Origin of the sequence: Cohnella nanjingensis, assembly GCF_014212125.1 — a bacterium.
Taxonomy (GTDB): Bacteria; Bacillota; Bacilli; order Paenibacillales; family Paenibacillaceae; genus Cohnella; species Cohnella nanjingensis.
This window is the reverse complement of record NZ_JACJVP010000007.1, coordinates 115,344-170,317: the sequence shown is the minus strand read 5'-3', so window position 1 is coordinate 170,317 and position 54,974 is coordinate 115,344. Positions and strand designations below refer to the sequence as shown.

The window sequence follows — 54,974 nt, the reverse complement described above, 5'->3', positions numbered from 1 at the left end:
GCTGATGGAGCGTTTGGGTTCTCCGGCAGGCGGAGGTGACCGGATCGAAGTGTCTCTGGAGGAACTAAGCGCTTGCTGGTTCTGTACGACCCGCAACGCCAAGCTCATCGTCCGCAAGCTCGTCGAAGACGGATTGATCGTCTGGCATGCGGGCAGAGGACGGGGCAACCGATCGCATCTCACCTTCCTCGCCGAGAGAGATTCCCTGCTCCTCCAAGTCTCCCAGCAGTTGGCGGAGAAGGGCGAATACAAACAAGCCTTCGAAGGCATCAACAGCCACGACCCGGGAGGCGCCGTCAAGGAACGCTTCGTGCAATGGCTGAACGGACATTTCGGCCATGACACCGAAGCGTCGGACGGCAATCCCGCCGTGCATGTCCTACGGATCCCGGTGTCCGCCAACCTCGATACGCTGGACCCCGCGGAGGTCTACTCCGCGTTCGAGGCTCACAGCGTGAAGCAGATATTCGACCAGCTTGTGCATTACGATGCCGTGTCGGGGCAGTTCTTGCCCGAGCTCGCCCACGCTTGGGAATCGAACGCCGACATGACCGAATGGACCTTCTATCTGCGCAGGGGCGTCACGTTTCACCATGGCCGGGAGCTCACGTCGGAAGACGTGCGATTCACGCTGGACCGGCTGCGCGAGAGCAGGGCCAACCGCTGGATGGTCCGCGGCCTGAAGCAGGTCGAGTGCGCGGGACCGCGAACGGTGCGGATCTCGCTCGATCGGCCGAACCGGATATTCCTCCGATACCTGAGCTCTTCGGCCATGTCCATCGTACCGGCGGATCTGATCCTGGAGGATGAGGCCCGCTTTAAGCAACTGCCGGTCGGCACAGGTCCGTTCCGCGTGACCGCATGGTCGGAGGAGCGCCTGGAGTTAACCGCGAATTCGGAGTATTATCAAGGCCGCGCGCATCTCGACCGCGTCGTGATCGCCTTCATTCCGGAAGATTCCGCGACCGCCCTCGTCGGCGGGGAGAGATTCCCGAGCGCCTTGGAGGTTGAGGAGGGAGCCGGCGCTTCCGATCCGGCCGAGGATTGGCCTACGATCGAGGCGCTGAGCAAAGGCAGCATGCTCATCTCCTGGAATCTGCGCATCCCGGGTCCGCACCATGCGATCGCTTTCCGGCGCGCAATCGACCTGCTCGTCAACCGGACCGAGATGATTCGGGAGCTCGGCGAATATCGCGTCTACCCGTCGCGGGGATTCCGGCCGACCGAGCGGACGCCGCTGCTGAAGGATCGATACGATCCCGAATCGGCACGACGTCTCCTGCGGGAATCGGGATACGACGGGGAGACGCTCGTCCTGAACACCATCGGCCGTTATGAGCCCGATGCCCGCTGGATCGCCCGGCAGTGCGCCGCGTTCGGGATCGCGATCGAAGTCGCGGTCATCCCCAAGAAGTTGGTCTACGACCAGGACATCCTCCAGCGCGCCCATGCCATTCTGTTCGAGGTCTTGATCGCCAGAGAAGACGTCTGCGAAGTGGAGAATTACGAGCAGGAAGGACATCTGCTGAACGCGGGCTTGCCGCCGGAGATGATACGCTGGGCCGTGGAGCAGATCGACCTCGCGCTCGCGACGGATCGGGCCGAGGAGCGGCGCGCCCTGCTCGAAGGCATCGAGGAACGGCTACGCGAAGACGCGCTGGTGACGTTCCTGCTGCACAAGAAGCTGAACACGCAGGTCCATCCAGCCGTCCGGGGCGCCGGCTACAATGCGCACGACTGGATGGACTTCAAGGACATCTGGATCGAGCCGACCGTCGGCTGACGACCGATCACGCCGAAAAGAGGCAACCGGCTTCTTCCGGCTAACCTCTTTTCTTGGCGGAGGCGAGACCGGCTTCCTCTGGCATACTTCTCCAACAGCCGATCCATACTACAAGGGATTATGCCCGGCGCATCCGCAGGCCGGAGTTGGAGGAATCCCCTATATGGCAGAGAGAGCCGTCCTGGCCTACTTCAATACCCCCGAGCAAGCCGAGCAGGCGCTGGGGAAGATCAAGTCGCTCCGGCTGGTGGAATATGCGATCGACCGGTTCGACGGCAACCCGGGCACCGGCATTCAGCAGCTCGATCAGCTCGGCAATACGATCACGGGAGACTTCCGGGGGCTCGGATACTTGACCCTCGGCGGCGACTTCGACAATCCCGATGCGGCCGTCATGGCGACCGCCAGCGTCAGCGCCAGCGGCATGAGCTCCGGCGGCCCGGACAACCGGGTGACCGGCCGGGACATCCTGCTGACCGCGATCGTGGAGGAAGCGGACTACGAGCAGGCTTGGCAGTTCGCCAAGGACGCGGGCGCGTTGTAGGAGGAGGCCGGGAGACCGCCAGGGCGGCGCTTCCGGCCTTTGGTCTGCTCTGCCTGGGAGACGAAGCCTCTTAGTCGTGATCCAAATTTCATCGTGATGGGCAGATTCCACGCGTGATATCGCACGGAGAATGCCCATGAAGGCGAGCGCCCTCCGCTCGACCGGACGCAGAATTAAATTAATTTTGCATCCCCTCTTTACAAAATCAGGTATTCCCGTTATATTTGTATGAGCAAACAAATTTACGCGTACAGAAATGAGGTCTTAGCCGTGCTGGACATCTACTTTAAAGAATGCCTCTACTTCACCGCCAACCGGCTCGGCCGGGTCATCACCAAGATGGCGGAAGACGCGTTCGCGATCAGCGGGCTCTCCCCGACCGCTGCCTTCCTGCTGATGGCGGCCTATGAGAAAGACGGTATCTCGCAGAAGGAGCTCGGCCAGATCCTCCATCTCCAGCCTTCGACGGTGACGCGGCTCATCGAGAAGCTCGCAGCCAAGAACCTGCTGTACAACCGCGTGGACGGGCGGCTGTCCCTGATCTACGTCACGGACAAAGGCAGAGCCCTGGAGCAAACCATTCAACAATGCTGGGATCAGCTGCGGGAACGGTATGCGACGATCTTGGGCGAAGAAGGCGACGCGCTCTCGCTTCACCTCTACGAGGTGAGCAATCAACTGGAAAAAATCGAATGAGATCTCATTTGATTTTTTATAACCTAACACTTGCTTGGGCAAGCAATTATTAAAATGGAGGCGATCCTATGAACAGATCCATCGAATCGGGCTTCGAGACAAACCGCACGGAGAAACCTTTCCTCATCCTGGGCGGAACGGGCAAGACGGGACGGCGGGTGGCGGAGCGGCTCGCGAAGCAAGGCTTGCCGGTACGGATCGGCTCCCGGTCGGGCGAACCGTCCTTCGACTGGGAGAACCCGGCGACTTGGCTGCCCGCGCTGAAGGACGTAAGAGCGGTATATATCGCGTTCTACCCCGACTTGGCCGTCCCTGGCGCCGCTGCGGCGATCGGAACCTTCGCCCGGCTCGCGGTGGGCCGCGGCGTGCGCCGGTTGGTGCTCTTGTCCGGCAGAGGCGAGGAAGAAGCGCAGCTCAGCGAGCAAGCTTTGAAGGATTCGGGCGCGGAATGGACGATTCTGCGGGCCAGCTGGTTCTGTCAGAACTTCAGCGAGAGCTTCCTGCAAGGCATGGTGCTTGGCGGCGAGGTCGCGCTACCGGCCGACGAAGTGACGGAGCCGTTCGTGGACGCCGACGATATCGCGGACGTCGCCGCGGCGGCGCTCACCGACGATCGGCACATCGGCCAATTGTATGAGCTGACCGGTCCGCGCGCGCTCACCTTCGCGGAGGCGACGGCGGCTGTAGCGCAAGCGAGCGGGCGAGAAATTCGGTATACTCCGCTCACCCATGAGGCATTCCTGGCCATGCTCGAGGAGCAGCAGGTGCCGGGCGAGTATGTGGCGCTGCTGTCTTATCTGTTCAGCACGGTGCTGGATGGCCGCAACGCCCATCTGACGGATGGCGTCCAGCGCGCGCTGGGACGCGAACCGCGCGACTTCGCCGTCTTCGCGAATACTGCTGCCGCCGCCGGCGCATGGGAGGTAGACGTACATGGGTAAGCTGATCGCAAGCCTGACCTTCGCCTCCGCGCTCGGATCCGGCCTGATCGCCGGCATCTTCTTCGCCTTCTCGACCTTCGTCATGGCGTCGCTGGCCCGCCTGCCGTCCGAACAGGGCATCGCCGCGATGCAGTCGATCAACGCTACCATCCTCAATACGCTGTTCAGCTTCGTCTTCATGGGTACGGCGCTGGCTTCCGTCATTCTGGGCATCGTCTCGTTCTTCAAGCTGGGCACGCCCGGCGCGCTCTATCTGCTGGCGGGAAGCCTTCTCTACTTTGTCGGCTCCTTCCTGGTTACCGTCGTCTTCAACGTGCCGCTCAACGATTCCTTGGCCGCGGTGGCTCCTGCCAGCGCCGAGGGCGCGAATGTATGGCAGCATTATCTGTCCAGCTGGGTCGCTTGGAATCACGTGCGGACGATCGCTTCACTCGCCTCCTTGGCCTGCTTCATCCTCGCGCTGCGCAAATGGTAACGCGACTCCAAGCCCGCTGGCCCGCAGCAGCCTGCGGACAATGACAAACGGGGATCTCTCCTTTCTCAATGAAGGAGAGATCCCCGTTTTGATCTTGCAGACAGAACCGCGATCCGCGCCTTAAGGCGCAAGCCATGAACGGAGCGCCCCTGCGGGCCGCCCGTCACCCCATATGGAGGCCTTCGACGGACCGCTCGGCGGCTGTCGGCGCTTCGTCCGCGGACGGCTTGCGGCCGCGGCGCAGCAGGAATCCGAGCGCGATCCCGCACATCGCGACGACGAGCATCACGCTGAACGTGTAGCCGAATGCCTTGGGCGCGAGCGCCAGCATCTGCTTCATCGTATCCGCCTCGGTCGCGCCCGCGGCGGGCGGACTGCCTGCCGAGAGCGACTTCAGCCGCGCCGTCAGGATCGTCACGACGGTCGCTACGGAGAGGGAGCTGACGACCTGCTGCATCGCGTTCGTCAGCGAAGTGACCCGGCTCACCAGATCGCGCGGAGCTTTGTTCATCAGATGTGAGTTCAGCGGCATCATCATGAGTCCCATCCCGGCGCCGGCCATGATGAGCGGAAGGAGCAGATCCTTGCCCTCGGTCGTCAGGTCCACGTGGGTGTATTGGAAGATCGCGCCGGACACGAGGCTGAGTCCGATCACGACCAGCCAGCGTACGCCGATCCGGTCGAACAGGTAGCCGCCGATCGGCATGAGGCACGCCGACGCGAGCGCTTGGGGGAACAGCGTTAGACCCGTATCGAGCGCGCCGAAGCCTCTAGCCTGCTGCAGGAACTGCGGCATGAGGAAGATCGCGCCGAACATGGAGAACTGAACGATCCACTGCGCGACGATCGCGAACGAGAAGTCGACGGACTTGAAGACGCGCAGCTCCAGCAGCGGGGTCTTCGCGCGAAGCTCGACGAAGATGAACGCGAGGAGCGCGAGGGCGCCCACGATGAGTCCGGCGACCGTCTTGGTCGAGGTCCAGCTGTGGGCGCCTTCGCTCACGCCGAAGGACAGCGCCGCGAACGCGAGCGGTCCCAGAATCATGCCCGGCAAGTCAAAGCCGGCTACCTGCTTCTTGCCGATCTTCGGCAGGCTCCACATCCCGAACAGGACGCTGAAGAGGCCTACCGGAATGTTGATCAGGAAGATCCAGCGCCACGAGTGGTACTCCACCAGCCAGCCGGACACGATCGGCCCGATCGCCGGCGCGAACAAGATCGGGATGCCCAAGAGTCCCATCACCGCGCCGATCTTGTGCGGCGGGCTCAGTCGGTAGACGTAAGCCATCGCGACCGGCATGACGAATCCGCCGCCGAGGCCTTGGATGATCCGGAAAATAATGAGCCATTCCGCGCTGTTCGGCGTCGCGCACAGCGCCGAGCCGAGCGTGAACAGAATAACCGAGGTTAGGAACACGGTCTTCGCGCCGAACCGGTCCGACAACCATCCGGCTAGCGGAATGACGGCAGCGGTCGCCAGCATATAGCCGGTGACGGTCCACTCCAGCGTAGGCAGCTGCGTGTTGAACTCTCCCACCAGCTTGGATAAGGCTACGTTCATCGCGGTCGAATCGAGAATGACCATGAAGCAGCCCGCGATGATGGCGATGAGCGGCACGAGAATGCTGGTGATACGAAATTCGGCCGGGGCACCGCCGGTTACGGAAGCTTGCGACATCTTTTCCACTCCTCCCACATTCAACCGCCGCATGGCTAAATGGCCTTCGTGCTGCCCATGCTAAGCCGGGGGGTCACACCGGCCGTTAAATGTGTTATATTTTTAGTGCGGACAATTGTCCGCCACCAAAATATAGCGGACAATTGTCCGCGCGTCAATCGAAATTTGAAGACGGCTTGCCAAGGGAGGAGATTCGCGTGGGAAAGCTTGATGCATCCGAAGAGAAAGAAAACCGCGACGCCGAATATCACCGCCGCATCCAGACGGCTGCCGCCCGATTGCTCGAACAGAACGGAATCGACTCCGTTAATATGTATCAGATCGCCCAGGAAGCGGGGATCGGACAGGGGACGCTGTACCGGCGCTACGAGCACCCCGGCGAGATCTACTCCGAGATGCTGCGGAACAGCACCGAACAAATATTAGGGGAGCTTGAGGCCGAAGCGGACCAATTCCGAGCGGCGGACGCTTCGGCATCGGCGCTCGACCAGCTTGAACATGTCCTGAGCCGCTTGTTCGACTATGTCGACAGCCAGATCGAGCTGCTCACTTCGATAAGCTGCATGTACGCGGGCAAGAAAAACTTCCTTCCCCACAAAAGGCCTATCACGGTTCGGCTGTACGGCATTCTGAACGTCTATCTGGTCCTTGCCGCGGAACGGAGAGAAGTCCGGGATATCGATGTGACCTTGACGTCCAACTTCCTGATGGCCGTCCTCTCTCCCGAGCAATATATGTATCACCGGGATTCGCTCGGCTATACCAAGGAGCAATACTTGGCGGGCATCCGCAGCCTGTACATCGAGGGGATCCGAGCGCCGAAGGTGAAGGCCGAGCCGGCCGAATGAGCCCGCCGAATAGGCCACGCCTTGCCTGCCATTATGAAGGCAGGTCGTCGTTGCGCGCGGCGGCTGCGGCTTTTCCTCCCCAAGATAGCGCCCGTTCGAGCATCTCGCCGACGAACGCGTTCTTGGCATCCGAGTAGGCGGGCAGCGTCTTGGCGCCTACGTGAACGATCTCGCGTTTGAAAGCACCTTAACTTTGCCGCTTGACATACCGACCGAAGGTATGTTGAGGAAATAAGATTCGGATATTCGAACCTTGAAGGGATGATCGTCGTGCCTAAAACCCGCAATGAGATCGTCATTACGCTGCTGATTAATATCGTATTGCCTTACTTAGCCTACCGTCTGCTGATCCCGCACACGAGCAGCCTGGCGGCGCTCTCGGTCGCCGCCCTCGTCCCGCTGTGCGACACGATCTACAGCCTGATCCGGACGCACAAAGCGGACGCCTTCTCCGGCTTTATCTTCCTCGGCCTGATCCTGGGCGTCGTGGCGGTACTCCTGGGCGGCGACGAGCGCTTCATCCTGCTGCGGGAGTCCTATGTGACCGGCATTCTGGGGGTCGTATTCCTGGGCTCGCTGCTGTTCGCCCGCCCGCTGATCTTCCGCTTCGCGGGACGTTTCACCGGCCACGATCCGCAAATGGACGACAAATGGGAGAGACTGCCCCTCTATCGCCGGACCTTCCGCGTCATGACGGCCGTATGGGGCGTCAGCCTGCTGCTCGAAGCCTGCCTCAAGGTCGTGCTGGTGTATGCGTTGCCGGTCTCGAGCTTCCTGGCCGTGTCGCCGTTCTTCACCTATGGCATCATCGCGGTGACGATCTGGTGGAACATCCGGTACGCCAAATCCATGAAAAAAAGAGCGGCCCAAGAGACTAGTACTTCTATGCCGCGGGGAGGGCCCGAGCATGCACGATAAATCCATGAACCCCAGCCTGAAGCTGCTGCTCGATACGGCGCAGGAGATGATCCTGGAGAAAGGCTGCCGCGCGACGACGCTCCGGGATATCGCCGATCGGAGCCAGTTGACGAAGGGCGCCATCTATCACTATGTGAAGAGCAAGGACGAACTATTCGCCCTCATCCTCGAAGCGGGGATCGCGGACACCAACCAACGCTTCTACGAATCCGTCGCACGGGCGCCAAGCGGACCGAAGGGCATTGAAGGTCCGCTCAGCACGCTCTCCGAACGGTTGCGGGGCGCCGCGAGCGCGGACGGCGTCTCGAACTTGATCTTCTTCTACCTGCTCAGTCAGAAAGACAAGCCCGCCGTCGCCCAAATTCTGAAGCGCTATTACGAGACCTCCATCCAGACTTCGTCCAAGTGGATCGAAGTCGGTCAACAGCACGGGGCCATCCCGGCGCACATCGACGCGAAGCAGGCGGCCCGAATGTTCATCCTATTCAAGAACGGCCTGCAAGTGCAGCACATCATCGCCGCCGGGGACGAGGACGACATCGACGAACTGGAGGTCTATGCCTTCATGCTGAACGCGCTCGGCGCCAGACCGGAGGCGGACGGGGTCTCCCCTTCCCAACCCTAGTCGATCTCCTCCATGCGGCCCGCCGGGCCGCGTCTTGCCGTCTTAGGGGTCCGATCGCACGGCTCCGCCGCCGTGTCCCGCCTCTGCCGGACGGTGCGCGGCCGTCGCACGTCTACGTCCGAGCGCAGTCAGCATCAAGAAGGTCAACGCCGCCAGGGCGGTGATGAGGACGAGCAGCCATTGAAGCGTCCGTACGTGGGCCATCGCCGGCGCTTCTCCTCCGAAGTGCGTCACCAGGGAGGGATACAGCGTGCCGATGACCGCGATGCCGATCGCTTGCGCGACTTGCGTGAACGTGCTGAGCGCGCCGGACGCCGCGCCGGCGTGCGGACCTTGGACGCCGGAGAGGATTGTATGGATGAGCGGCGAAGCCACGGCCCCCTGGCCGAATCCGGCGATGAAGAGCGGGATTATCAGCGCCTCCCATCCGATCGCGGCCGATCGGTTCGCGACGCCGATCAGTACCGCATAGCCGACGATCATCAGGAACGCGCCGGCTTGCAGCACGCGGTTGCCCCATCGTTTCTTCCAAGGAGGGGCGAGCAAGGAAGCGAGGAAGAACCCTGCCGCGAGCGGGATGAAGTTGTAGGCGGACTGCAGCGGAGAGGCCCCGAGTCCGGACTGCAGGAACACGGACAGGATCAAGTAGAGCGCAGCGTTCCCACTGTAGAATGCCAGGGCGATGAGCATGCCGATCCGGAACGACCGGTCGCGGAACAGGCCCATCGGCAGCAGCGGCAGGGCGCCCCTGCGCTGAAGCCCGTTCTCGAAGCGGACGAAGACCGCCAAGACCGCGACGGCTATCGCTAGACTCGCGTACGTCCACCATGGCCACCCCATCTCGCGGCCCACGACGATCGGGTAGATGAGCAGGACGAGTCCGGCCGTCACGAGCCCGACGCCGGCGGTGTCGAGACGCTTGCGCTCGGCGGCGCGGGATTCCCGAATGAGCCAGACGGCGAACGCGAAGGCGAGGATGCCGACCGGAATGTTCACGAGGAATACCAAGCGCCAGCCCATTCCCCACCAGTTCGCCTTCAGCAGCAAGCCCCCGGCCAGTTGGCCCGCGATAGCCCCCAGTCCGAGCACCGCCCCGTAGATGCCTAGCGCCTTGCCCTTCTCCTCCGGGGGGAACATCACCTGAATGAGCGACAGCACTTGAGGCACCATCGCGGCGGCCGAGACGCCCTGGAAGATCCGAGCCGCGATGAGCATATCCGCCGACCCGGCAAAGCCGCACCAGGCCGAGGTCGCCACGAACCCCGCGACGCCGATCAGGAACATCCGCCTGCGACCGTACAGATCGCCAAGCCTACCGCCCGTGATCAGCAAGACGGCATAGCCGAGGATATAACCGGCCGCGATGAATTGCAGCTTGGCAAAGTCGGCATGCAGCGCCTGCTGGATCGAAGGCAGCGCGACGTTCACGATGAACGTATCCAAGACGACCATGAACGTGGCTAAAATAATGACGGAGAGCGTTAACCATCTCCTAGGGTCCCATGCGTTGGGCAATGTCCGCACCTCTTCCTTGAATGATGTTCTTCGCGATTGACATCAGCCGCGATTCTTTTTACAATGAGGGAGACAGTTCTGTCTCATCCACATTCTGGATCAGATGATACAGACAGATCTGTATCATGTCAACCCGAAAATTTAAAATGCCGGAAAATAGATTTCGTCGGAAAGGGAGGGATCTCGATTGGACAAAAAAGAAACGGCGAAGGAACGCATTCTGCGGGTGGCGGACGATTTGTTCTACAGAGAAGGCGTCCGGGCGGTCGGCATCGATCGCATCATCTTGGAATCGGGCGTCGCCAAAGCCAGCTTCTACCGCAGCTTCGCGACCAAGGACGATCTGGTCGTCGCTTATCTGGATCAGCGTCTGCAGCGGAGCAAGGGACTCTTCGAGCAGGCCCGGCTGGCGCATCCCGACGCGCCGCTCGCGCAGATGCGCTTTGTGGTGGACGGACTCGTCGAGTGCATGGGACGGCCCGAATACCGGGGCTGCTCGTACATGAACACGGTGGTGGAATTCCCGGAGACCGATCACCCGGGTCATGTCAAAGCGCTCGAATGCCGCAACGAGATCTGGGACACCGTCCGGGTCATGGCGACGGAAGCGGGCTTCGCCCGGCCGGGGGATTTCACCGACCAACTGCACATGCTGTGGAGCGGAGCCGCCATGATCGCCTACATGAACAAAGCGGACTTCCGGCCGGACTCGTTCTGGACGGTAGCCAAAGCGATCATCGACCGTCAAGAAGTGCTCTCGACGTAAAAAAACACCCGCCGGCCCTTTTTAGGGGGCTAGCAGGTGTCTATTGGTCGTTCCGCCGGGGCGCCGAGTGGCTATTCCTTGACGGCGGCGATCAGGAGGAAGATAGGGCGGCGAGTCTCATCCCGCATGTCGGGGTACCGGTCCAGCGCCTCCGGCGTCGGCTGGGGCTCTGACACCCGCCGAATCCGGAACCCGGCATCGATCAGCGCGTTCATGTAGGTCGCGACCGTCCGATGGTATTTGACGACGTCGCTGTCCAGGAACCGGGCTTGACGCAGGCCTTCCTCCTGATAGTCGTCGACCGGCCAATGCATGCGTTCCCCCGCGGGACCGTAATGCCAGTCCTGCTCGGCGCGCGCAGTGAACATCGGATGCTCGGCCGAGAATACGAAGCTTCCGCCCGGCACCAGACTATGGCGCACCTTCTCGCAGATGCTGTCAAAGCGCTCGACATAGTGCAGCGCCAACGAGCTGAGCACCACGTCGAACGCGCCCGGGCCAAAGTCGATATCTTCGATCCCCATCTGGCGGTATTCGATCCGGGGATCGTCGGTCATCTCGCGGGCGCGCGCCAGCATCCGCTCCGACAGGTCGATTCCCAGGACGGATCGAGCCTCTTGCTCTCGCGCATAGAGGCAATGCCAACCGTAACCGCAGCCGAGGTCGAGCACCCTCTTGTCCTTCAGATCCGGGAGCAGCGCCCGCAGCGCGGGCCATTCTCCAGCGGCCTCCAGTCCGCCGACCGAGCGGGCCATCTGACTATATTTCTCGAAAAATCCGGGATCGTCGTATTTGTTCTGCTGCATGGGAAAACCTCCTTTTAGTGGTGCAAGCGGTTCTTTCTTGCATTATACAGCAAGGATCAGGTACGGTTCTATTCGGATGCGCTGTCAATCGACATTTTCGGGTTCTCTAAGAGCGTCGCATGGAGATACCGAAAAACAGGCTGCATCGATCGCAGTCTGTTAGACGTTCATTTCAGTCGGACAAAGTGAGTCTAAACCGCTGACGCGACCCGCCTTCGGGTCCGTCTTCGACCCTTTCTTCGGGCACGAATCCGTGTTTGATATAAAACCTTCGAGCCGGCAATCCATCGGCAACCTCTTCGCCGAAGGTTGTAACCGTAATCTGTGCCGGACTACGTACAAGGTTCAGTATGTGATGCATGAAGGCAGTGGCGATGCCCTGTCCTCGCGCTTTTCGAGCGACGGCCAGCCATCCGATTTTATAAATGGGGGCGGCTGTGGGAGAAAAAAGCAATCCGCCCAAAAGAGGAGACCCGGAGAGGGCATCCTGTTCCCGGATGCAAAGGGCGCTCCCTCTGCTGATGTTTTTCCGAAGGGCCAGGATAAACTGGGGATCGTCCACCATGGGACCAAAAAGGGATTCGACCTCCGACGCTAGCGCTAGCCAAGCCCGAATATCTTCCTCTGCTGCCTGCTGTACGATCATGCCCAAGCGCCTCCATTCTCGCCATCGGGTTTAGCTACTTCTGTCTGCCTTGGTTATGGTAGGGAATCGTCGGACCGTCGACGAGCGCTCGAATGCCGTCCTTGTAATAGGGCATGAGCCTGTCCGCCTCTTCGAAGCCAACCCACTTGACTTCGGCGATCTCATGCGGTCGAATGATCTTGGTCTCTCCATGAACGACCTTCGCTTTGAATACTATAAATACCGCATGTTCGCCCCTACTTTCGAGAATGGACTCATTGATCGCGCAGATTCCCGACAGCTCTACGTCCAATCCGGTCTCTTCTCTGGCTTCCCGAATCGCCGCCGCAGACAAGGACTCTTCGCTCTCCACGGCGCCACCCGGGAGCGACCAACTCGAAGTATGGATGTTGCTAACCACGAGCACTTGATCGGCTTGTTCATTGGTGATCAGTACATAAACGACGTCTACTCGATACAAGTACAACATCCTCTCGTCTTGAAGGCAGTCATGCTTACCCTTTGTCTTCTCTCAAGTAAGCGCGAATACGCGAGCATACCTGCTCGATCTGGTTTTGCCCCCCTCGCGGCGCGCCTTCCCATTCCCGCACTTGAAGCCCCCAGAAGGACGGCGGCGTATTGCTATAGCGAGGGATGACGTGAATATGAAAATGCGGAACGTGATCGCCAAGCGCCGCAGCGTAGATATGTACCGCCTTCTCGCAGGCCTTCAGCGCACGGCTCACGCGGGTCAGCATCGAACCGACCGATTGCGCTTCCCGCTCCGTCAATTCGGCCAATCCGGGGGTGTGGCGTTTGACGTCGATGATGAGGTAGCCCAAGTAGGCTTGTTTCTCGTTCGAGGAGATATGGCCCACGTAGAGAAGGTCGTCTTCATAGATCGTTCCGCCGTGAACTTGAATATCGCCGCGATGCTTCCGGCAGATAAAGCAGTCGGCTGCCTCTTGCTCCCTATCGACCTGCATCCTCATTGCTCCTGTTCCGATATGAAAAGAAACCGTAACGCTGTCGGGCTGAGTTTCTTAAATACTAGGACAAAAGGTAAATTCCGTCAATTGCACCGCCGCCTGCATCGGCTTCGCGAACCCCGCCGCTCGTGCTTCTATTGATGCTCCTCGCCATCTCGACAAAAAGGACCGGGCAGTTCAGGCAAGCAAAACAAATAGACCGAGCCATGGCCCGGTCCGAGGATGAGGATACTTTCGATCCTATTTCGTCAGCCCGCTGTTTAGGCAAGAACCTCTACTCTAAAACCGCCCGGCGCTTCCACGTAGAAGGTCCATCCATGCGCTCTTTGCGGAGGCGCGACGTCGAAGCCATCCTCCTTTAAGCGCTGATTGATCTCATTTACCTTCTCCTCGCTCTCCTGCGCAAATCCGATGTGAAAGGTCTTGGGGTAGCTCACCTGCTTGCCCTTCATCAAAGTCAGAACTAGCCCGTCGTCATCGAATAGCGCGGCAAAAGCGTCTCCGCGCTCGCCGACGGTCCGAAGTCCGAAGTATTTCTCCAAGAATGCCCGTGCCGCGATAACGTCGGTGACCGTAAGATTCACATGGTTGAGCTTCATTTTTGGCACTCCCTTCCAGGATGAGTCAATTCACAATCCATTCTACAACGTTCATGCTAGTGATAAACTTTTCAATCCTATACGCTGCAATCAACGGAAAAAACCGTCACATTGATTTAATCTATCATTTGAAAGTCACCGGTCAGTCATGTGTGATCGGAGGAGATTCATCCCTAAACATTCCTTTACGAGAATATAAAAAATAGTCTATATTTAGGATAGCTAGACGAGATTTGTAGACCCATAGATGGAGGAGGAAATAAGGAAATGACTGCTCATGACGCTGCAAACCGAATCTTCATGCGGGTAGAAGGCCGGGAACTGACGCTGGAGCGCACCTTCAACGCGCCGCGCACGCTTGTCTTTAAGACTTTCTCCGATGTGGAGCACCTGAAACGCTGGTTTGGGCCGAAAGGCTGGACGCTGTCGGTAACGAGCTTCGACTTCCGGCCGGGCGGCGTTTGGCATTACTGCATGAAGTGCGTCGACGAGAGCCAGGAGCATTACGGCTTTGAGTCTTGGGGCAGAGCCGACTATCATGAGATCGCAGAGCCTGAGCGCATCTTCTACAGCGACGCGTTCTCCGACGCGGAAGGCAATATCACGGAGGGAATGCCGGTGGCGATGATCACGCTCTCCTTCGTCGAAGAGGAAGGCAAGACGAAGCTGATCAACCATGCGCAGTACGCATCGTCCGATGCGCTTCAGGCCGTGCTGGATATGGGCATGTTCGAAGGCATCTCGTCGACTTGGGCTCGTCTGGATGAGCTACTGGCGGAATTGCAATAAGGCGGCTAAAGGCGATTGCAGGCGGCTGCAGCTTCATCCCGGCCCTAGTCTCGACCGGGATGCGGAGGCGAAGCGGTTCTTCGACGGATTATCCTATAGCAACAAAGGGCGATTCGTGCTTCAGATCGAAGGCGCGAAGACGGCGGAGACCCGGCAGCGGCGAATCGACAAAGTGATCAGTACGCTTCAGGAAGGCCACAGCCAATAGCGCCGGTTGGCCGCACGATGACGGGGACAGCGAGAGCTCTCGGAGCTGCTCGCTGTCCCTTATTTCAAGCAACCGCCGGTATTGCCATTCGCGCTCCCTCGCGGATGCGGTATCGGCATCCGCATCATGGTCTATTCGATTGAGGGATGTCAACGCCCCGATCACTCTCACCTGTATTCTGGATCTAGTCTCCGACTAACGATCGCTAAGAGGTGGCTCCTGCTCGATCCAGTTCCACTCGTTGTTCACGACGAACCGGCTGACCGCCTCGTGCGGCGCGATCCCCCAATCATGGAAGTCGCGAACGCACGCGGTCAATGCGCCGATCGTCTCCCGGTTCGGGTCCCTCAGCATCGACTCCAGCAATTCCAGGTACCGCTCCGGCCTGTCGGTCGCCGTCTCCAATGCGGTCATCAGCGACTTGTGGCACGGAAAGAGAATGCGATTGTAGGCGAGGATCAGTCTCCCCGAGAACAGCGCGATCTGACTGACGGCTTGAGCCAACAAGTACGTATTATTTAACGTCAAAGCGCGATCGGCGAAATATCCGCCGTACAGTTCCACTTGAGCGAAAAAGTCGGCGAAGTTCTTCTCCCGATTGGCTTCCGGATATACGGCGATGCGGCTAACAAGCTCATCCAAGCCGGGTATTCGGGAAAAGGCGACCAGCGCCCCGGCAAAAGATGACCGCGTCGGCTCGCTTCCCCTCTCGGCCGCGGCTGTCAGAAAGGCGTAATTGACGATCTTCCCGTCGTAATATCCGCCCTCGTAATCGCAACCTTCCTGTTCGAAATAAAACAACCGGTCTCTTTGCTTGCGCGCTTCGAAGACCTCATCCCGGACGACCAGATAACAATCGATGTCCGAATCTGCTCTCGCCAATCCTTTCACCACAGAGCCGGTAATCATGATAGCGAGATAATCCGGATCCGGACTAAGCCGATCGACCAAGTGGTTGATCGCCTGGCGGTGATGTTCCCGAATGCCGCGTTCGTTAAAAAGCTCATTCATGAAAGGGTCCTCCTTCACAGATCTCATGTAGGTTTGGCTTAAGAAAAGCCCAAAGAGGGCCGCGAACAGCCTGCCCTCCGGCAACCTGCCACAGCCCCCTGCCCCGCTCCGACGCAGACGGATGTTCCTCAACCTTGATAGATACTACTTCTACAAATGGAGTTCATATCCTGCAACCAAAGAGATCCCGAGACTGTTGTCATGCACCGATCATCCTATTCGTAGAATAGATTATGATGCTCGTACGATGATGAATAGCCTCGGAGGGATAGCCATGAAAATTACGTCCGGCGGATTCGAAGTCGTCTATCACGGCAGAGTATTCGCCTATGGGATGAATCCCATCGAGATCATCCTGTCGGAGGAGCACGAGCCACTAAAATTCGTGTTCTGCATTGAACGCGAGCAGGAGAGGGATGACTTCATGACGGACATCCGGCTTGTTCGCTACAACGAGGTGCGAATCGCGTGCGTCAACTTTCCGCGAGGCAAGCCGACCGGCAACCAGGATATGATCCATCTGGGCGTACTCCATAATCGCAGACTTTCCTTGCGTTACGAGGTGACGATCAATTCGGATGCCTCCTTCTGGTCGCTGACATTTACGTTCTACGCGGGCGAGGGGGTCTCGGAGCATGAATAAGATCGAGATCCAGGACCCTAAGGTTGCCAGCAAGATCATAGCGGCGAACGTGGAGAGCGAGAAACGCAAAGCCGAACTCGGCTTCCTGGGCAAGTTCTTCGGCTCGGGGGACAACGTCCGTCTGTACATTGTCGGCACGATCGCGCTCGGCATCCTTCTCATCGCGCTGGTCTATACGTTGACGCCCGTGAAATACCGTTCGGCCGACTTCGGATTAAAGGAGCTATGGACGCTCGTGGTGCTCCCCGTCGAATCGACGATTATCGGTTACTTGATCGGGTCGAAATCGAAGGAGACCGGAGGATGAGGCCCGATGTGCCAGCGACACGACAACACCGACCAACCAAGCGACGATGGAGATGAAGAAACCTAGCATAACCCCTTACTCGCTCCTTCGCTTTGGTGTATTCCCCCACTCTTTCTTTAACCTGACCGGACCCGGTCCGACGCGACATTTCCGCCCCTTACTCTTCCCCCGCTGTGACGACCCTAATAGGTAACCATTCTTGTCGCGTATGAGCTTGCACGATCTTGTCGATGATCATCGCCCTATTCACCGTTCGTTTTAGCATTCAAGATCTCCAAATAGTGCGGATTGTTCATCATCCCTAGCACGTTACCAAAGGGATCTGCGACAGAAGCCGTGACGAATCCCCCGCCGCGGTGGATGACCGGCTCATACTCCTCCGCTCCCATGGCCTTCAACTTCTGAAGCGTGGCTTCGACATCGTCGACTTGCCAGTACAGAATGGCACCACCCGGGGAATCCTTTGCACGCGCGGGAGCGAAACGACGGTCGATCAGACCAAGTTCGTGCTGGTAGTCCCCAAGGCGAAACTCGGCATAGACGAGGCGGCCATCCGGTCCGGAGCGTTCGAAGTAAGGTGCAATGCCCAGCAGCTCCGAGTACCATGCCTTTGCCGCCTCCATATCATCCGCCCAGTAACTGACGGTCGCAAACCCTCGCAATGTTTGTTTATTGTTCATTCTCCATTTCCTCCTCGAATCCTGATTGGCCTTTATATTGCTATTCTAAGCACCCCCGACTGACACCTGACTGTCAGTATTCCGGTTGTTTTTCGAAAGCTACCCGACCTTTTATGCGACCCGTCTAACTTCCTAATCATGATTCGAACCGCACATGTCTCTAGCATTAGGAATTTCCAGTATCCGACAAAATTCTTCTTTATCTCTTCCTATCTATCCTATATTATGGTGAATATGAATATATTGGAGTGTGTCGAGATGATGACAAAATGGTCGCAAAGATTTAGATGGCATGGGATGCTGCTACTCCTACTAGCAAGCATCAGCATCCCGCTTCATGCATCCGCGGAGACGGAGCTCCAATGGGTGTCCGGCAGCGGTCAGACCGTCGGGTTGGGAGACGGACTAGCCGATCTGAAGCTGCCGGAAGGCTATTCCTTGCTGAACGCCGAGGATACGAAGACATTCGAGACCGAGAACGGCAACTTACCTTCGGACTCCGAGATCGGCGCCGTCGTTCCGATGGAAGGCGATTGGATGGTTTATCTCGAGTACGACGATGCCGGACATATCTCCGACGACGATAAGACGAGCATCGATGCCGACAAGCTGCTGCAAAGCTACAAGGATGGTACCGAGGCGGCAAACGAGAAGCTAGACGAAGCCAACCACTTGTTCGTCGACGGATGGGAGACCGCCCCGCATTATGATGAAGGCTTGCATAGTCTAACCTGGTCGCTAATCGCACACGATGTCAATCAGGATAAAGTCGTCAACTACAACGTTCGCGTATTGACGAGAGAAGGTTATGTATCCGTCATTCTGGTCAGCGATCCCGCGCATCTAGCCGAATCTAGGAAGCAGATGGAGTCCGAAGTTCTTAGTGGACTCTCCATTAAGGAAGGCAAACGGTATGAGGATTACAATTCCTCTACGGATAAAAAGTCGAACTTGGGATTGGCGGCATTGGTCGTAGGCGGCGCCGGTCTGGCCGTAGCCAAGAAGGCAGGCTTGCTCGCGATCATCCTCATCGCCCTCAAGAAGTTCGGCATCGTCATCGCCGCAGCAGCCGTAGGGGTCTGGCGTTGGCTGCGCGGCAAGCCCAAAGCTAAGCCGCCCGCAGAGCAGCCCGCCCAGCCCGTGCAGGATCAGAGTGTCCCTGTGGCGAAGAACGACGATGTCAACGCCTCATAGGGATTACCCTACTAGACGGCACATCCTCGTACCCATCGGTACATGCCCGTAACAGACGAAGGCCGAATCGGGCCCCCTTGTGGGGCGATCCGGCCTTTCGATCTTGGCATACAACGAAGACCTTGATCAAACAGCCAAATTAGCATAGCTCTATCTGAATGATTCCGTCATTCTTCTCGCTTTAACGAATTTACGAAATACATACCGAACAAGCGGTCCCACAATGAGGAGTTGTAGCGGGAATGCAAAAATAAAATTGGTAAATACAAAGGAAAAGTAACTCTCAAGCAAGGATTCTCCAACTAGACTGTTTGAAAAGTAAGCAGTCCCCAGTCCATATAGAGACATACATAGAACCATGCCGCTCACCATAAAAAAGGCAAGGAATAGAATCACAAGAACCTTCTTAGATTTGTCATAGGGTAACGACAATGCGATTTTCTTTGCCACGGGTCCAACGATAAATAATTCCAATAAGGACGCCGTAATATAGACCGCAATAAGTTGAATGAGTATTCCTTTCAGGGATATCGTGTCCATCATGCCGTGAGTAAATAAATTATAAAATGTCATGAATACGACCATCCCCAAGCACATCATCAACCCGAAATAAATTTCTTCTTTCTTCGTTGTCGGCAACTTCCATCATCCTTTCTGTTTACCCTTGTTATTATAGAGAGCGTGGAAACTTCCTCATAAGTGACCAATTTGTGAATATTTAAAACAGCAAGCCGGCTGGGAACCGGAAGAGCAAGGCAGCACAACAGTGGCTGGATCCTTCTCATGGTCTCCGAAAAGCCAAAAAGGGCCGCGAGCAGCCTGCCTCCCGGCAACCTGTCACAGCCCTTAAACTCGCGTCCTAGTCAATACCGGCCGCAACTCATATTTGGATCAAGTTCTTCCATCCTTACGCCGCCGCTCCTCAACCGCAGCAGCGCATCGTCCCGGATAACATACGCCTTTGATCTATACCTTATTACGATTCTTCCTTGCTAGTCAGTGCAGCGAAAAGTTCCGGAAGCCTGCCAAAAGCTTCATTCATGACAAGAGGGCTCGAATAGTCCCGCGAAGAGGCGATGAAGCCGTCCCGGACCATTATCACCATGACGAATGAGTTTACTCCTTTAGTGAAATGACGGAATTTTATCAGCCGTGTATATAGTAACAGGGTAAATAATTTGTGTTAGGCTTTTTTCTCAATCCAAATTAATATCCTCGGGCAAGTTAATGCGAAGAGCTTCTTTCTTTGTCGTATCATAAAGGACAACCCATTCGATGACCGATTCGTGAGGATTATTTATTTTTTCTAAGCAAATGAAAAAACGCTCTTGCGGAATAGCGAAATTATAAACCACCCCGCCGACTGAGATTTTTGCACTTCCAAGATTATTGTTTTCACCCAGTAGAGCAATATAACGGGAACCGGCAGACTCAATAATGAAATATCTTATTTTTGACGTTCCATGGCCTGTTCTCCTAATACGCAGTTTATTGTTAATGCCCTTTTCCAATATAGATTCCCCAATGTGGTTTACAGTTGTGAACAATACAACTTTTAATTTCCCAACATCTTTAACCTTTTGTATTGTAATAGGGCGTTGATCTGTAGAATGTTCAATGGACCTTTGGATCGCAGTTTCACTGTCATCAATAGAGAACGGTTTGATAAATACCAAATACAAGGCTAGAAAACACAGAATAATTATTACAGCCAAGAAAACATTCCTCACTATACCACCCCCTTACTTTGGAGTTAACTGGAAGAGAGGCATTCTGACTAAATGGATTTCTGCAAATCGGAGCGCCGGGAGATTGATGGCGATGCAATTGCGTGATGAGATCGAAAATTTGAAGTGCCCAAAGCAGTCATTCAATACATAGCAAAGCAGATCGAGGCTCATTCCGCAGACGGCTCTTCCCCATACAGCTCGTTCAAATGATCGATATGAGCAACTCCCCAGTCATTCATAGCCTGCAATAACGGGGTCATTCGTTGACCGTATGCCGTAATGGAATATTCGACTTTGGGAGGAATTTGGTGATAAACCTCGCGATGGATGATATCGTGATATTCTAATTCCCTTAACTGTTGCGTGAGCATCTTTTTTGTGATGTCCGGGATCGCTTTTTGAAGTTCGCTGAATCTCATTGTGCCATTTGCAAAAAGGCGAAGCAGAATAACCGGCTTCCATTTCCCGACAAGGATATCCAACGCCGTTTCAAATTTACAATAAGTAGGCATGAAAGCCCTTCTCCCCTTTCCCCTCTTAAGGTTTCCTTTTCTATACTATGTTTATTTTGAGTGCCTACTTCCGAATCGGTACCCCACAAATTATTATATATCTGGGTGTTGAAGACGTACAAGAAGAGGAGTACGAACCATGAATATCGCGTTATGGGTTACGCAAGGGATTTTAGGATTAGGATTTATTTTTTCCGGTTGGATGAAGGCGTTTCAGTATGAAAAAGCAAAAGCGTCCTGGCCTTGGGCGGGAGAAGTGGCGAGAGGGTTCGTTGCCTTTATAGGAGTCGCGGAATTGGTAGGGGTACTTGGGTTGATTTTGCCTCAAGCGACAAATATCGTACCTGTCTTGACGCCGCTTGCCGCAATCGGGCTGGCCGTCATTGTTTTTCTCGGAGCCGTATTCCATGCTAAGCGTAAAGAATACCAACAAATTGGCGTAAACATTGTATTCTTGGCGTTAGCTGTATTTGTAGCAATCGGTCGCATGTGAGTCAGAATAATGGATGCGTTCCAATCGCTCCGGATGGGGCGCAGGGCTTCATCAAAGCCCCTTCGCCGAATGAGCGGAAGAGGCCCGTTCAAATCTATGCCGTAAGGCAATCCTACAAAACTTGTCGTTCTAGATCAGTTCTTAAAGTAATAATCCCCCGCCAGATCGCGCAGAAGCATCCTGTATTGTTTTCAAACCGGAAGCTGTTGGTGGCTGGAATGAATGTTCGGCCTAATTGCCTAAGGGGTCTGGGGTATACGCTTTGAGGTCACAATCAGCAACACAACGGCAATCAACGAAAAGAGCACATTGCCTATCCAAGCTAGAAAGTCATCCGGCCATAACAATATTGTCATAGCAAAGCCTCCCCATGCATACGTAAGTAAAGCTCCGGCAACCAATGCGAACTGATGCCTCAAGCTCCACTCCTGCTGCCGTGACCAATGGGCTACGAGCGGCGACACGATACACAAGATGAATATGCCTATAATTACACCAGCCCAACTTTCAGGCTTCATAAAAAATAGGCTTGCTACTACAAACGTACCCACTCCAAGAGGCCATGGCTTCGGCACCGGGCGGGCTGAAGGAGCAGCAAGATCCTTATTCTTATTGATAACGAAGGCAATAGCAATTAGCGTGAGCGCCACAGCGGGAGCACCTATTCGCTGCGCTGGCGAAGCTACGAATTTTTCATCGGCGTATATAAAGTTAAAAACGATGGCACAGCCCACAAGGTACAATCCACCGGTTATGGACAGACCCACTTTACCTAGCCAGGGTGCCGTCATTCTGGCAGGCGTCAGCATCTCAACTATGGCTATAGGGACGCCGATACTCCAAATGACATGTCCCGCCACAAAAGCCAGGGCGTTGTAGGCGCTGATACCCAGAACGGGAATAGGTGTAATTTTCTGAGATTCAAGGCCTAAGAAGGCTGGGTTAAAAAGCGATTGATCAACGAGACCCGCCTCGATAACGCCATATGCCGCAGCCAGCAGAAATAGGGTAGGCCAACCGCGGCCAGTGCGACGGGTTAGCTCTCGAACAAGCAGGGCGCCCCCACCATACAGCGGCAGAATCAGCGGAAACCCGAGGATGTTCCTGAGCGGACTGACTCCCAGTAAAAATTCACCCACCCATGGCGCAAGAAGAAGTAAGCCCAGCGCTGGAGCAAGGCGCTGAAGCTGTGCTGACGATGAGGAAGAATCCCTGGGTGGATTCTTCGCTCCTCTCTCTCGAATCCAGCAAACTGCGCTGGCTATCAATCCAAAAACGATTCCTATTATGAAGTGAGTCGCAAGCATCCTTATAAATATCACGAAGCGAACGACTATCTCTTCCAGTGCCGGGCTGAAAAAGTCATTCCATTTAACCTTATACTCAGGTATTTCCATGGTAATCTGATGGGTTATAGCCACGAACAGGCCAAGCAGCATACCCAAAACTATATAGTCATACAACGGTCTCTTGTTCTTTCGTAACAAAGCAACGGCAAGATATACTAGAAACGGGCCTATTGAAAGCACCTTATACAGTGGCGACTCCAGCGAAAGAAGATGCAAGTCTTCTACGACCACGCGAGGAATCGCAATAGCAGCCATTACCGCCAGTAGCACCAGCGGCATATCTGTACGGATATTTAATCTCCCTCGTTTCTTTAACATGTCTATGAGCTTTTTCATCTGAATAAATCCACCTTCTTTCTTTGATTTGATTATCAACAAAGAGGTCGCTTATGTTAATGATGACTTCAATACTCGGATAGTTCTGGCCATTCTCTTCAGGAATATATACGCCATTATTTGCTGACCCCATGCGAAAAGTAAAGAACGCTGTAGTTGCGGGAGCCCGCAACCCCCAATTGCCATCAATAACCCCTTGAGAAATCTCCTCTCCAGAAGGCGGTCGGACTCTGCTTTCTCCGATTTCTTGTTTGCAAGCTGTTGCACGAAATGCCCAAAGAGGGCTGCAGCAGCCTGCCTCCCGGCAACCTGCCACAGCCCCCAAACCCGCGTCCGACGCGGCCTTACGTCTCTTACTCTTCTCCCGTCGCAATCGGATTCTCGCTATACGAGATCCAATCGCTCCAACTGCCGCCGTACAGCTTCACGTTCGTGAAGCCGGCCTCCTGCAGCGCCAGCACGTTCGGCGTCGCCGTGACGCCGGAGCCGCAGTACACGATGATCTCGCCGTCCTGCGGCAGCTCCGCGAAGCGCGCCCGCTGCTCCTCCGGCGACTTCCACGTGCCGTCCTCGCGGCGGCCGGCGCTCCAGACGCGGTTGATCGCGCCCGGGATGTGCCCCGCCTTGCGGTCGAGCGGCTCCACCTCGCCGCGGTACCGCTCGGGGTCCCGCGAATCGATCAGCACGGCCCCGCCGCGCGCGACGACTTCGCGGACGCGCTCCACGCCGACCAGCATGACCGTCCGCGGCGAAGCCGCGAACGTCGTCGGGATGACGACCGGCTGCTCTGCCGTGGTCGGATAGCCGTCCCGCACCCACGCCGAGAATCCCTCTTCCAGCACGTACGCCTGCTCATGGCCGAGATAGCGCAGCACCCACCATAGACGCGAAGCCATCGCGCCGCCCTGGTCGTCGTACGCGACGACGCGCGACTCGCGGCTGATGCCCGCCCGGCCAAGCCGCTCCGCCAGCGTCTCGACATCCGGCAGAGGATGCCGACCGCCGTGTTCGCCGATCGGCGCTGACAGGTCGCGCTCGAGATCGACGTAAACCGCGCGAGGAATGTGGCTCTCCGTGTAGGCTTCCTGTCCGGACGCCGGCTTGCCCAGTTGGAAGCGGCAATCGACGATCACGAGATCCGGCTCGTATAGACGGGCCAGCAACCACTTCTTAGACACGACATACTGCTGTTGATTGGACATGATTCGGACAATCCCCTTCCATCGGTTAGATGCTATTCGGATTCGGATTCAACTTAGACAAGCGGGCGGACCGGCTCGCGGCCGCCGCGGCGGCCATCACGGCCAACATGAGCACCGCGAGGACCGCCAGCATCCAGCGAGTCGCGTCCGCGCCGTACTGGTCGAGGAACCAGCCGGTACCCTTCGGCAGCACCGCGCCGCCGAGCAAGCCGCAGGCCATGAGCATGCTGGTCGTCCGCTCCGTCATCCCCGGCGCGGAGCGGTTCGCGAACACGAGCGCGACCGCGAACATCCCGGACATGGCGAGCCCCGCGCCGAACGCGAGCACGAACATGGCGGCCGCGCCTCCCAGCGCGCCCATCAGGACGAACATGACCGCCGCCGCGCCGCACATCGAGAGCAAGTAGGCGACGCCGCCCCAACGGTCGGCGAGCTGCCCGGCGAACAGGCGTCCGATCGTCATCGCGCCCCAGAAGGCGCTGAGCGCGAGCGTCGCCGTCGCGTCGGATAGTCCGTTGTTCTGCACGAGCAGCGACGGCAGATAATGCGCGAAGCTCATCTCGAAGCCGACGTAGATCGCGAAGAATACCGCGCACGTGATCAGCACCCAACGCATCGGGCCGCGGCCGAGCAGGCTCTTGCGAGCTGGAGCATCCGCGCTCCCGGCATGCGCGGCTTCCGCGTCCAACGGCCGATTCAGGATCGACGGCCAGAAGAACGCCCATAACAGCAGCGTGATCGCCGACAGGACGCCGACCAGCCCGAACGCCCATCTCCACTGCTCGATGTCGATGAGCAGCGCGCCGACGAACGGCATGACCAGCGCGCCCGCCCCGAAGAAAACCTCGACACGGCTCATCGCCGTGTTCGCTTTGTCCCCTGCGGAGCCGATAATGAACGAACCGACGACCGGCTCCGTGATGCCGAAGCCGAATCCCGCGACCGGCGCGATCGCGAGCATGACGCCCCATGGCGGCAGGAGCGTATAGGACAACTCGGCGACGAGCATAAAGGCGAGCGCGCCGAGGAGCAATCTCTTTTTGCCGAGCTTCCGCAGCAGCCAGGGCGCGCAGAGCGTGCCGACCAAGCCGCCTAGGAATTGATTCATGACAAGCTGGCCGCCGTCGCCGTATTGCACGCCGTAGGCATGGACCATCGGTTCCATGACCGCGCCGACCACGAGCTGGCCAAGTCCGATCGTTAAGTATGCAAGACAGCCTAAGAGGACAAGCCGTACCATTCTTCCATTCTCCCTCCCGGCCATCCGTCTCGGACAGCCGACTTTCCTATCATACCATGCGCCGCCGCAGCCTGGAACCGCCTCGGAATTCCAGCCGCCAAGGCCAAGGATCTATGGTATGCTTGGTCTACCAAGGGACGAGAGGGGAACGGGAAGTGAGCTTGCCTGAATTTCATTTCTGGCCGATGACGGAGCAGGACGGCGCGGCCATCTGCGAATGGCGCTACCCTCCGCCCTACGAGATGTTCCGCTGGCTGCCGTGGACGATGATGACGGTGCAGCGGCGGGAGTTCGGCGATCCCGAGATTCGCAGGCAGCAGTACGCCTCCGTCTGCGACGCGGAGAGCCGGCTGATCGGATATGCGCAGTTCTTTCCTATGCAAGGGGTCGTTCGGCTGGGTATGGGCCTTCGCCCGGATTGTTGCGGGAAGGGTTGGGGCGCGGCGTTCGCTCGCGCGATCGCGATGGAGGCGTCATCCCGACAGCCCGGGGCGCAGATCGACCTCGAGGTGGAACAGTGGAACGCGAGGGCGATTCGCGCCTACGAGCGGGCCGGATTCAAGGTGGAAGACCAGTACGAGCGGCAGGCGTCGCACGGTACTGTACAGGTCTATTGCATGGTCTATTCAGGCTAGGCCGAACGATCAATCGAACAAGTCTCCGAACACGTCGAGTACGGATTTCTTTTTCTTCTTATAGGGACCCTTGTGGTTGCCGTAGTGGAGGTCATGGCCCGCGTTCGGGTTATGTCCCTGATTGTAGTTGCCAGGCTGGTTGTATTGGGGCGGCTGGCTGTAGTTCGCCCGCTTGCGGCGATCGTCGTCATCGTCGTCGTCGCGGTAATGCCATTGATTGTAATCTTCGCGGACCTCGCGGACGTCGGTCATCAGCTTGTCCAATTCTCCGCGGTCCAGCCATACGCCTTTGCAGGCGGGACATACATCGATCAGAATGCCGTTTTTCTCTACTTCGCGCATGCGCGAATCATCGCAAACCGGACAGTTCATCAGGATCAGCCTCCTTCTCTTATTAGGACTTAGTACGGCGCCGGCCCAAGATGGTTCCGCCCCCGCCCGATTTTGGCATAACTCTCCAAGATCACTCATAGGGTGTAAAAGTAAAAACGGCTGTGCCGTCTTTGAACGATGGCCGAACGTTTTTATCGGAGACGATATTCGAATCGTCGGAGTAAGGCCAATTCGCGCGAAGGGGGTTCTCTTCTCATGAAAGTACTCAATGTGATCAGCTTGATCCTCGTCATCCTGGGTGGCTTGAACTGGTTATCCGTAGGCTTGTTCGAGTACGATGTGGTCAGCGAGATCTTCGGAGGCAGCACCGAAGTCGGATCCAAGATCGTATACATTGTCGTCGGCGTAGCCGCGCTGTATGCACTGTCGCTGTTCTCAAAAGTAGCCAGAGACGACTAACGAAGCAGCAGGGGCCCTCTCAGGCCAAAAAAAAAGCCGTTCCCGCGGCGCTCCTCCAAGAGCGTGCGTGAACGGCTTTTCTAATGGTACAGCGGAATTCGCTACAAATGGATGGCGGCGGTGAGCTCGGTGTTCCCTCTAGGCGATTGGCCGTAGGCGTCGGCCCCTGGGTAATCGCGATCTGATCATATCCCGTCGCCCGCCTTAATCCGGCTCATCCGAATAGCTGCGGAATGGCACCGTTTCGGATTTGGGCGCTTATCTCGGCTCCGGCATTCGCAACAGCATGGTCACGGCTTCCGCGCGCGTCGCTGTCTCGTTTGGCTCGAATCGGTTACCTGCGCGTCCAGATAGGATCTTCGCCTTCTTGGCGGTTTCTATCGCCCCTTTGGACCATTGCGGGATCGCCTTATCATCTGCGAATCCGGTCGCCGCGGAACTGCTCGCATCAAGAGACAGCCCCGCCGCTTTGACGATCATCGACACCATCTCCGCGCGGGTAATATTCGCATTCGGACGGAAGCTGCCATCCTCATAGCCGTTGACGATGCCCGCAGCGACGGCTTGAATCACCGCCGCGTTCGCCCAATCCCCAATCGTCTCCTTGTCGGTGAAAGGAAGCGTCTTGACCGCGGCGTCCAGCTTCAACGCCTGAGCGAGCATCACCGTGAACTCGGCCCGGGTGACCGGGTGGTCGGGCTTAAACGTACAATCCGGGTAGCCTTGAACCATGTGATTCGAGAGCGCCTGCTGAATATATTCTTCGGCCCAGTGGCCGGCTATATCTGCAGCCTTGCAAGCAGAAGGCTCGAGATGGAGGTGTAGCGTATACGTCTTCGAATGACCATCCTCCGCCTGAACGACCAGATCGAAGATATTGTCCCCTTCTTGCAGGCTCACCTTCGTACGGTCTGCGAGCACATGATCCTGCAGCTTGACCTGTGCGGCCGAATGCGCCGCAGCCGCGGTTAGCTCTGCTCGGTCCCCCTTCAGCCAAGCGGAATAAACGGTCGTACCTGCATCGAATGCCGGATTCAACGGGATAACCTTGCCATCCTCCCAGACCTTCAACTCCCGTAGATCGGCGTTCGAGGAACGTACGGCGCCTGAGCTAGGACCAGGTCCGGGACCGCCGCCCTCCGGCGGAGCCGGCAGAATCGTATACGCCTCGCTCATCACGGGACTGGCCGTCATTCCTGTCTTTACCGCTATCGCCTGGATCATCATCGCTCCCGTCACCGGGATCGGGGCGCCGTAGACCGCGCTAGCAACCGTTGGCGTACTGCCGTCCGTCGTGTAGTGGATCGTCGCTCCGCTCGTCGCCGTAGACAGGCTCACCTCCGTGCCTGACGCCACCGCGCCGCCCGGCGGGTTCGCCGCCGGTATCGCCGCCTGGCCCATAATCGTGTAGCTCTCGCTCATCACGGGGCTGGCCGTCATCCCCGTCTTTACCGCGATCGCCTTAATCGTCATGACTCCCGTCACCGGGATCGGGGTGCTGTAGACCGCGCTGGCAACCGTCGGCATGCTGCCGTCCGTCGTGTAGTGGATCGTCGCTCCGCTCGTCGGCGTAGACAGGCTTACCTCCGTGCCTGACGCCACCGCGCCGCCCGGCGGACTCGCCGCCGGTATCGCCGCCTGCGGCCGCGACGAGCCTTGGATCACCGTGACGCTGTTCGACAATTGGTTGGCGACATAGATGCGATTGGTGACCGGATTTACGACAACCGCGCAAGGGGAAGTTCCCGCCGCAATCGTGCTTCCCGTGTTCAACTCGCCGTCGATCACCGTAACGTCGTTACTGAGCAAGTTAGCGGTATAGATCTTGTTCGTGATCTCGTTCACTGCTAACGCATAGGGATATAACCCTGTCGCCACTGTAGTTTGGACTGCATTCGGCTGCACGGAACCGTCGATCACCGTGACTTGGTTGCCTCCTCCCCCCACATAGATTTTATTGGTCTCCGGATTCACCGTTAGAGCCGAAGGACCTGGCTGAACAGGGATCGTTGAGGCCGCATTCGTATCGCCGTTAATGACCGTAACGGTGGCGTCTAACGAGTTCGTAACGTAAATCCGGTTGGTCGTCGGATTCACCGCGACTGCCGCGGGATCTTTGCCTGCGGGCAGGGATGTCGTTCCGTTCGTGACGCCGTCAACGATGGTAACTGTACCGACGTTTCCTCCTCTAACCCCGCTTACGACGTAGATTTTGTTCGTCTGGGGATTCGCGGCAATCCCCACCGGATAGATTCCGACCGGCACCGCTGCCGTCGCCGTATTCGTGGCGCCGTCGATGACGGTCATGTTGTCGCTGTTCCGGTTGGTGACATAGATCATGTTGGTGGACGGATTCACGGCAATCGCGTTCGGCAGCGCCCCCGTGCCTACCGTCGCGATCACGCTGTCCGTCGCGCCGTCGATCACGGATACGCTATTACCGAGCCCGTTCGCGACGTAGATCCGGTTTATCGCCGGATTGAGCGCGATGGCCTGAGGTGAAAGGCCCACGGCCATATTCATGACCGAATTCGTCTCCCCATTAATAACCGAAACGGTGTTTGCCATGTTGTTCGCGACATAAATCTTGTTCGTATCCGGATTGACGACCATGGCCAGAGGCGTATTGCCTACGTTTACGGTCCCTATTCCCGTATCCGCCGAAGCCGGATAGGGCGACTGTATGAGGGCTGCCAGCAGCACGACCGCCGCCAATCCTATCCTTAGCCACTGCCCCGCTCGCCTGTGCCCCTTCCGCTCCGATCGCGACTCTGTCGAACCGCCGCCAATCTCATTTTTCCGCATGGTCCTCATCTTGCAAATCGCTCCCTTGCTAGGATATCGCTTCCATAATTCTAGCTGATATCGCATACCAAGAGTAGACTTGATGAAAAATAAGAGAAAAGGCCGTCCTGGCCCACACGGGCTAGAGACGACCTTGAACACTTCACACGAATGTCTTGGGAGGACTTGTTCCCTGGATTAATCGCGCTTCAGCAACGCCTCGTACGCCTTCGCCGAGGCGAAATCCAGCCGGGTCAGCCCACCGGCATGCCAGGTCGTCAGCTTGAGCGTCACCTTGCGATAGTCGATCGCGATAAAGGGATGGTGGTCGTCGGCCTCCGCGATCGCCGCGACTTGGCGGACGTATTCGATCGCCGCCGGAAACGAGGGAAACATGACCTTGCGGATGAGCCACTTGCCCTCCTCGACCGACCAATTGCCCAATTCCGCCAGCGCAACCTTCCATTCCGATTCCGTCAACCGTTCCGGTGTACCCATGAAGCGTCGCCTCCTTCTTCCCACAGCGTACGCTGCAGGGCTCCGTACTTGCGTCTATAGCGCTCTAGCAACGCGATCCAAGCCGGCCCGAAGACGCCGAGGAAGAACAAATTCGCTCCCGCATGCACGCCGTCGAACGGCAGCCCTGCCGCATACAGCGCGGCGATCGCGGACCAGGAATGATCCCGCGTCCAGAAATCCAGCACCAGCGTCAAGTTCATAATCCAGCCGTACAGGAATCCCCAGCAGACGCCGAAGGCGGCGAGAGGCATCCGCCTGCGCCAGAAGGGACGCCGATGGGCGAGCAGTCCGGCCGTATAGCCGGCCAGCCCCCAAGCGAACATCTGCCACGGCGTCCAGGGCCCTTGCCCCAGGAACAGATTGGACACGAGCGCGCTGACGGCGCCGACCATCCATCCCGCTTCGGCCCCGAACACGACGCCGGAGACGATGACCACGAAGGTGACCGGCGTAAACCCCGGCAGCAGCGCGGCGAACGGGATTCGGCTCACCGACGCGATCGCGGCCAGCACCGCGAGGAGCACGAGCTCCCTCGCCTGGCGCTCCCGCCGTTCGAACCGGAGCAGGAACGGGATCATGGAGAGCAGCACGAGCACGACGCCGATCAAGAGCGAATTGCCCCGCTTCAGCGCGAAGACGGCCAAGCCGAGATAGAGCGCGGCGAGTACGCCGGCGACCAGCCATGCGGGCAGTCTGCTCTTCATCGCGCGCCCGCCCCCTCGGCCGCCCGCCCCTGCGTCCGGAACAGCCGGTGCAGCGACGTGGCGTAGAATAGATTGTCTTGGAAAAAGGCGTCCGGCGCCCCGTCCGCGACGATGACCCCGCCGAACAGGAGCGAGCAGCGGGTCGCGTAGGATGCGGCGAACTCGACGTCATGCGTCGCGAGCAGCAGCGTCGTGCCTTGCCGATGCAGCGCGGTCAGATGCTCCGCCAGCCGCAGCTTGGCGAGCGGATCGAGACCCTTGGTCGGCTCGTCGAGCAGCAGCAGCCGCGGGCGGCTCATGAGCGTCATCGCGAGCGCGCCGAGCTGCTGCTCGCCGCCGCTCAGGTCGTGCGGGTGGCGGTCCAGCAGCGCCGCCAGCCCGAAGTCTTCCGCGGCTCGCTCCGCCGCCGCGGCCGGATCGGGCAGGCCCGCGTGCCGGGCGGCCTGCCGGAGGTCTTCGCGCAGCGTATCGTGCGCGTAGTGCAGCACCGGGTTCTGCGTCAGGTAGCCGATGGCGGCGTAGCGCTCCGCCGGCGAGATGCGCGAGAGCTTCGCGCCCGCGAGGCGGACTTTGCCGCGCTGCGGCTGGCGCAGGCCGGCGAGCAGCTGGAGCAGCGTCGACTTGCCGCTGCCGTTGCCGCCGAACAGGACGGCCCAGTCGCCGGCGCGCAGCTCCCATTCGAGACCCTGCAGGACCGCAGGGGCGTGCTTGTCATAGGCGAAGAATACGCCTTCGGCCGTTAGGAGCGCCTGATTAAGGTGCTTCGGATGTGCCCCGGCCGGCGGCATGGAAGATGCAGCCACTCCCGGGGCAGGCGGACGTTCGCCTGATGCCTCTAGCCAGCTGCGGGCTTCCTTCACCGACAGGGGCGGCTCCAGCCCCCGACTGGCTGCCGTCTCCCGCTCCAGCGCCCACCGGGTGACGGCGGGCAGCGACAGCCGCCAGGCGGGATCGCTGCGGCGGACGGCTTCCCGCGCGTAGGCGCGGGGCGTCCCGTCGAAAGCGACCTCGCCGCGGTCGAGCCGCACGATGCGATCCGCGAGCGGCAGCAGCTCGTCGATGCGGTGCTCGCTAAGGATGACCGTCATCGCCCACTCCTCGTTCAGCCGCTTGATCATGCCGAGAAGCTCTCTAGCCGCCAGCGGGTCGAGCTGCGCCATTGGCTCGTCGAGCAGGAGGACCCGCGGCTGCAGCATCAACACCGCCGCGAGATTGACCAGCTGCTTCTGTCCGCCGGAGAGCTCGTCGGTCCGCCGGGACAGGAGCGGCTCGAGTCCGAAGAAGCCCGCCATCTCGGCCATCCGCCGGCGCATCGCGTTCCGTTCGAGGCCGAGGTTCTCCATGCCGAACGCGAGCTCATGCTCGACGGTGTCGACGACCATCTGGTTGTCGGGATGCTGCATGACGAGGCCGATCGCGGCCGCGGCCTCCCGCGAAGCCCAGCGCTCGACCGGCATGCCGTCCATGCGGATGGCGCCGGATACGCGGCCGCCGGGCGACACCTCGCGCTTGATCAGCCGGAGCAGCGTCGACTTGCCGCTGCCCGAAGCGCCGCAGAGCACGACGAACTCGCCGTGCGCCGCCCGCAGCGAGACGCGGGACAGCGCAGGACGATCCGCGTCCGGGTAGGTGAACGTTACCTGCTCCAATTCGATGCTCGCCATGCGCTTCGATCCCTCCATTCCCAGCCGAGCGGCAGTACGATATAGATGAAGTAAACGGCCGCCACGAGACGGTCGCCTCCGCTAAGGGCAAGCGTCTCAAGGCGCGGATAGACGGCAAGCAGGCCATAGCCGTACGCCCACCCGGTCAGCAGCGCCGAGCCTGCCGCCGCCAGCGCGGCAAGCGCGATGCCGTCGCGCGCGCGGAAGCGGTAGGAGACGTACGCGCTGCGCTCTCCCGTGCCGTAGCCGCGCGCCTGCATCGAGTCGGCCGTCTGCAGCGCATCCTCGAGCGACCAAGCCAGCAGCGAATGGAGCAGCCGCGCGCCGCTGCGCGCCCGATGCGCGAGCCCGCCTTCCGTCACCGTGATCCCGCGCGTGCGCTGGACCAGCGTCAGGTCGCCCAGCCGCCGGCGAAGCCGGGGGATGAGCCCCGTCGCCATCATCGCGACCAGCGCGGTCTTCGGCAGCAGCCGCGCGAACAAGTAGAGGAACTTCTGCTCCGTCAGCACGAGACGGTAGGTGACGAACAGCGTGAGCACGTTCAGCAGCATGATCGCCATCGTCGCGCCGTAGGCGACGGATTCGAGCGTGATCGGCATGTCGCCCAGGTAGGTCAGCACGGTCCGGCCCCGATGGGAGATCAGCGGGTTGACGATCATGACGATGACGATGCCGCTCAGCATCGGCACCGCCCATCTGCGCAGCGAGGCCGCCCGGTCCAGCGCGACGTTCGCGAGGACCGCGCCGAGCCAGCCCGCGAGGAGCACCGCCGGGTGGAACAACAACATGCCGAAGGTCATCCCTCCGGCATAGTAGACAATCGCGACGATCGGATGCAGCGACCGGAAGCCGAAGCCCTCTCTCATGGCGCCGCATCCTTGTCTGCCTGCGCTTCCGCGTCCTCGGACACATAGAACCATTCCACGGCGTCGCCCGGCTTCAGCTTATTAGCGCCTGCGCCGACGTCGGCCACCTCGCCGTTCACTTTGTATTTCCAGCCGCTCGTCGGCCCGTCGTCGAATTCGAAGAGCCCGTCGATGCCCGCCACGTACGCCAGCGACCCGCTGCCGCGAATCTCGTAAGCGAGCTTCTTCGCCTTGGCCCCGCGCTTCAGGACGTCGGCAACGGTGTCGTTCTTCTTGAGCGGCACGGACGTCGCCTTCAGCACCTCGCCCCACTCGGCGTTGCCGACGATGGACAGCGTAATGTTCTCCGCTTCCGGCTCCGTTGTCGCGGCTGGGGACGAAGGCTTGGCGGCGCCGGTCTTGCCGCCGCTGCCCGGCGAGGGAGCGGCCGAGGGCTTGCCGGTCGCCGAAGGCGTTCCGCCAGACGCGGGAGTGGACGACGGCGCGTCTACCGCAGGCGTCCGCGACGGAGCCGCGGACGATGCGGGAGGCGCGGATTGCCCTCCTGCCGCAGCCGATAGCGAAGGCGAGCCGCCGCCCGTCTCGCCGGCGGTCGCGCCGGACGGCGAAGCGGAAGGGCCGGCCTCTGCGGCAATGGCAGACGAGGCCGAGGCGGACGCGGATGTGGCGGCCGGTCGCGACGTCGTGCCGTTCGTCGCCGCGGTGCCGCAGCCTGCGAGCAGCGCGCACGCCAGCGCGAGCAGCACGAAGAGCTTCGTCGCGGCGCTGCGGCGCTGCCGCACGTTGGTACAGGCGCGTGCCGACCCTGCGCGCGTGAGCCGCCTCGCTTGTTCCGTCCCTTCGCGCTGCCCGGCTCGTTTCGATAGTCCATATTCCGCGGCTTTTTCCGATTCACTGTGAAGCCCGCACCGGTCTGCCCCTGCTTGCTGCCCGGTTCGATCCGCCCGTCCGTACTTCGCGGCTTGTTCCGATTCACCGAGTAGCCCGCACCGGTCCGCTCCTGCTTGCTGCCCGGTACGGTCCGCCCGTCCGGACTCGCCGATCCGTTCCGCATCTATGCGCCCCTTGTTCGTCCTCATCCGTATCCCTCCTCTCCCCGTCCGTCATCGCGGATTACTCATTTCCTTTAAGTTCGATCGAACGCCAGTTCAAGAGAAAGGAGGAGCGCTCCCGCTCCCCTCTCTCTTCCTATTCAACCTCCAGACAGCCAGCCCGCTCGCGCTTACTTCGCGCCCGCGCCGACGCCCGGCTCTTCATAGAGCCGCACGGCGACGACCGCCGCTTGCTCGCGGCTCAGGGCCGCCTTCGGCGAGAACTTGCCGGCGTAGGCCGTCATCCAGCCGCGCGCCATGACCGCTTGCACGGACGGCAGCGCGCCCTTCGTCACCTGCGCCTGGTCGAGCAGCGCAGCCGCGCCCTTCGCCGGCGCCTGCAGCTTCAGCGCGCGCGCCAATAGCTGCGCCGCTTGTTCGCGCGTCAGCGCCTCGTCCGGCGCGAACTTGCCGGGCGCGACGCCGCCGGCCAGGCCGGCCGATGCGGCGGCCTGCACGTCCTTGGCGTACCAAGCGCCGCTAGGGACGTCTGCGAACTTCACGCCGCCCGCAGCCGGGGCGGCCGGGAGACCGAGCGACCGCGCCAGGGCGGAGACGAACTCGGCGCGGGTGACGGCTTGCTTCGGCGCGAAGCTAGCCGTGCCGTTGCCCGTGCCCTTCAGCAGCGGGACCGCCCGCGCGAGGTGAACGGCATCGCTCGCCCATGCGGCAATGCCGCTCTCGTCCTTGTAGGCCGAGACGACCGGCAGATCGGCCGCATAGCGTACGGCCGAAGGCGCCGCGCCGCTGTTGTAGCCGGTCACGACCAGCTTCTGCAGCCCTTCCTTCAAGCCTTTGATGGCGGCTTTGCCGTCAATGCCCGTCTTCACGGTCTGCCCGCCTACGGATACGGTCACGTTCGCGAGCGCCTGCGGCTCCCCGAACGCGTTCGTGTTCCAATCCCATTCCCGGTACGTAACCGAGAGAACGGAAGCTTGGTCCGGTCTCGGATTCGCCGGTGTCAGCGTCACTCGGTCGATCAGCTTCGTGCCGTCCCCGCCGTAGTAGACGACCACTTCGTCCCCGGCTTCCAGCAGGAACGCATCGATCCCTACCGCCGGCACGATCCAAGCGCCGTCCCGCTTCACCGCGTACATCCAGCCGTCGTATCCGCCGAACTTGCCGCTCGCGAGACCGGAGACGGCGGACAGGTACTTCCCGTAGGCGGAGTTCTGCACTTCATACTTCACGGACTTCGCCTTAAGCAACTGCTCCACCGCTTCCAGCGCGGTGCCGCCCTTCGCCGCACCTGCGGCCAATACGCCCTGATCGCCTTCGACGCGCACCTGCGCTTGTGAAGCGTAGGCGCCGACTTGAAGCGGCTGCGACCACGCGATGTAGGCCGGCGCCGCATCCGCTTGATAGCCGTCGACGGAGAGCGTGTAGTCGCCGGCCGCTAGGCCCGCGAAGACCGCCTTCCCGTAAGCGTCCGCCACGACCGACAGCTTCCCTGCCTTGACCGCGGCGCCGGCTGCCGGACCTACGACCTTCTTGCCGGTCGTCCAGTCGGTCGTCTCCTGCTCCACCGAGACGGTGAACGGCTGTCCGTCCCGCGGCGTTGCCGGATCCAGCTTGACGCCGTGGATCGCCGCCGTCTCGCCGCCCCCGTAGTAGACGACGAGCTTGTCGCCCGCCTTCGGCACGAACGCGCCGAGTCCGACTTCGATCGGCAGCCATGCCCCGTCGCGCCATACGGCGAATTGCCAGCCGTCATACCCGCCGAACTTGCCGTTGTCGACGCCCGCGACCGACTGCAGCATCGGGCCGAATTGCGGGTGCCGCTGTACCGTATATGCGACGTGGCCCGCATCTAGCACGCGGACGAGCGCTTCGAGCGCGGTGCCGCCCGACGCCGAACCCGCGGCGACTTGGCCGGCTAGTCCGTTCACCGTGACGTCCACCGTCAGACCGACGGCTTCGCCCGCGTAGAGCGAAGGCAGGCCGTGCTGCCAGCGCTCTACGGCCGTCAAGCCGAGCAGAGCGTTCAGCGTAGCCATGCCGTCGGCCTTGCCGTCCGGCGTATGGGCGAATTGGCCGTCCGCCAGGCGATACGCCAGGAGGCGCGTCAACGCCGTATGTCCCGACTTCGCGAAGTGCGCGTCTGCCGTCGGATCGATGCCGAGCGAGGTCAGCGCGATCAGCACCTGCGCCGCGCTCTCGCTCGATTCGGCCGGCGTGCCGAAGCCGCCGTTGTCCTTCTGGACGCCGGACAGCCAAGCCAGCGCCGCATCGACGACCGGGCGGATATCCTTGCGGTCTTGATCCTTCGCGAGCGCGGCCAGCACGATCGCGGTTACGTCGACGTCGGAGGTCCCCTTCGCGATGGACCAGCCGCCGTCCGCGTTGCGGTTGTCGACCAGCCATTTCAGGATGGCGTCGCGGCTCCATTTGTCCTGAGCACCCGGAATATAGCCGCCCGCATCCAGCGCGATCAGCGCGAACGCCGGGCCGTTCGGTCCCTGGTTCGTCAGCTTGTCGTAATTGGCGATCAGCTTGAGCAAGTCCGTCTTGTCCTTGCCGACGCTATGGGCGTCGCCGCCGCTCGCGTTCAGCGCCAGCGCTACCCGCGCATAGTCCGTAACGAGGCGCAGTTCGCCTTGATCTACGCTCTTCGCCGCGACCGGCAGGTACCGGCTCGTCTGCGGCTGTCCCGCGCGCGAGAGCGCGAACGCCGCCCAGTCGCTGATCGGCTCGCCTTTGGCGACGATCGCTTGCAGCGCGTCGACCGCCGCGCCGACATCGGCGCTCCCTGCAGTCGAAGCGGCCTTGCCGTCCTCCGCGGCCCGCGCGCCGTGCGGCCATGCGCCGAGCGCGAGCTGCAGCGCGAGCGCGATGCCGAGCGCGGCGCGCCACCAAGCGCCCGCCTTTGGTTTGTTCCCCATTGCACGCATTGTCCCATCTCCTCCGAGATCCCATTTTCCAACTCTATCGTTCAGGCAGCCGCAGCCGTTCCTCCTATATAAGGAAGCGACCGCAAGCTGCCGGAGAAGATTCGGAGAGGAACCCGTCCTCTTCCGAACCAAGTAAAAACGGTCTCGCCGTCTTCTCAGAAGAGGGCGACACGTTTTTATCAAAGACGTATCAGCAAAGTTGAGGGGAAACTTCTACTTTGCTGATACGCGCAAAAAAAGCGTCCCTCATCGCGAGGGACGCTTGCCGAGGTGAAAGCGCAGAAATAACGGGACTCACGCCCGCATCGATCCATGCCCGTCACACCCCGCCTATTCCTCGTAGGCTTCCAGTGTCGTCGAAAACAGGCAGTTCTCCTGGCTCATGGATCGCCGCGCCCCGGGCCTTCCCGGCACGCTTCGCGCGCCAGTGGCTTCTTCCGGATTGCTCCCCATTCACAGTGGCGGGACCGCGTCGGATTCGCACCGACTTCTCTATTAAGCATAAGGCTACCTATTAAAACGATTCAGCAAGTATAAGCGCCGCCTACACTGAACTGAATCGTCTTCGATAGCAACGGATTCGCCTTCTTCCATCGAAGAAAGCGAGGCCGTTCGGACTTGAATGCACCTGTTTTCCGCCGTGTATTCGGTTGTGTTGCCATCTTATCACGGCCCCCCCGACGTGTCCATACTGCAGGCGGGCCGAGGCGAGGCGCAGCAAGGCGATTTTGTGAAAATCCTGTCTTCGCCTCTAATGCTTTTGCCGCGAAATGTCGATAAACCTATTACCGTGTCGGTTGCGACAACCTGTTCGGAGCCACGCTACTCGAATCTATTTCACATCTATATGCTGGGGTGCTCTTATGAAAAACTCAACGATTCTCGGATTAATACTGGGTCTGGTCGCGCTGCTGCTCGGCATGGTGCTGAAGGGCGCGCCGCTCGCCTCCCTGATCAATAACCCAGCCGCCTATGTCATCATCCTCGTCGGCACGTGCGCCTCCGTCGCGATGGCGTTCCCGATGAGAGAACTCGCCAAGGTGCCGAAGCTCTTCAAGCTCGTGTTCGTCGAGCAGAAGCTGCTCCCGCGCCAAGACGTCATCCGCTTGTTCATGGAGTGGGCTTCGATCACTCGCCGCGAGGGCTTGCTTGCGCTGGAAGCGCGCGTCGAGGAGATCGAGGATCCGTTCCTGCGCGGCGGCATGCGCATGATCATCGACGGCAATGACCAGGACTTCGTGCGCGACGTGCTGCTCGAAGACATCTCCGCGACGGAGGAGCGCCACCGCGTGGGCGCACAGATCTTCTCCCAGGCGGGGATGTACGCGCCGACGCTCGGGGTGCTCGGGGCCGTCATCGGCCTGATCGCCGCGCTCGGCAACCTCGCCGAGATGGAGAAGCTGGCGCATGCCGTCGCCGCTGCGTTCATCGCGACGCTGCTCGGGATCTTCACCGGCTACGTGCTGTGGCATCCGATCTCCAACAAGCTGAAGCGCCTGTCCAAGCGCGAGATCGAACTGAAGCTGATGATGGTCGAGGGTCTGCTCTCCATCCAATCGGGCGTCTCCACCACCGCGATCCAACAGAAGCTCTCCGTCTTCCTCACCCCGACGGAACGCTTGGCGATGGCTGAGAAGGAGGAATCCGAACGTGAGCAAAAGGCATCGGCATGAGCCGCACGAGGAGCACCCGGACGAGTCGTGGCTCCTCCCCTACTCCGACTTAATGACGCTGCTGCTGGCGCTGTTCATCGTCTTGTACGCCGCCAGCTCCGTCAATACGTCGAAGCTTGAAGAGATGAACAAGGCGTTCAAGACGGCCTTCTCCTCCGGCATCGGCCTCCTGGACAAGTCCGCGGTCATCCAGAACGAGAAGGACGACCTGGACAAGCGCCAGAAGCAAGAGCGGGCGGACACCGAACAGAACCACAAGTCGCTCGTCAAGCAGGAGCAAGAGAATCTCGAGAAGCTGAAGCGGCAGCTCGACCAATATATTAAGAAGAACGGCCTGTCCACGCAGCTGGAGACGCAGCTCAACCAGTCGCAGCTCATGATCACGATCCGCGACAACGCGCTGTTCCCGTCCGGCACGGCGGACGTGAAGCCGGAAGCCCGCAAGCTCGCCGTCGCCATCGGCACGATGCTGGAGAAGTACCCGGACTACGAGGTCATCGTCTCGGGCCACACCGACAACCAGCCGATCAATACGTTCGAGTTCGCCTCGAACTGGGAGCTCAGCTCGAAGCGCGCGATCAACTTCATGAAGATCCTGCTGCAGAATCCCGCCTTCGATCCGAAGAAGTTCAGCGCGATCGGGTACGGCGAGTACCGCCCGCTCGAGAAGAACGACACCGACGCCGGACGCGCGAAGAACCGCCGGGTGGAAGTCTCCATCCTGCGCAAGTATACGGACGCGCCGAACGAGAGCACGACGCTGAACGCGATCGCGCACGACGCCAGCCAGGTCGGGACGCTCTAGCCCGACATCGCGCAAGGCGGACGATCCGATCCCGAATCGCCCTCTTCCCAGACGGAACGCCTGGATCCTGTCCGCGCGAATCTGCCGCTTGATCTCGATCTACAACGAACGCCCACCTACCGGAGATTGCCTGCCGGAGGTGGGCGTTGCTGCTTTGTAAGGAGGAAAAGACGACGATTCGACGGTCACGGTCAGGCGGCGGCCATATGCGACCGATCCGATCCGGCGGCCTTCTCCTTCGCCGTCAGATCTTCGCCTAGCCGCTCTTCGCCGCTACCGCGCTGCCAGCTCCGGCAGCCGGTCGTTCTCGTACACGATCTTGCCGGCAGGCGCATCGGGGGCGTTCGCGGCTGCGATCATGGCGGCTGCTACCGTATCCGCATGTACGGCGCGGTACTTGCGCAGCGCCCCGATCATGAGCGGCGCCGTCGCCCTCATGAGGACCGAGGCAAAGCGCTCGCCGGTGCGGAATTGCGCCCGATCGCCGAGCAGCAGCGACGGGCGGAAGATTCGCAGCGCGGGCAAGGGCAGCGCCCCTAGGTCCCGCTCGATCTCGCCTTTGACCCGGTTGTAGAAAATGCCGGAGCCGGCGTTGGCGCCCATCGCGGTTACGATCATCATTTGAGCGGCGCCGCGGGACGCGGCTATGCGTCCCAAGGCCAGCGGATAGTCGTGATCGACGGCGCGGAACGCCGCTTGGGATCCGGCCTGCTTGATCGTCGTCCCGAGCGCGCAGTACCAGTCCTCCGCTGCCGGGAGCGACTCCGACCGCTTCTCCAGCTCATCGAAGTTTACGACGAGCGAAATCAGCTTAGGATGCCCCTCCGCGAGGGGGCGGCGCGTCAGCGCGACGACGGCGCCGTATCGCTCATCGGCCAGCAGCCTGCGCAGCAAGCTCCGGCCGACCAATCCCGTTGCGCCGGCGAGTATGGCCGTCTTGGGTGCGATGGTCATGTCGGTAACGTCTCCTTTAGGCGATCAGTCCGTCTCTGTTGCGGGCGTCTCCGCTGCGAGCACTCCCGCCGCAGGCGCTTGGGCGTCTGCCTGGTTCGCCGCTGCCGGTTCGGTCTCGGTCGCCGGTCGGGCCGCTGCCGCGGGCGCTGGAGGCGCGAACCCCCGCAGCAGCCGGGCCAGCTCGGCCCAAGTGACTCTTCGATCCGGATGCGGCGTCGGCTGCGGGAGCAGCCCCTGGGCTTGCAGCCAGACCATGTCTTCATTGGCCAGCGTAGACCAATCCACGGCGTGCGCCCGCTGTCCGTCGCTCTCGTAAGCCGGACGTATCCGTCCTGATTGATCCGGGTGTGCGGACTGGCTTGTCTTGAACTTTTCCACGCGTACCCCTCCCTTTCCTGCCCATTCGAGCATCTTCCGCCAGATCGCCACGATATCCTGCCCATAATGCAATCCGGGAACGCGCCATACGCCGTTCAAGTCTTCCCAACAGACCTCCCGCCGCCGTCCGGTTCCTTCCGAATCGTCGGCATCCGCGTACGGAGAAGAGACGGGGAGCGCCGCGAATTGACCTAGGCGCAGGATATGCTCCTCGATCGCCGCCTCGGTGTCATAGCCCGCGCTTGCCGACGCACCGGCCCGGAGGAAGAGGGCCGAGCGGCGCCTCGCCGCCGTCAGCGCCGCAGACGCCGCCGAGCTTTCCTGAACATTCACGCTCGCATTCGCCCATGCCTTCGTTTCGTAGACCGCTTGGCAATAAGCCAAATCTCCCCGCACGCCGTAGCGTTCGCCCATCTGCAGATAGCATTCGGCCACGTCCGGCGCTGCCGGATTCCGCCTGTGGATATACGCGCGCATCTCCTCGGCCATGCATCGGGCCGGTCCCAAGATCGGAGTCTTCCCCGACGGCTGCCGATCGGTGGCTTGCCGGAACTGAAAGGCGATATCCTGGATCATCTCCCGCACCTCTTTTCGGTTCGTCCATCGCTGGCGATTGCTTGTCTTCTTTCTACTCTATTCAAGCGCAGATCGGCTTTTGAACTTCTTTTCCACTCTGTTACAATAAAAAAGCAGTTATTCCCACGATATACACATAGGTGTGAATAACTCTGTGGAAAACCCCGTAGTTATCCACAGAATTGTGCACACCATGTTAACAACGAATACACGTTCGCTGGAAAGGAAAGGAGATTCACGGTTGTGACGGAGGATGAACGCTGGATGCAAGAGGCGATCCGGCAGGCGGAAATGGCGGAGGCCATCGGGGAAGTGCCGATCGGAGCTGTCATCGTAAGGAACGGGGAGATTGTCGGGACGGGATTCAACCGCAGGGAGACGGGACTCGATCCCACGGCGCATGCGGAGATGGTAGCCATCCGGGAGGCGAGCGAGAAGCTGCAGGCCTGGAGGCTCCTGAGGTGTACCCTGTACGTCACATTGGAGCCTTGTCCGATGTGCGCGGGCGCGATTCTGCAATCCCGCGTCGAGCGGGTCGTGTACGGCGCACCGGATCCGAAGGCCGGGTGCGCGGGGACGCTCATGGACCTGCTGCAGGACACGCGATTCAATCATGTATCGCCCTGGACGTCGGGCGTGCTGCACGAATCCTGCGCCGCGCTGCTCACGAACTTCTTCAGACGGCTTCGGAGTCGGAAGTAGGCTGGCCGCATTCCCTGCGGCTCTCCTCCATGCGCAGCCGTTGCAATTGAACGATCAGCCTGTCGGCCTCTTCGCTCACGGCGACGATCTCGGGATCAGTCAAATTACCCAGGTCATTCGCCATATCGCTCAATCTGCGCTGAAGCGCTTGAAGACGACAAATCAACGATTGCGGATCCATAGAAGCCATCTTGCCGCTCCCCCTCTGCGCTTATTCGCCAAGATGACCTTACATGAGTCGTGTTAATTTCCATTATAAGATAAAATCTTCGGTTTTGATGTAGAACATTGTCGATGCATTTCTGTTAATTTCAATCAATTTTTGACAAAATTAGGTCTTTTCGCTCACTACAAAAGTCCAAAACGAGGTGTGATTCGGGTGCCCCATCATCTGCTGCTCATTGAGGACGACGAGTCGCTCCACCGCGGGATTGCGTTTACGCTGCAACAGGAAGGCTTCGAGGTGACCGGCGCGCACCATCTGGAGGAAGCGGAACGCGCCCTTGCGGCCCGTTCCTTCGACCTGATCGTGCTCGACGTCCAACTGCCGGACGGCAGCGGATTCGACTTCTGCGCGAAGCTTCGTCAGACTTCGGACACGCCAGTCGTTTTCCTAACGGCCAGCGACACCGAGATCGACATCGTTCGGGGACTCGACATCGGCGGCGACGACTATATTACGAAGCCGTTCCGCCTGCGCGAGTTCCTGTCCCGTATCCATGCCGTGCTGCGGCGCCGGGCCGCCATGAGAGCGCCGGACGAAGAGTCGGTCTGGAGATCGGGCGACTTGACGCTTCATCCCGGCGAGATGCGCTTGCAGAAGCAGGGCCGGGATATCGCGCTTAGTATAACCGAGTTTCGCCTGTTATCCCTGTTCATGAGCCATCCGCGCGCCGTCCTGTCCAAGGAGCAGATCCTGCAGCACCTGTGGCAGAACGGCGGAGATTATATCGACGACAATACGGTAGCCGTCAATATCCGCAGGCTGCGGGAGAAGATCGAGGAACGCCCGGAGGATCCCCAGCGGATCGTCACGGTGCGCGGCGCGGGGTACCGATGGAACGCCTAGGCGCGGAACGCATTCCGATGAGGCGGCTGTGGCGCAGCGCGAGCGTGCGGAGGCTCGCCGCGATCTTCCTGGCCGCGGCCGCGATCGCGGCGATCTGCGTAGCCGCTTATACGGCGTATTCGACTACCGCATTGAAGCGTGCCTGGCTGGCGCACGAGACGGCGCTGCTCGGCACGATGGCCCAGCTGCATCCGGAGCTGGCCGAGGAATGGGCGAAGCGGTCGACCTCGTCCGCCCTGACGCCGGAGGCGGAGGAACAAGGCCGCAAGCTGGCGGCCGCCTACGGCATCGACACTCGCCTAGACACGGCGCTCATCCCGATCGTCTCGGAGCAGCGGACGCGCACCTGGGTTCTGCTCGGCGCCGGGGCCAGCGCCCTGCTCGGGGCGTTGTTCCTCCTGCTCCTGCGGGAGTCGCGCAGCCAGCTGAACGACGTGCGGCGGCTCGCCCTCTCGCTCGAAGAGGCGGTGAAGCTGGGCCGGCCGATGCACTTCCGCATCTACGGGGAAGGCGAGTTCGGCCTGCTCGCGCACGGCGTGCAGGAGCTATCGCTGCGGCTGCAGGAGACGATCGCGCAGCTGAACCGCGACAAGGACTTCCTCAAGGAGACGATCGCGGATATCTCCCACCAGCTGAAGACGCCGCTCGCTTCGCTCACGATCTATGTCGAGCTGCTCCAGGAAGGACGCGTCAGTCCCGAAGAGGCGGCCGAGTTCCTCCGAACGTGCAGCCGCGAGCTGGAGCGCATGGAATGGCTGATCCTGACGCTGCTGAAGATCGCCCGGCTCGAAGCCGATACGCTGCCGATGCAGATGGTCCAAGCGCCTCTCGCCAAGACGGTCGAGATGGCGCAGGACTCGGCGCGTCGGCTGGCGGATGAGAAGGCTGTGTCGATCGTGACCGAGGAGCCAGACGAGCCGGTCACGCTCCCTCACGATCCCCGATGGCTCGCGGAGGCGATCGGCAATCTGTTGAAAAACGCGATCGAGCACAGCCCCGCGCAAGGCCGCGTCACGGTATCATGGGCGCGTACGCCGGTGTTCGTCCGGCTGCAAGTGTCGGACGAAGGGCGCGGGATCGATGAGCGGCATCTGCCGCACATCTTCAAGAAGTTCTACCGCGCCTCCTCCGGCGGGAGCGGCGTCGGTCTGGGCCTGCCGCTGGCCAAAACGATCGCGGAGCGCCATCGCGGCATGCTGAGCGTGGCCCGCAACGAAGCCGGCGGCGCGACCTTCACGATGACGCTGCCGTTCGGGCAGCTGGCGAAGTGAGGGTGTGGGGCGAGGAGTAGCGATCGCGGGGATGGGCGGGACGGGAGTGGTACCGGCTGCGGGGATGGACGAGGCGGGTTTACTCCGCTTAAACTCCATCCCCGCACGCCAATAAGGCGGATTTTCCGCTTTACTCCAAGTGAATCTCGCCTTGGCGCACCATTAAGGCGGATTTTCCGATTTACTCCAAGTGAACCCCGCCTTCTCACGCCACGATAGTCGATTTTTTCGACTATCTCCCCCGCAATCCCGTCTCCGCGCGCCACGATAGTCGATATTTTCGACTATCTCCCCCACAATCCCGTCTCTGCACGCCACGATAGTCGATATTTTCGACTATCTCCCCCGCAACCCCGTCCTCGCGCGCCTCGAAAGTCGATATTATCGACTATCTCGCCTGCAATCCCGCCTCCGCGCGCCACGATAGTCGATTTTCCGGCTATTTCCCCGGCTATTTCCCATTATTCTCCTCCATGTTCGATTCTTCCGACGATCTCTCCCGCAAATCCTGTATCCCCGCCTCCTCCACGCACCCCATTTACCGATTTCCCGCCGCCCTCGACCCGCTCCGCGCTAGACAACAATGCTTCTTTCGCCACCGCGCTTCCCTCCCCTTACAACTCTGTAAGGTTGGACCCCTGGCCTTGTAAGGTTGGCGAGATATACTGACTTCATGATGAGTTTGGAATAAGGAAAGGATGAATCAAACCCCATGAACGTCATTGAAGCCGCAGGTTTAACCAAAAGTTACGGCAAAGACACCACCCTGGTCGAAGCCTTGAAGAACGTCTCCTTCTCGATCCCCCAAGGGGAATTCGTCGCGATCGTCGGCGCTAGCGGCTCCGGCAAGAGTACGCTGCTCCACCTGCTCGGCGGGCTCGACAGACCTTCGGGCGGCACGGTCCGCATCGACGGCGAGGATCTCTACGCGCTGAAGGAGAAGGAACGCGCCGTCTTCCGCCGCCGGAAGATCGGCTTCATCTTCCAATCGTATAACCTGATCCCCGTCCTGAACGTCGAGGAGAACATCATGCTGCCGCTGCTGCTCGACCATCGCCAGCCGGACAAGGAATATATCCGCGACTTGATCGATACGCTCGGTCTCGATCAGCGCCGCAAGCATCTGCCCTCCGAGCTGTCCGGCGGCCAGCAGCAGCGCGTCGCCATCGGCCGGGCGCTCGCCTACCGGCCTGCGATCGTCCTCGCCGACGAACCGACCGGCAACCTGGACAGCGCCAACGGCCGGGAAGTGCTCGAACTGCTGAAGCTCGCCGTGAAGCAGTTCCACCAGACCGTCGTCGTTATCTCCCATGACATGAACGTCGCGGCCGAAGCCGACCGCGTCATCCGCATGCAGGACGGCAAGCTGCTTAGCGACACCCGCGGGGGGATCGTGCAATGAAGAGCTATGGCGCCCTCGCGGGCAGATATCTAAAGCAACAGCGCAGGAGGACGATCCTGACCATCGTCGGCATCATCCTGTCGGTCGCGCTCATCAGCGCGCTCGCCACGATGGGACAGAGCATGAAGGACAACATGGTGGAGCAGACCATCTATCAAGACGGCGCCTACCACATCGGCTTCGGGCCGGCTACGCCCGAACAATATGAGAAGTTGAGCGGCAACGTGCTGCTGGATGAGGTCGGTGCCTTCCGTCAAGGCAAGCTCACCGAGATCCGGAACACGTTCCAGGTCCAACTGATCGAAGCGACGAAGACCAGCTTCGACCTGCTGCCGATTCATCTGCAGGAAGGCCGTCTGCCTCAGACGCCCGATGAGGCGGTCGTCGAAGAGTGGGTGCTGCCTAACCTAGCCGAACAACCGAAGCTCGGGGGCACGGTGGAGCTCGTCAAGCCGAACGGCGACAAGCATACGTACAAGATCGTCGGCATTCTGAAGAATCAGAAGTATTCCCATTCGGAAGGCAAATCGAAGGGCTACACCTTCATGGCCGATCCGGGCGCCAAGTCCGACGCCACCCTCATGGCCATGGCCACCTTCAAGAAAGGCGTCGACATCAGTCAGCATCTGCCCGAGTTCCAAGAGATGGACAAGTCGGCCTTCTTCACGAACACCCGGCTGCTGGCGCTTAAGGGCGAGTCTGCCGACAAGAGCCTCAACACCGCGCTGCTCGTGATCTTCGGCATCCTTATCGCATTGGTTGTTCTCTCGACCATCGCCGTCATCTACAATGCGTTCCATATCGCCGTCCTCGAACGAATGCGGCACTTCGGGCTTCTGCGAACGATCGGCGCTACGCCAAGCCAGATCCGCAAGCTGGTGTTCCGAGAAGCCGGCGTGCTGGCCGCCATCGGCATCCCGATCGGGCTCGTGGTTGGCTATGGCGCACTGTGGCTCGTCCTGTGGGGAATGACGTCTGCGGGATTCCGGATTCTGTCTCTGGATGAGTTCCATCTGCAGTTGCATGCCTGGATTATGATAGGCAGCGTGGTCGTCGGTCTGCTCGCCGTGTTCCTGGCCGCTTGGCTGCCGGCGCGCAAAGCGAGCCGCGTGTCCCCGGTTGACGCCGTGAAGGGCGCCGGCAGCATCGTTCGCGAGACTTACAAGCGCGTGCGGATCCCTTCCCTGCTGAACATGATGGGCGTGGAGGGCAACATGGCCTCCAAGAACATTCGGCGCAACCGCTCGAAGTTCCGCATCACGGCCTTCTCGATCGTCGTGAGCGTCATGCTCTTCATCGTGTTCCACTACTTCACGCAGGAGAGCCTCCGGATGACCGTGGACAACAGCGAGGACAGCCAGGTCGCGTTCCAGATCCGGCAATCGCTGAATCGGTACGACGACAACGGCAATCCGATAAAAATGGATCTGAAGGATGCGCTGTCCGAGGATACAATCGCACAGATCGAAGGCATGACCGGCGTCAAAGCCGTCTATCGCCGGTATATGATGCCGAACCCTGCGGTGATCCTCCCGTCGGAGAAGGTGGATCCGAATTTCACCAAACTTATGGGGCCGATCTTCGAACCAAGGGATTATGAAGGCGTCCCATCGCAGCTCGTCTATACGAATCTCATGCTGTTCGACGATGCCCGGTTCAAGGAAGCGGAAAAGTATCTCATCGCGGGAACGGCCGATCCGAAGAAGCTCGCGGAGGACAATGCCGTCCTCATCGTGCAGAACGTCAAGACCATGGTGAAATCGAAGAAAAAGAAAATCGAAATGCCGATCGCGCGTCTCAAAGTCGGCGACACCTTGAATCTCCTGATGGATTATGAATTCGATCCCAAGGTGGTGCGTCAGGTGAAGGTCGGGGGCATCCTCTCCCAATCGCCGTTCTCCCCGACGCTCCAGGAGAATACGCTGGCGGCGTTCGGCGCCAAGCCGACATTCGTCAAGCTGCTCAAGGATGTGCATCCTACGTTCGCACCATACGGCACCACGCTCATGGGCGTGGACGTGGCCGTTCAGGACGGCGCTTCGGATGAACCGATCCGCCAGGCGCTGAAGACCATCGTCGCCCAAATGCCGAATACGCAGCTGATCGATATCGCGCAGGAGCAGAAGGAGAGCCGCCAGTTCAATCTGCAGATGCAGATCTTCGTCTATGGCTTCCTCATCGTCATCGGCCTGATCGGCAGTTTGAACATCATCAATACGGTGCAGACGAATCTGCTGCTGCGCCGCCGGGAGCTCGGTCTCCTGCAAGCCGTCGGCATGACGATGGGTCAGCTGCGGCGCATGGCGTCGCTCGAGGGCGTCTGGTTCGGCGTCATCGGGAGCTTCTGGGGGCTGCTGCTCGGCACTGGGCTCAGCTACCTCCTGTACCTGCAGCTTAACGGCATGCAGGGCATGCCTTTCCGATTCCCTTGGCTGGGCGCCGTCATCTCTTGCGGGTTCGCGCTCGCCGTCGGTCTGCTGTCCGTGCAAGGGCCGCTGCGCCGGATGAAAAAAGAGAATCTGATCGAGGAATTGCGGGAAGAGGTATAACACGAAAGGTGTGTGTGAGAAACAAAGAGAGGGACTCGGCCGGCGACGGCTCGGGTCCCTCTCTATTCGCCTGCTTCCGGCTGCATCGGCCTGCACGTCTCGCGCACGACCAGCTCCGTCGGGATGATGACCTCAGGCGATGGCTGTACGGGGTCTACGATAAGCTTGTCCAGCAGCTCGATGGCGGTCCGGCCGATCGCGTACATGTCTTGGCGAACGGTGGTCAGGGCCGGCCGAACGTTGCCCGCGGCTTCGATGTCGTCGAAGCCGATGACGGAGATGTCGCCCGGCACGGAGAGCCCGGCGTCGCGGATGGCGTCCATCGCGCCGAAGGCGCTCATGTCGGAGCAGCAGACGACGGCCGAAGGCCGCTCCGGCAGCGCCAGCAGCCGCTGCATGGCGGCATACCCGCTCTCCCGGGAGAAGTCGCCTTCCGCGATATATTCGGGGCGGTGAGGCAGCCCATAGTCGGAGAGACCTTGCAGAAACCCCGCGAAGCGGCGCTCGCCGGTATACGAACCGGGAATGCCCGTGATGAAGGCGATGCGCCGGTGATTCAGCTCTTTCAAGTATCCGACGGCCTGCACGATGGCTTTGGCGTTGTCGGATGAGATATAGCCGGCCCGGCTGCCCGTCCGGTCCAAATCAATGAAGATTGTCGGGATGCCGGCGTTCAGGAGCTCTTCGAAGTTCATCTGATCCCGCTGGAATCCGAAGACGAGCACGCCCTCCACATTCCGGCTGAGACAATGCTGCACGAAGTTGTAGTCGGGGTGCGCGGACAGCTGCGACAGGTAGATCAAGTCGTATCCCTTCGCCTTCAGCGCCTCGTCGATCCCGCCCAGCAGGCTGACGAAGAACGGATGCGCGAGCCCCGTCGTGAGGAACACGCCGAGCGTCATCGAACGGCGGCCTACGAGGGACCGGGCGGCCGTATTGGGACGGAACTGCATGTCCGTCACGATCCGCATCACGTTCTCCCGCGTGGCCTTGCTGACCGTCGTATACCCGTTGAGCACCTTGGAGACCGTCGCTACGGATACGCCGGCGACCTTAGCGATATCGCGAATGGTTGCTGCCATGGTTTTCGATTCGTCCCGTCTCTAATCAAGTCTGTCTTGCTTCACATGTCTCCTAATGTAACCTGATTTGGAGGGGTTTGCAATCGCTTAACCCGGCTAAGGCGGTTGCCCGACGACTTTTCGCCGGACGGAATTGATGTTATAATGGGTTTCACGCGCGCCCGTAGCTCAGCAGGATAGAGCGACAGTTTCCTAAACTGCAGGTCGTACGTTCGAATCGTATCGGGCGCGCCAGTATATGTGATCTAAATCCCTTGTGTATCAAGGGTTTTTCTTTTTTTTCATATGTATGCGCCCACTCTCATTAACACCATCGGGGCTACTCTGGGGTTATTTTGGGGTTAGGGAATCGGAAATCTGTTACTCTGTTTGGAGTGCGTACTCTTACATTGCATGGGCGCGGTATACCCTGTGCGGTCATAATGACTTCGGCAAATTTGCGAAGGAGCTTCCCTTCGGCGTCAAACCTTATGCGGATGTCATGTTTACTCATACTCCTTCGCGCTCCTCTTTGTTATAATGCGTCAAAAGCATTAGAAAATGGCCGGGTTACAAATTTTTGAGTCGGCCGGCCATCGCCTGAATGTATTTCCCCATCCTGATACTTATCTCCGCTCGTGCCACTTCGCGCACGACGCCCAGGCGGTCCTCGTAGCCTCTGCAGATGTACCGCACGTAAATCACTATGCCCTCCTGATGCTCGTCGTGCAGCTTGATCTGCCGCGCCTTAAGCTCTTTACGCAATACCGCATTATCACGGTGGATCTGATCTAGCATCGCCTGAGCTGCCACCCTAAATAAGCTGTTTAGCGGATTCCGCTCCGAGTCCAACAACTCGATCGCCCTATCTACCATCGTCATCATGTGCGGCGACAACATTGCATCGCGGATCATGGATAACTCATCGCCGGTTACCCTGCCGCCGGTCCGGGTTTGAACGCTCACGAGACGCGTCCGCTATGCGCCGGCATAACGGCAAGGATCCGCTCCGCGACGAAGGTTCGAATCGATTTCTTCGTCAGATCTTTCACGTGCACCAGTCCGTCGCGAACGGAATACACGGCGACCCGACGCTTCGTGATCTGCCCCTTGCTGTCTTGGTAAATGATCTCGACGTTGCGGCCGACGTACTTGTCGATCTGCATTCCGTTCGCCTCCAAAATAGGAACATTTGTTCTCACTATACTACGAACACACGTTCTATTCAATGCTAGGATTTTACAGGATACAAGTCGGATTGAACTTCTATGGTATGTCTGCAGCTATACAAAATATTCGCCCATAACTTACCGGCTCAACCCTTCCACCCCCAAATGATACAATCGGTATATCAGACATGATGTACCGGAGGTGTATCCATGTTCCTCTCCCCAATGTTGCTTACCAAGCGGGAAACTCCTTTCAGTGATTCCCGTTACCTTTTCGAACCGAAGATTGACGGCCATCGCCTCATCCTCTCTATCCAGGATGGCTCTGTACGGCTCTACACACGCCATCGAACCGAGGTAACCAAACAATACCCGGAACTGCATGACGCGCCGATAGCGGACACCACCGACGTTGTGTTGGATGGTGAAGTGGCCTATGTAGATCCTGAGACGGGTGCGATCGATTTTGAGACAATGATGGAGAGGTTCCATTTGCGAAAGGCAGAGAAAATCCAGCGGGCAATGAACTTAAAGCCGGTTCATTTCTTTGCGTTTGATATTCTTCGATACTGTGGGGAGGATCTAAGGGGCAAACCATTGACGAATCGCAAAGAGATCCTAAACGGCGTCCTCGGGAGCAACGAGCATTTCTCCGCGGTACTGAGCGTTCCAGGCGATGGCGAGTCCCTGTTTCAAGTCGTCGTGGACCGGGATCTCGAGGGGATAGTCGCCAAGCGGATGGACAGCGTCTATGTAGGCAAACGAGACGAGCGTTGGATCAAGGTCATCAACTATACGTATGCCGATGTCGTTATCTCGGGTTATCGCAAAGGAGATTTCGGGTGGCTGGCGCAATTCAACGGTCGGCCGGCGGGGATCATCGAGCTCGCTGTGCCAGCTATCCATAAGCAGGCCTTTTATGGCGTGGCCCGGGGGATTAAAGTCGCGGAGGATAAGAACTTCGTGTATCTGGATCCGAGGATCAAGGCGCGGGTAAGGTTCCGGAATTGGACGAGAAATGGGATGCTTCGGACGCCGGAATTCGTTGACTTTGTGGTGTAAAAGAAAGCCCGCCTAGCCGAAGCTGGACGGGCATTTTATTTCATTTACATTGTTACTGCTTCGACTTCTTGTTTAAATCGTCTAACGATTGAATCATTTATCGCTTTATTGGAATCGATAATCTTTAAATTCGCTTTTATTTGGCTAAAACTAACTTTATTCAATAGGGGTATAAAAGCGGAATTCAAGAACGATGAAGTGACTGAGGACACACCTCTAAAAGACACAAATATCTGCCTTCCATCAAATATCGATTGAGCGATTTGGTTGTAGATGACTTCGCCATCATGATTTGTGTGACAACTGTTCACGAAATCTCTCACGACTAAGACCATTCTAAATCCTCCTCCTCCTCGATATCTAATGTATCGGTTTTGAATTTTAACATGATGAGCGTACCGGGCAATGAATGAGCAGCATCATCAATAATAATTTTGTCTGGGGATATTATCGTAGATGCATTATAATCATATGTCAACTTCCCCTTGCCCGACACAATGGTCATGGACCCTTTATTATTTCCCATGATTGCTAAAAGATTATCGAATCCCATCCCTCTGTTTCCAGGTGTTGATTCAGTCGTGACTTTGGCCCGAGTGGCAAACATAATAGCATCACAGTCTCTATGTAAAGGATTCCCCAGTTGGTCGTGACTATACTTCGTTCTAATTTTTTGGGGGATTCCAACTCCTGTGTCAGCGATACATAGATGAATTTCCTTATTTTTGGGGTAATGTTGAGCAAAAGCACATCCGCCTATAACAGATCGGGAGTGATTGTTGATGTTATTGAAAACCTCGCCCAGTGCGGTTTCTAGAACACCGAACGATTTTTTCCTTAGAGATACATTACCTTTTAACCAACTTATCGTGTTTTGAATATACATGAGATTGTACTTGCCGTGATGGAGCTTCTCAAGCCCGTTTGTCGTGGATCTTGGCTTAGATGCAACGTGTTGCCTCTTCCCCATCACTTTTTCAAAAAACAAGCTGTCGTCCAAATAGTCTACAGAGGGATAAAGTAGGGGTTTTTGTACATATCCGTCAGGAATTGAATAGTACAACTGGATAAAGGGAAACTTAGCTCCAATTAAATCGACCAAGTTCCATAATGATACAACGCCAGCTGGTTTAATAAATGTCAGTCGTGTGAAATCGAAACAAACTTCAGTTAAGTTCAAGCTCGTAATGGTATTAATCGTATCTTCAAAAAAATAAGCTACATCACCTATGTCAAAATTACTTGGCACATAAATTCTATGCAACTTTTTCGTCCGCCTTGTATGGTAATTACGGATATATTACCATTTGTGACCAACATTTAAAAGAAATATTTGGATTTAATCTATGCCGATATGGAGAATCTTATATATTGGTGGCAATCGTACGACAAATAAAAAAAAAAGACCCGCCCGGCGATTACCGGACAGGCCAATATCATTTCGTAACAACGTTCACAGTCCTCGACTTTCCGTCCCAGTCTACACTGCGGGCGCCCAGCGCCTCCCCGTATTCGCGACTCGGTACGTAGCTCGTGCCGGTCTTGGCGTCGAACAAACCGTCCTTGATCTTCACGCCGTCTACAATAACGGTTACTTTCTCCATCTCCTCTTCCCCCTTGTCGTATTGGTGCAGGCAATGATCGTCCATGAGCTCGATCAGTTTGCCGGCATACTTCGGATCCGTCGCGTAGCCGGCGGCCGCAACTGCCTTAGCCGCTGTTGGTCCATCGACCCGCAGCACCATCACATACCGAGGCTTGAGCAGTAGGTTCGAGTGATCGGAGATCGACTCAGTCCAGCTGCGGTACGCGCGAAAGGCGGCGGGCACCTGCACATACTGACCGTTCGAGTATTCGGTCGTCGACATCGTCACGCTCCCCGCGGGCCCGACGCCCTTAATCCCGAAAAGGTTGTTGGCTTTGAGCGTCAATCCGCTCATGCCCCAGGCAGACTCGAGCGCCGCCTGCGCAATCGTCAGCGACGCCGGCACACCGCAGCGTTGCATCTCAGCCACGGCCAAAGGGGCAATCTGCGCGATAAACCCCTTCTTATCCATTCGTGCTGGCTCCCTTCGCCCGCGCGTTGTAATCCTGGACAGCCTTTTCGATGGCTGCCCGGATTGATTCGCGGGAGACATCGATCCCCAGTTGCTTGGCCCGATCGAGCACGTACGTGATAGCCGCGTTGAGCTTTGTCGGCCCGCCTGCCTCGTTGTATAGCGACTCGGCCAGCGCTGCAGCCTCTGCTGCCAAACGGTGCAGGATCTCGCGCTGAGCGGCCGTCGTACGGGCTCCCAGCCACTTGGAGACTCTACCACCCAGCAACGACGCGCCCCCGAGCACAAACAATACGAGGATGCCGACGAGGGCTTGCACAATCCCCGTGATATACGGTTGGAACATATTGATCATCTCCTTAGTTTCTATAGGCCGTTGAGAAGACATAGGCCACAATGATAAATATCGTGCCGCCCAGCACGATCTGTAGGAACCGCATCCATTCTTTTTGCGTTGATTGCCGCTCCTTGGATGAGTCCTTGTTGAGCTGCTGCATCCAGGTAAAAAGCTTGTTCTCCAGCGCGTCGATCTTGCCCATGACCTGTTCAAACTGTCGCTGCATGCCGCGGGCGCCGTCCTTCAAGGCTCGCAACTCGTCTTCGTGGCGCTGGTCAGTCGCTTCGAGGAGTTTAAACCGCTCGGCGTATGATAGCGCCTCCTTGCCGGACAGCAGCAACTCCCCCTGCATGCTTTTAATCTGTGCCTCCACCGCATTGAGGCGGTCCTGTAGCTCCTTGCTTACCAACTCCATTCCCGCCGCCTCCATCCTCTACCTATGACCCCCTCTGTAACAACAG

59 protein-coding genes, 1 tRNA gene and 1 riboswitch (1 of these 61 only partly in view) are annotated in these 54,974 nt (G+C 59.1%); of the genes, 26 read left to right on the top strand and 34 right to left on the bottom strand.

Annotation, left to right across the window (positions count from 1 at the left end):
* The 5 genes from H7C19_RS06585 to H7C19_RS06565 form a co-directional block, all read left to right on the top strand.
* Positions 1-1,783, top strand: partial view of an ABC transporter substrate-binding protein gene (locus tag H7C19_RS06585; protein WP_185141788.1) — the 3' portion only. 29 nt of this gene lie to the left of the window's left edge; only the last 1,783 of its 1,812 coding nucleotides appear in the window; the start codon falls outside the window, past its left edge; it ends in the stop codon at positions 1,781-1,783.
* 163 nt (positions 1,784-1,946) lie between these two features.
* Positions 1,947-2,327: a hypothetical protein gene (locus tag H7C19_RS06580; RefSeq protein WP_185141787.1), complete on the top strand. Its 381-nt coding sequence runs from the start codon at positions 1,947-1,949 to the stop codon at positions 2,325-2,327.
* Between the two features lie 270 nt (positions 2,328-2,597).
* Positions 2,598-3,023 (top strand): MarR family winged helix-turn-helix transcriptional regulator, encoded by a 426-nt coding sequence (locus H7C19_RS06575; RefSeq protein WP_185141786.1) that lies wholly within the window; start codon positions 2,598-2,600, stop codon positions 3,021-3,023.
* Positions 3,024-3,091: 68 nt separating this feature from the next.
* Entirely contained in the window at positions 3,092-3,964 is an 873-nt protein-coding gene (locus H7C19_RS06570; RefSeq protein ID WP_185141785.1) for an NAD(P)H-binding protein, read from the top strand.
* Entirely contained in the window at positions 3,957-4,439 is a 483-nt protein-coding gene (locus tag H7C19_RS06565) for an anthrone oxygenase family protein (RefSeq protein WP_185141784.1), read from the top strand. The genes H7C19_RS06570 and H7C19_RS06565 overlap by 8 nt, the downstream gene beginning before the upstream one ends.
* A 163-nt stretch (positions 4,440-4,602) precedes the next feature.
* Here the strand turns inward: H7C19_RS06565 and H7C19_RS06560 are convergent, their stop codons facing one another.
* Positions 4,603-6,117 carry a DHA2 family efflux MFS transporter permease subunit gene (locus tag H7C19_RS06560; protein WP_185141783.1) on the bottom strand — a complete coding sequence of 505 codons (1,515 nt, stop codon included), beginning with the start codon at positions 6,115-6,117 and terminating at the stop codon, positions 4,603-4,605.
* Positions 6,118-6,314: 197 nt separating this feature from the next.
* Between H7C19_RS06560 and H7C19_RS06555 the strand changes: the two genes are divergently transcribed.
* The 3 genes from H7C19_RS06555 (at position 6,315) to H7C19_RS06545 (ending at position 8,508) form a co-directional block, all read left to right on the top strand.
* Positions 6,315-6,965: a TetR/AcrR family transcriptional regulator gene (locus H7C19_RS06555; protein ID WP_185141782.1), complete on the top strand. Its 651-nt coding sequence runs from the start codon at positions 6,315-6,317 to the stop codon at positions 6,963-6,965.
* Positions 6,966-7,235: 270 nt separating this feature from the next.
* Positions 7,236-7,883: a VC0807 family protein gene (locus tag H7C19_RS06550; protein WP_185141781.1), complete on the top strand. Its 648-nt coding sequence runs from the start codon at positions 7,236-7,238 to the stop codon at positions 7,881-7,883.
* On the top strand, positions 7,873-8,508 hold the full coding sequence (locus tag H7C19_RS06545) for a TetR/AcrR family transcriptional regulator (RefSeq protein WP_185141780.1): 636 nt from the start codon (positions 7,873-7,875) through the stop codon (positions 8,506-8,508). Before H7C19_RS06550 ends, H7C19_RS06545 begins: the two co-directional genes overlap by 11 nt.
* A 42-nt stretch (positions 8,509-8,550) precedes the next feature.
* Here H7C19_RS06545 and H7C19_RS06540 read toward each other — a convergent pair whose 3' ends face one another.
* On the bottom strand, positions 8,551-10,023 hold the full coding sequence (locus tag H7C19_RS06540; protein WP_185141779.1) for an MFS transporter: 1,473 nt from the start codon (positions 10,021-10,023) through the stop codon (positions 8,551-8,553).
* A gap of 187 nt (positions 10,024-10,210) precedes the next feature.
* Between H7C19_RS06540 and H7C19_RS06535 the strand changes: the two genes are divergently transcribed.
* Entirely contained in the window at positions 10,211-10,789 is a 579-nt protein-coding gene (locus H7C19_RS06535) for a TetR/AcrR family transcriptional regulator (RefSeq protein WP_185141778.1), read from the top strand.
* A gap of 71 nt (positions 10,790-10,860) precedes the next feature.
* On the opposite strand, the gene H7C19_RS06530 is transcribed toward H7C19_RS06535, so the two are convergent.
* From H7C19_RS06530 to H7C19_RS06510, 5 genes are all read right to left on the bottom strand, one after another.
* Positions 10,861-11,595 carry a class I SAM-dependent methyltransferase gene (locus tag H7C19_RS06530; RefSeq protein WP_185141777.1) on the bottom strand — a complete coding sequence of 245 codons (735 nt, stop codon included), beginning with the start codon at positions 11,593-11,595 and terminating at the stop codon, positions 10,861-10,863.
* A 172-nt stretch (positions 11,596-11,767) separates the two neighbouring features.
* A complete protein-coding gene (locus H7C19_RS06525) occupies positions 11,768-12,241 on the bottom strand; it encodes a GNAT family N-acetyltransferase (protein ID WP_185141776.1) in 474 nt (157 codons plus the stop codon).
* Positions 12,242-12,275: 34 nt separating this feature from the next.
* Complete coding sequence (locus H7C19_RS06520) at positions 12,276-12,701, bottom strand: NUDIX hydrolase (RefSeq protein WP_185141775.1); 426 nt, start codon at positions 12,699-12,701, stop codon at positions 12,276-12,278.
* A gap of 34 nt (positions 12,702-12,735) precedes the next feature.
* Positions 12,736-13,206 (bottom strand): HIT family protein, encoded by a 471-nt coding sequence (locus tag H7C19_RS06515; protein ID WP_246469326.1) that lies wholly within the window; start codon positions 13,204-13,206, stop codon positions 12,736-12,738.
* Positions 13,207-13,469: 263 nt separating this feature from the next.
* Entirely contained in the window at positions 13,470-13,808 is a 339-nt protein-coding gene (locus tag H7C19_RS06510) for a VOC family protein (protein WP_185141773.1), read from the bottom strand.
* A 267-nt stretch (positions 13,809-14,075) separates the two neighbouring features.
* Here H7C19_RS06510 and H7C19_RS06505 point away from each other — a divergent pair, with 267 nt between their 5' ends.
* Entirely contained in the window at positions 14,076-14,597 is a 522-nt protein-coding gene (locus H7C19_RS06505) for an SRPBCC domain-containing protein (RefSeq protein ID WP_185141772.1), read from the top strand.
* Positions 14,572-14,805: a YdeI/OmpD-associated family protein gene (locus H7C19_RS06500; RefSeq protein WP_246469325.1), complete on the top strand. Its 234-nt coding sequence runs from the start codon at positions 14,572-14,574 to the stop codon at positions 14,803-14,805. The genes H7C19_RS06505 and H7C19_RS06500 overlap by 26 nt, the downstream gene beginning before the upstream one ends.
* Positions 14,806-15,000: 195 nt before the next feature.
* On the opposite strand, the gene H7C19_RS06495 is transcribed toward H7C19_RS06500, so the two are convergent.
* Positions 15,001-15,816, bottom strand: coding sequence for a nucleotidyltransferase domain-containing protein (locus H7C19_RS06495; protein ID WP_185141770.1), 816 nt, complete (start codon positions 15,814-15,816; stop codon positions 15,001-15,003).
* Between the two features lie 274 nt (positions 15,817-16,090).
* On the opposite strand from H7C19_RS06495, the gene H7C19_RS06490 reads away from it, so the two are divergent.
* Positions 16,091-16,459 (top strand): DUF6864 domain-containing function, encoded by a 369-nt coding sequence (locus H7C19_RS06490; RefSeq protein ID WP_185141769.1) that lies wholly within the window; start codon positions 16,091-16,093, stop codon positions 16,457-16,459.
* Positions 16,452-16,766: a hypothetical protein gene (locus tag H7C19_RS06485; RefSeq protein WP_185141768.1), complete on the top strand. Its 315-nt coding sequence runs from the start codon at positions 16,452-16,454 to the stop codon at positions 16,764-16,766. The genes H7C19_RS06490 and H7C19_RS06485 overlap by 8 nt, the downstream gene beginning before the upstream one ends.
* Positions 16,767-17,008: 242 nt before the next feature.
* On the opposite strand, the gene H7C19_RS06480 is transcribed toward H7C19_RS06485, so the two are convergent.
* Positions 17,009-17,446, bottom strand: coding sequence for a VOC family protein (locus H7C19_RS06480; protein ID WP_185141767.1), 438 nt, complete (start codon positions 17,444-17,446; stop codon positions 17,009-17,011).
* Between the two features lie 297 nt (positions 17,447-17,743).
* On the opposite strand from H7C19_RS06480, the gene H7C19_RS06475 reads away from it, so the two are divergent.
* A complete protein-coding gene (locus tag H7C19_RS06475) occupies positions 17,744-18,640 on the top strand; it encodes a DUF2167 domain-containing protein (protein WP_185141766.1) in 897 nt (298 codons plus the stop codon).
* 150 nt (positions 18,641-18,790) lie between these two features.
* Here H7C19_RS06475 and H7C19_RS06470 read toward each other — a convergent pair whose 3' ends face one another.
* From H7C19_RS06470 to H7C19_RS06460, 3 genes are all read right to left on the bottom strand, one after another.
* On the bottom strand, positions 18,791-19,279 hold the full coding sequence (locus H7C19_RS06470) for a DUF2798 domain-containing protein (protein ID WP_185141765.1): 489 nt from the start codon (positions 19,277-19,279) through the stop codon (positions 18,791-18,793).
* 557 nt (positions 19,280-19,836) lie between these two features.
* Positions 19,837-20,355: a hypothetical protein gene (locus H7C19_RS06465; protein WP_185141764.1), complete on the bottom strand. Its 519-nt coding sequence runs from the start codon at positions 20,353-20,355 to the stop codon at positions 19,837-19,839.
* 182 nt (positions 20,356-20,537) lie between these two features.
* Positions 20,538-20,882 carry a winged helix-turn-helix transcriptional regulator gene (locus H7C19_RS06460; protein WP_185141763.1) on the bottom strand — a complete coding sequence of 115 codons (345 nt, stop codon included), beginning with the start codon at positions 20,880-20,882 and terminating at the stop codon, positions 20,538-20,540.
* Positions 20,883-21,021: 139 nt separating this feature from the next.
* Between H7C19_RS06460 and H7C19_RS06455 the strand changes: the two genes are divergently transcribed.
* On the top strand, positions 21,022-21,375 hold the full coding sequence (locus tag H7C19_RS06455; RefSeq protein WP_185141762.1) for a DoxX family protein: 354 nt from the start codon (positions 21,022-21,024) through the stop codon (positions 21,373-21,375).
* A gap of 239 nt (positions 21,376-21,614) precedes the next feature.
* Here the strand turns inward: H7C19_RS06455 and H7C19_RS06450 are convergent, their stop codons facing one another.
* From H7C19_RS06450 to H7C19_RS06440, 3 genes are all read right to left on the bottom strand, one after another.
* Positions 21,615-23,099 (bottom strand): hypothetical protein, encoded by a 1,485-nt coding sequence (locus H7C19_RS06450; protein ID WP_221469075.1) that lies wholly within the window; start codon positions 23,097-23,099, stop codon positions 21,615-21,617.
* Positions 23,100-23,413: 314 nt separating this feature from the next.
* Positions 23,414-24,262, bottom strand: a complete 849-nt coding sequence (locus H7C19_RS06445; RefSeq protein ID WP_185141760.1) for a sulfurtransferase — start codon at positions 24,260-24,262, stop codon at positions 23,414-23,416.
* Between the two features lie 25 nt (positions 24,263-24,287).
* Positions 24,288-25,502 carry an MFS transporter gene (locus tag H7C19_RS06440; protein WP_185141759.1) on the bottom strand — a complete coding sequence of 405 codons (1,215 nt, stop codon included), beginning with the start codon at positions 25,500-25,502 and terminating at the stop codon, positions 24,288-24,290.
* 155 nt (positions 25,503-25,657) lie between these two features.
* Between H7C19_RS06440 and H7C19_RS06435 the strand changes: the two genes are divergently transcribed.
* Complete coding sequence (locus H7C19_RS06435; protein ID WP_313731429.1) at positions 25,658-26,137, top strand: GNAT family N-acetyltransferase; 480 nt, start codon at positions 25,658-25,660, stop codon at positions 26,135-26,137.
* 9 nt (positions 26,138-26,146) lie between these two features.
* Here the strand turns inward: H7C19_RS06435 and H7C19_RS06430 are convergent, their stop codons facing one another.
* Positions 26,147-26,509: a TFIIB-type zinc ribbon-containing protein gene (locus H7C19_RS06430; protein WP_185141757.1), complete on the bottom strand. Its 363-nt coding sequence runs from the start codon at positions 26,507-26,509 to the stop codon at positions 26,147-26,149.
* Between the two features lie 216 nt (positions 26,510-26,725).
* Here H7C19_RS06430 and H7C19_RS06425 point away from each other — a divergent pair, with 216 nt between their 5' ends.
* Positions 26,726-26,929 (top strand): DUF378 domain-containing protein, encoded by a 204-nt coding sequence (locus tag H7C19_RS06425; protein ID WP_185141756.1) that lies wholly within the window; start codon positions 26,726-26,728, stop codon positions 26,927-26,929.
* A 258-nt stretch (positions 26,930-27,187) separates the two neighbouring features.
* Here H7C19_RS06425 and H7C19_RS06420 read toward each other — a convergent pair whose 3' ends face one another.
* The 7 genes from H7C19_RS06420 to H7C19_RS06390 form a co-directional block, all read right to left on the bottom strand.
* Positions 27,188-29,734 carry a chitobiase/beta-hexosaminidase C-terminal domain-containing protein gene (locus H7C19_RS06420; protein WP_221469074.1) on the bottom strand — a complete coding sequence of 849 codons (2,547 nt, stop codon included), beginning with the start codon at positions 29,732-29,734 and terminating at the stop codon, positions 27,188-27,190.
* Between the two features lie 177 nt (positions 29,735-29,911).
* A complete protein-coding gene (locus H7C19_RS06415) occupies positions 29,912-30,211 on the bottom strand; it encodes a 4a-hydroxytetrahydrobiopterin dehydratase (RefSeq protein ID WP_185141754.1) in 300 nt (99 codons plus the stop codon).
* Entirely contained in the window at positions 30,190-30,936 is a 747-nt protein-coding gene (locus H7C19_RS06410; RefSeq protein WP_185141753.1) for an ECF transporter S component, read from the bottom strand. Before H7C19_RS06410 ends, H7C19_RS06415 begins: the two co-directional genes overlap by 22 nt.
* On the bottom strand, positions 30,933-32,600 hold the full coding sequence (locus tag H7C19_RS06405) for an ABC transporter ATP-binding protein (protein WP_185141752.1): 1,668 nt from the start codon (positions 32,598-32,600) through the stop codon (positions 30,933-30,935). The genes H7C19_RS06410 and H7C19_RS06405 overlap by 4 nt, the downstream gene beginning before the upstream one ends.
* A complete protein-coding gene (locus H7C19_RS06400; protein WP_185141751.1) occupies positions 32,573-33,466 on the bottom strand; it encodes an energy-coupling factor transporter transmembrane component T in 894 nt (297 codons plus the stop codon). Before H7C19_RS06400 ends, H7C19_RS06405 begins: the two co-directional genes overlap by 28 nt.
* Complete coding sequence (locus H7C19_RS06395; protein WP_185141750.1) at positions 33,463-34,545, bottom strand: DUF4430 domain-containing protein; 1,083 nt, start codon at positions 34,543-34,545, stop codon at positions 33,463-33,465. Before H7C19_RS06395 ends, H7C19_RS06400 begins: the two co-directional genes overlap by 4 nt.
* 143 nt (positions 34,546-34,688) lie before the next feature.
* A complete protein-coding gene (locus H7C19_RS06390) occupies positions 34,689-37,448 on the bottom strand; it encodes an S-layer homology domain-containing protein (protein WP_185141749.1) in 2,760 nt (919 codons plus the stop codon).
* Between the two features lie 348 nt (positions 37,449-37,796).
* Positions 37,797-37,977, bottom strand: a riboswitch (cobalamin riboswitch).
* A 334-nt stretch (positions 37,978-38,311) separates the two neighbouring features.
* Here H7C19_RS06390 and motA point away from each other — a divergent pair.
* Positions 38,312-39,121 carry a flagellar motor stator protein MotA gene (gene motA / locus H7C19_RS06385; RefSeq protein ID WP_185141748.1) on the top strand — a complete coding sequence of 270 codons (810 nt, stop codon included), beginning with the start codon at positions 38,312-38,314 and terminating at the stop codon, positions 39,119-39,121.
* The gene (gene motB / locus H7C19_RS06380; protein ID WP_185141747.1) at positions 39,099-39,926 is read left to right on the top strand and encodes a flagellar motor protein MotB; all 828 of its coding nucleotides are present in this window, start codon (positions 39,099-39,101) and stop codon (positions 39,924-39,926) included. The genes motA and motB overlap by 23 nt, the downstream gene beginning before the upstream one ends.
* Before the next feature lie 273 nt (positions 39,927-40,199).
* Here motB and H7C19_RS06375 read toward each other — a convergent pair whose 3' ends face one another.
* Positions 40,200-40,880: a Rossmann-fold NAD(P)-binding domain-containing protein gene (locus tag H7C19_RS06375; RefSeq protein WP_185141746.1), complete on the bottom strand. Its 681-nt coding sequence runs from the start codon at positions 40,878-40,880 to the stop codon at positions 40,200-40,202.
* A gap of 24 nt (positions 40,881-40,904) precedes the next feature.
* Positions 40,905-41,834, bottom strand: coding sequence for a hypothetical protein (locus H7C19_RS06370; RefSeq protein WP_185141745.1), 930 nt, complete (start codon positions 41,832-41,834; stop codon positions 40,905-40,907).
* 243 nt (positions 41,835-42,077) lie between these two features.
* On the opposite strand from H7C19_RS06370, the gene tadA reads away from it, so the two are divergent.
* The gene (gene tadA / locus H7C19_RS06365) at positions 42,078-42,536 is read left to right on the top strand and encodes a tRNA adenosine(34) deaminase TadA (protein WP_185141744.1); all 459 of its coding nucleotides are present in this window, start codon (positions 42,078-42,080) and stop codon (positions 42,534-42,536) included.
* On the opposite strand, the gene H7C19_RS06360 is transcribed toward tadA, so the two are convergent.
* On the bottom strand, positions 42,511-42,726 hold the full coding sequence (locus H7C19_RS06360) for an aspartyl-phosphate phosphatase Spo0E family protein (RefSeq protein ID WP_185141743.1): 216 nt from the start codon (positions 42,724-42,726) through the stop codon (positions 42,511-42,513). The genes tadA and H7C19_RS06360 overlap by 26 nt on opposite strands.
* A gap of 189 nt (positions 42,727-42,915) precedes the next feature.
* On the opposite strand from H7C19_RS06360, the gene H7C19_RS06355 reads away from it, so the two are divergent.
* From H7C19_RS06355 to H7C19_RS06340, 4 genes are all read left to right on the top strand, one after another.
* Positions 42,916-43,605 (top strand): response regulator transcription factor, encoded by a 690-nt coding sequence (locus tag H7C19_RS06355; protein ID WP_185141742.1) that lies wholly within the window; start codon positions 42,916-42,918, stop codon positions 43,603-43,605.
* A 17-nt stretch (positions 43,606-43,622) separates the two neighbouring features.
* Positions 43,623-44,876: a sensor histidine kinase gene (locus H7C19_RS06350; protein WP_221469072.1), complete on the top strand. Its 1,254-nt coding sequence runs from the start codon at positions 43,623-43,625 to the stop codon at positions 44,874-44,876.
* 712 nt (positions 44,877-45,588) lie between these two features.
* Entirely contained in the window at positions 45,589-46,278 is a 690-nt protein-coding gene (locus H7C19_RS06345; RefSeq protein WP_185141740.1) for an ABC transporter ATP-binding protein, read from the top strand.
* The gene (locus H7C19_RS06340) at positions 46,275-48,827 is read left to right on the top strand and encodes an ABC transporter permease (RefSeq protein ID WP_185141739.1); all 2,553 of its coding nucleotides are present in this window, start codon (positions 46,275-46,277) and stop codon (positions 48,825-48,827) included. Before H7C19_RS06345 ends, H7C19_RS06340 begins: the two co-directional genes overlap by 4 nt.
* A 62-nt stretch (positions 48,828-48,889) precedes the next feature.
* Here H7C19_RS06340 and H7C19_RS06335 read toward each other — a convergent pair whose 3' ends face one another.
* Positions 48,890-49,909: a LacI family DNA-binding transcriptional regulator gene (locus H7C19_RS06335; RefSeq protein ID WP_185141738.1), complete on the bottom strand. Its 1,020-nt coding sequence runs from the start codon at positions 49,907-49,909 to the stop codon at positions 48,890-48,892.
* A 157-nt stretch (positions 49,910-50,066) separates the two neighbouring features.
* Here H7C19_RS06335 and H7C19_RS06330 point away from each other — a divergent pair.
* Positions 50,067-50,143: transfer RNA gene (locus H7C19_RS06330), tRNA-Arg, on the top strand.
* A gap of 315 nt (positions 50,144-50,458) precedes the next feature.
* On the opposite strand, the gene H7C19_RS06325 is transcribed toward H7C19_RS06330, so the two are convergent.
* Together H7C19_RS06325 and H7C19_RS06320 are read right to left on the bottom strand one after the other, a co-directional pair.
* Complete coding sequence (locus tag H7C19_RS06325) at positions 50,459-50,854, bottom strand: YhjD family protein (protein WP_185141737.1); 396 nt, start codon at positions 50,852-50,854, stop codon at positions 50,459-50,461.
* Positions 50,851-51,054, bottom strand: a complete 204-nt coding sequence (locus tag H7C19_RS06320) for a hypothetical protein (RefSeq protein WP_185141736.1) — start codon at positions 51,052-51,054, stop codon at positions 50,851-50,853. The genes H7C19_RS06325 and H7C19_RS06320 overlap by 4 nt, the downstream gene beginning before the upstream one ends.
* 213 nt (positions 51,055-51,267) lie before the next feature.
* On the opposite strand from H7C19_RS06320, the gene H7C19_RS06315 reads away from it, so the two are divergent.
* Positions 51,268-52,119: an ATP-dependent DNA ligase gene (locus H7C19_RS06315; RefSeq protein ID WP_185141735.1), complete on the top strand. Its 852-nt coding sequence runs from the start codon at positions 51,268-51,270 to the stop codon at positions 52,117-52,119.
* Positions 52,120-52,163: 44 nt separating this feature from the next.
* Here the strand turns inward: H7C19_RS06315 and H7C19_RS35660 are convergent, their stop codons facing one another.
* From H7C19_RS35660 to H7C19_RS06290, 5 genes are all read right to left on the bottom strand, one after another.
* On the bottom strand, positions 52,164-52,454 hold the full coding sequence (locus H7C19_RS35660) for an STAS-like domain-containing protein (RefSeq protein WP_185141734.1): 291 nt from the start codon (positions 52,452-52,454) through the stop codon (positions 52,164-52,166).
* Positions 52,445-53,383: a hypothetical protein gene (locus H7C19_RS06305; protein ID WP_185141733.1), complete on the bottom strand. Its 939-nt coding sequence runs from the start codon at positions 53,381-53,383 to the stop codon at positions 52,445-52,447. The genes H7C19_RS35660 and H7C19_RS06305 overlap by 10 nt, the downstream gene beginning before the upstream one ends.
* A gap of 172 nt (positions 53,384-53,555) precedes the next feature.
* Complete coding sequence (locus H7C19_RS06300; RefSeq protein WP_313731424.1) at positions 53,556-54,134, bottom strand: glucosaminidase domain-containing protein; 579 nt, start codon at positions 54,132-54,134, stop codon at positions 53,556-53,558.
* Between the two features lie 34 nt (positions 54,135-54,168).
* Positions 54,169-54,522, bottom strand: a complete 354-nt coding sequence (locus H7C19_RS06295; protein WP_185141731.1) for a phage holin, LLH family — start codon at positions 54,520-54,522, stop codon at positions 54,169-54,171.
* 13 nt (positions 54,523-54,535) lie between these two features.
* On the bottom strand, positions 54,536-54,928 hold the full coding sequence (locus H7C19_RS06290; protein ID WP_246469324.1) for a hypothetical protein: 393 nt from the start codon (positions 54,926-54,928) through the stop codon (positions 54,536-54,538).
* Positions 54,929-54,974 lie beyond the last annotated feature (46 nt).

Bases quoted from the DNA above. Each gene is read 5' to 3' on its own strand.
- H7C19_RS06580 (WP_185141787.1), top strand. From the start codon at position 1,947: ATGGCAGAGAGAGCCGTCCTGGCCTACTTCAATACCCCCGAGCAAGCC.
- H7C19_RS06570 (WP_185141785.1), top strand. From the start codon at position 3,092: ATGAACAGATCCATCGAATCGGGCTTCGAGACAAACCGCACGGAGAAA.
- H7C19_RS06565 (WP_185141784.1), top strand. From the start codon at position 3,957: ATGGGTAAGCTGATCGCAAGCCTGACCTTCGCCTCCGCGCTCGGATCC.
- H7C19_RS06560 (WP_185141783.1), bottom strand. From the start codon at position 6,117: ATGTCGCAAGCTTCCGTAACCGGCGGTGCCCCGGCCGAATTTCGTATC.
- H7C19_RS06545 (WP_185141780.1), top strand. From the start codon at position 7,873: ATGCACGATAAATCCATGAACCCCAGCCTGAAGCTGCTGCTCGATACG.
- H7C19_RS06530 (WP_185141777.1), bottom strand. From the start codon at position 11,595: ATGCAGCAGAACAAATACGACGATCCCGGATTTTTCGAGAAATATAGT.
- H7C19_RS06525 (WP_185141776.1), bottom strand. From the start codon at position 12,241: ATGATCGTACAGCAGGCAGCAGAGGAAGATATTCGGGCTTGGCTAGCG.
- H7C19_RS06515 (WP_246469326.1), bottom strand. From the start codon at position 13,206: ATGCAGGTCGATAGGGAGCAAGAGGCAGCCGACTGCTTTATCTGCCGG.
- H7C19_RS06510 (WP_185141773.1), bottom strand. From the start codon at position 13,808: ATGAAGCTCAACCATGTGAATCTTACGGTCACCGACGTTATCGCGGCA.
- H7C19_RS06505 (WP_185141772.1), top strand. From the start codon at position 14,076: ATGACTGCTCATGACGCTGCAAACCGAATCTTCATGCGGGTAGAAGGC.
- H7C19_RS06500 (WP_246469325.1), top strand. From the start codon at position 14,572: ATGAGCTACTGGCGGAATTGCAATAAGGCGGCTAAAGGCGATTGCAGG.
- H7C19_RS06495 (WP_185141770.1), bottom strand. From the start codon at position 15,816: ATGAATGAGCTTTTTAACGAACGCGGCATTCGGGAACATCACCGCCAG.
- H7C19_RS06490 (WP_185141769.1), top strand. From the start codon at position 16,091: ATGAAAATTACGTCCGGCGGATTCGAAGTCGTCTATCACGGCAGAGTA.
- H7C19_RS06485 (WP_185141768.1), top strand. From the start codon at position 16,452: ATGAATAAGATCGAGATCCAGGACCCTAAGGTTGCCAGCAAGATCATA.
- H7C19_RS06480 (WP_185141767.1), bottom strand. From the start codon at position 17,446: ATGAACAATAAACAAACATTGCGAGGGTTTGCGACCGTCAGTTACTGG.
- H7C19_RS06475 (WP_185141766.1), top strand. From the start codon at position 17,744: ATGCTGCTACTCCTACTAGCAAGCATCAGCATCCCGCTTCATGCATCC.
- H7C19_RS06460 (WP_185141763.1), bottom strand. From the start codon at position 20,882: ATGCCTACTTATTGTAAATTTGAAACGGCGTTGGATATCCTTGTCGGG.
- H7C19_RS06455 (WP_185141762.1), top strand. From the start codon at position 21,022: ATGAATATCGCGTTATGGGTTACGCAAGGGATTTTAGGATTAGGATTT.
- H7C19_RS06445 (WP_185141760.1), bottom strand. From the start codon at position 24,262: ATGTCCAATCAACAGCAGTATGTCGTGTCTAAGAAGTGGTTGCTGGCC.
- H7C19_RS06440 (WP_185141759.1), bottom strand. From the start codon at position 25,502: ATGGTACGGCTTGTCCTCTTAGGCTGTCTTGCATACTTAACGATCGGA.
- H7C19_RS06430 (WP_185141757.1), bottom strand. From the start codon at position 26,509: ATGAACTGTCCGGTTTGCGATGATTCGCGCATGCGCGAAGTAGAGAAA.
- H7C19_RS06425 (WP_185141756.1), top strand. From the start codon at position 26,726: ATGAAAGTACTCAATGTGATCAGCTTGATCCTCGTCATCCTGGGTGGC.
- H7C19_RS06420 (WP_221469074.1), bottom strand. From the start codon at position 29,734: ATGCGGAAAAATGAGATTGGCGGCGGTTCGACAGAGTCGCGATCGGAG.
- H7C19_RS06415 (WP_185141754.1), bottom strand. From the start codon at position 30,211: ATGGGTACACCGGAACGGTTGACGGAATCGGAATGGAAGGTTGCGCTG.
- H7C19_RS06410 (WP_185141753.1), bottom strand. From the start codon at position 30,936: ATGAAGAGCAGACTGCCCGCATGGCTGGTCGCCGGCGTACTCGCCGCG.
- H7C19_RS06405 (WP_185141752.1), bottom strand. From the start codon at position 32,600: ATGGCGAGCATCGAATTGGAGCAGGTAACGTTCACCTACCCGGACGCG.
- H7C19_RS06400 (WP_185141751.1), bottom strand. From the start codon at position 33,466: ATGAGAGAGGGCTTCGGCTTCCGGTCGCTGCATCCGATCGTCGCGATT.
- H7C19_RS06395 (WP_185141750.1), bottom strand. From the start codon at position 34,545: ATGAGGACGAACAAGGGGCGCATAGATGCGGAACGGATCGGCGAGTCC.
- H7C19_RS06390 (WP_185141749.1), bottom strand. From the start codon at position 37,448: ATGCGTGCAATGGGGAACAAACCAAAGGCGGGCGCTTGGTGGCGCGCC.
- motA (WP_185141748.1), top strand. From the start codon at position 38,312: ATGAAAAACTCAACGATTCTCGGATTAATACTGGGTCTGGTCGCGCTG.
- H7C19_RS06375 (WP_185141746.1), bottom strand. From the start codon at position 40,880: ATGACCATCGCACCCAAGACGGCCATACTCGCCGGCGCAACGGGATTG.
- H7C19_RS06370 (WP_185141745.1), bottom strand. From the start codon at position 41,834: ATGATCCAGGATATCGCCTTTCAGTTCCGGCAAGCCACCGATCGGCAG.
- H7C19_RS06360 (WP_185141743.1), bottom strand. From the start codon at position 42,726: ATGGCTTCTATGGATCCGCAATCGTTGATTTGTCGTCTTCAAGCGCTT.
- H7C19_RS06350 (WP_221469072.1), top strand. From the start codon at position 43,623: ATGAGGCGGCTGTGGCGCAGCGCGAGCGTGCGGAGGCTCGCCGCGATC.
- H7C19_RS06345 (WP_185141740.1), top strand. From the start codon at position 45,589: ATGAACGTCATTGAAGCCGCAGGTTTAACCAAAAGTTACGGCAAAGAC.
- H7C19_RS06340 (WP_185141739.1), top strand. From the start codon at position 46,275: ATGAAGAGCTATGGCGCCCTCGCGGGCAGATATCTAAAGCAACAGCGC.
- H7C19_RS06335 (WP_185141738.1), bottom strand. From the start codon at position 49,909: ATGGCAGCAACCATTCGCGATATCGCTAAGGTCGCCGGCGTATCCGTA.
- H7C19_RS06320 (WP_185141736.1), bottom strand. From the start codon at position 51,054: ATGCAGATCGACAAGTACGTCGGCCGCAACGTCGAGATCATTTACCAA.
- H7C19_RS06315 (WP_185141735.1), top strand. From the start codon at position 51,268: ATGTTCCTCTCCCCAATGTTGCTTACCAAGCGGGAAACTCCTTTCAGT.
- H7C19_RS35660 (WP_185141734.1), bottom strand. From the start codon at position 52,454: ATGGTCTTAGTCGTGAGAGATTTCGTGAACAGTTGTCACACAAATCAT.
- H7C19_RS06295 (WP_185141731.1), bottom strand. From the start codon at position 54,522: ATGTTCCAACCGTATATCACGGGGATTGTGCAAGCCCTCGTCGGCATC.
- H7C19_RS06290 (WP_246469324.1), bottom strand. From the start codon at position 54,928: ATGGAGTTGGTAAGCAAGGAGCTACAGGACCGCCTCAATGCGGTGGAG.